This is a genomic window from Microtetraspora fusca, assembly GCF_001570365.1.
In the GTDB taxonomy this organism is placed as follows: Bacteria; Actinomycetota; Actinomycetes; order Streptosporangiales; family Streptosporangiaceae; genus Microtetraspora; species Microtetraspora fusca.
Genome location: NZ_BBYK01000051.1, coordinates 1 through 55,448, shown reverse-complemented (window position 1 = coordinate 55,448; position 55,448 = coordinate 1). Strand labels below are relative to the sequence as shown.

Annotated in this window: 52 protein-coding genes, 3 tRNA genes and 1 pseudogene (1 of these 56 running past the window's edge); 38 read left to right on the top strand and 18 right to left on the bottom strand. The window is 70.5% G+C overall.

Features of this window, described 5'->3' with window-relative positions:
- From dacB to AWQ68_RS45110, 3 genes are all read right to left on the bottom strand, one after another.
- Positions 1-44 carry the 5' portion of a D-alanyl-D-alanine carboxypeptidase/D-alanyl-D-alanine endopeptidase gene (gene dacB / locus AWQ68_RS21205; protein ID WP_157545553.1) on the bottom strand. It extends 1,462 nt beyond the left edge of the window, so 44 of the gene's 1,506 nt are visible here — the first part of the coding sequence; its start codon is at positions 42-44; its stop codon lies off the left edge, out of view.
- Between the two features lie 147 nt (positions 45-191).
- Positions 192-731: an FHA domain-containing protein gene (locus AWQ68_RS21200; RefSeq protein WP_066942835.1), complete on the bottom strand. Its 540-nt coding sequence runs from the start codon at positions 729-731 to the stop codon at positions 192-194.
- A gap of 102 nt (positions 732-833) precedes the next feature.
- Entirely contained in the window at positions 834-1,619 is a 786-nt protein-coding gene (locus tag AWQ68_RS45110; protein WP_066942833.1) for a CAP domain-containing protein, read from the bottom strand.
- 220 nt (positions 1,620-1,839) lie between these two features.
- On the opposite strand from AWQ68_RS45110, the gene AWQ68_RS21190 reads away from it, so the two are divergent.
- The 3 genes from AWQ68_RS21190 to AWQ68_RS21180 are packed head-to-tail and all read left to right on the top strand — an operon-like array spanning position 1,840 to position 5,730.
- Positions 1,840-2,355, top strand: coding sequence for a PadR family transcriptional regulator (locus tag AWQ68_RS21190; RefSeq protein ID WP_066942831.1), 516 nt, complete (start codon positions 1,840-1,842; stop codon positions 2,353-2,355).
- Positions 2,352-3,086, top strand: coding sequence for an ABC transporter ATP-binding protein (locus AWQ68_RS21185; RefSeq protein WP_066942829.1), 735 nt, complete (start codon positions 2,352-2,354; stop codon positions 3,084-3,086). Before AWQ68_RS21190 ends, AWQ68_RS21185 begins: the two co-directional genes overlap by 4 nt.
- Before the next feature lie 43 nt (positions 3,087-3,129).
- Positions 3,130-5,730 (top strand): ABC transporter permease, encoded by a 2,601-nt coding sequence (locus AWQ68_RS21180; RefSeq protein ID WP_066942826.1) that lies wholly within the window; start codon positions 3,130-3,132, stop codon positions 5,728-5,730.
- A gap of 80 nt (positions 5,731-5,810) precedes the next feature.
- On the opposite strand, the gene AWQ68_RS21175 is transcribed toward AWQ68_RS21180, so the two are convergent.
- Together AWQ68_RS21175 and AWQ68_RS21170 are read right to left on the bottom strand one after the other, a co-directional pair.
- Positions 5,811-7,166, bottom strand: a complete 1,356-nt coding sequence (locus tag AWQ68_RS21175) for an MFS transporter (protein ID WP_066942824.1) — start codon at positions 7,164-7,166, stop codon at positions 5,811-5,813.
- Positions 7,167-7,484: 318 nt separating this feature from the next.
- On the bottom strand, positions 7,485-8,375 hold the full coding sequence (locus AWQ68_RS21170) for a hypothetical protein (RefSeq protein WP_066942822.1): 891 nt from the start codon (positions 8,373-8,375) through the stop codon (positions 7,485-7,487).
- Positions 8,376-8,637: 262 nt separating this feature from the next.
- Here AWQ68_RS21170 and serA point away from each other — a divergent pair, with 262 nt between their 5' ends.
- From serA to AWQ68_RS21150, 4 genes are all read left to right on the top strand, one after another.
- Entirely contained in the window at positions 8,638-10,227 is a 1,590-nt protein-coding gene (gene serA / locus AWQ68_RS21165; protein WP_066942821.1) for a phosphoglycerate dehydrogenase, read from the top strand.
- 704 nt (positions 10,228-10,931) lie between these two features.
- Positions 10,932-12,128: an ROK family transcriptional regulator gene (locus tag AWQ68_RS21160; protein ID WP_218006960.1), complete on the top strand. Its 1,197-nt coding sequence runs from the start codon at positions 10,932-10,934 to the stop codon at positions 12,126-12,128.
- 46 nt (positions 12,129-12,174) lie between these two features.
- On the top strand, positions 12,175-13,221 hold the full coding sequence (locus tag AWQ68_RS21155; RefSeq protein WP_066942819.1) for a 3-isopropylmalate dehydrogenase: 1,047 nt from the start codon (positions 12,175-12,177) through the stop codon (positions 13,219-13,221).
- Positions 13,222-13,359: 138 nt separating this feature from the next.
- Positions 13,360-14,451 (top strand): branched-chain amino acid aminotransferase, encoded by a 1,092-nt coding sequence (locus AWQ68_RS21150; RefSeq protein ID WP_066942817.1) that lies wholly within the window; start codon positions 13,360-13,362, stop codon positions 14,449-14,451.
- Positions 14,452-14,577: 126 nt separating this feature from the next.
- Here the strand turns inward: AWQ68_RS21150 and AWQ68_RS21145 are convergent, their stop codons facing one another.
- A complete protein-coding gene (locus tag AWQ68_RS21145) occupies positions 14,578-15,165 on the bottom strand; it encodes a Uma2 family endonuclease (protein WP_066942815.1) in 588 nt (195 codons plus the stop codon).
- A gap of 93 nt (positions 15,166-15,258) precedes the next feature.
- On the bottom strand, positions 15,259-15,912 hold the full coding sequence (locus AWQ68_RS21140; RefSeq protein WP_066942813.1) for an O-methyltransferase: 654 nt from the start codon (positions 15,910-15,912) through the stop codon (positions 15,259-15,261).
- Positions 15,913-16,234: 322 nt separating this feature from the next.
- Here AWQ68_RS21140 and cimA point away from each other — a divergent pair, with 322 nt between their 5' ends.
- Positions 16,235-17,809 (top strand): citramalate synthase, encoded by a 1,575-nt coding sequence (gene cimA, locus AWQ68_RS21135; RefSeq protein WP_066942811.1) that lies wholly within the window; start codon positions 16,235-16,237, stop codon positions 17,807-17,809.
- A 282-nt stretch (positions 17,810-18,091) separates the two neighbouring features.
- Here cimA and AWQ68_RS21130 read toward each other — a convergent pair whose 3' ends face one another.
- Complete coding sequence (locus tag AWQ68_RS21130) at positions 18,092-19,777, bottom strand: heparinase II/III domain-containing protein (protein ID WP_066942809.1); 1,686 nt, start codon at positions 19,775-19,777, stop codon at positions 18,092-18,094.
- A gap of 253 nt (positions 19,778-20,030) precedes the next feature.
- Between AWQ68_RS21130 and AWQ68_RS21125 the strand changes: the two genes are divergently transcribed.
- Positions 20,031-20,375, top strand: coding sequence for a VOC family protein (locus AWQ68_RS21125; protein ID WP_066942807.1), 345 nt, complete (start codon positions 20,031-20,033; stop codon positions 20,373-20,375).
- Between the two features lie 18 nt (positions 20,376-20,393).
- On the opposite strand, the gene AWQ68_RS21120 is transcribed toward AWQ68_RS21125, so the two are convergent.
- Positions 20,394-20,765 (bottom strand): antibiotic biosynthesis monooxygenase family protein, encoded by a 372-nt coding sequence (locus AWQ68_RS21120; protein WP_066942805.1) that lies wholly within the window; start codon positions 20,763-20,765, stop codon positions 20,394-20,396.
- Positions 20,766-20,918: 153 nt separating this feature from the next.
- Between AWQ68_RS21120 and AWQ68_RS21115 the strand changes: the two genes are divergently transcribed.
- Both AWQ68_RS21115 and gltX read left to right on the top strand, forming a co-directional pair.
- Positions 20,919-21,689 (top strand): fumarylacetoacetate hydrolase family protein, encoded by a 771-nt coding sequence (locus tag AWQ68_RS21115; RefSeq protein ID WP_066942998.1) that lies wholly within the window; start codon positions 20,919-20,921, stop codon positions 21,687-21,689.
- Entirely contained in the window at positions 21,682-23,052 is a 1,371-nt protein-coding gene (gene gltX / locus AWQ68_RS21110; protein ID WP_084464248.1) for a glutamate--tRNA ligase, read from the top strand. Before AWQ68_RS21115 ends, gltX begins: the two co-directional genes overlap by 8 nt.
- Positions 23,053-23,125: 73 nt before the next feature.
- Here gltX and AWQ68_RS21105 read toward each other — a convergent pair whose 3' ends face one another.
- On the bottom strand, positions 23,126-25,105 hold the full coding sequence (locus AWQ68_RS21105) for a M3 family metallopeptidase (RefSeq protein ID WP_066942803.1): 1,980 nt from the start codon (positions 25,103-25,105) through the stop codon (positions 23,126-23,128).
- A 171-nt stretch (positions 25,106-25,276) separates the two neighbouring features.
- On the opposite strand from AWQ68_RS21105, the gene AWQ68_RS21100 reads away from it, so the two are divergent.
- From AWQ68_RS21100 to AWQ68_RS21085, 5 genes and pseudogenes are all read left to right on the top strand, one after another.
- Positions 25,277-25,348: transfer RNA gene (locus tag AWQ68_RS21100), tRNA-Gln, on the top strand.
- Positions 25,349-25,413: 65 nt separating this feature from the next.
- Positions 25,414-25,489 (top strand) — tRNA-Glu (locus tag AWQ68_RS21095).
- Between the two features lie 12 nt (positions 25,490-25,501).
- Positions 25,502-25,574: transfer RNA gene (locus AWQ68_RS21090), tRNA-Glu, on the top strand.
- A 169-nt stretch (positions 25,575-25,743) separates the two neighbouring features.
- Positions 25,744-25,971 (top strand): annotated as a pseudogene (locus AWQ68_RS45760) (TlpA family (seleno)protein); the annotation flags it as partial.
- A 56-nt stretch (positions 25,972-26,027) separates the two neighbouring features.
- The gene (locus tag AWQ68_RS21085) at positions 26,028-26,525 is read left to right on the top strand and encodes a PaaI family thioesterase (protein WP_066942801.1); all 498 of its coding nucleotides are present in this window, start codon (positions 26,028-26,030) and stop codon (positions 26,523-26,525) included.
- 127 nt (positions 26,526-26,652) lie between these two features.
- Here AWQ68_RS21085 and AWQ68_RS21080 read toward each other — a convergent pair whose 3' ends face one another.
- Both AWQ68_RS21080 and AWQ68_RS21075 read right to left on the bottom strand, forming a co-directional pair.
- Positions 26,653-28,353: a hypothetical protein gene (locus AWQ68_RS21080; RefSeq protein WP_066942799.1), complete on the bottom strand. Its 1,701-nt coding sequence runs from the start codon at positions 28,351-28,353 to the stop codon at positions 26,653-26,655.
- Between the two features lie 36 nt (positions 28,354-28,389).
- The gene (locus AWQ68_RS21075) at positions 28,390-29,106 is read right to left on the bottom strand and encodes an IclR family transcriptional regulator (protein WP_066942797.1); all 717 of its coding nucleotides are present in this window, start codon (positions 29,104-29,106) and stop codon (positions 28,390-28,392) included.
- A 136-nt stretch (positions 29,107-29,242) separates the two neighbouring features.
- On the opposite strand from AWQ68_RS21075, the gene leuC reads away from it, so the two are divergent.
- Genes leuC through AWQ68_RS21055 form a run of 4 tightly spaced genes read left to right on the top strand, consistent with a single transcriptional unit; the run spans position 29,243 to position 31,827 of the window.
- On the top strand, positions 29,243-30,631 hold the full coding sequence (gene leuC, locus AWQ68_RS21070) for a 3-isopropylmalate dehydratase large subunit (RefSeq protein WP_066942795.1): 1,389 nt from the start codon (positions 29,243-29,245) through the stop codon (positions 30,629-30,631).
- Between the two features lie 23 nt (positions 30,632-30,654).
- Positions 30,655-31,242, top strand: coding sequence for a 3-isopropylmalate dehydratase small subunit (gene leuD / locus AWQ68_RS21065; protein WP_066942793.1), 588 nt, complete (start codon positions 30,655-30,657; stop codon positions 31,240-31,242).
- Positions 31,221-31,481, top strand: a complete 261-nt coding sequence (locus tag AWQ68_RS21060) for an SCO5555 family protein (RefSeq protein WP_066942791.1) — start codon at positions 31,221-31,223, stop codon at positions 31,479-31,481. Before leuD ends, AWQ68_RS21060 begins: the two co-directional genes overlap by 22 nt.
- A gap of 49 nt (positions 31,482-31,530) precedes the next feature.
- Positions 31,531-31,827 (top strand): HU family DNA-binding protein, encoded by a 297-nt coding sequence (locus AWQ68_RS21055; RefSeq protein ID WP_066942789.1) that lies wholly within the window; start codon positions 31,531-31,533, stop codon positions 31,825-31,827.
- Between the two features lie 370 nt (positions 31,828-32,197).
- Here the strand turns inward: AWQ68_RS21055 and AWQ68_RS21050 are convergent, their stop codons facing one another.
- Together AWQ68_RS21050 and AWQ68_RS21045 are read right to left on the bottom strand one after the other, a co-directional pair.
- Positions 32,198-32,401, bottom strand: coding sequence for a hypothetical protein (locus tag AWQ68_RS21050; RefSeq protein WP_066942787.1), 204 nt, complete (start codon positions 32,399-32,401; stop codon positions 32,198-32,200).
- Between the two features lie 134 nt (positions 32,402-32,535).
- On the bottom strand, positions 32,536-33,267 hold the full coding sequence (locus AWQ68_RS21045) for a TetR/AcrR family transcriptional regulator (protein WP_066942785.1): 732 nt from the start codon (positions 33,265-33,267) through the stop codon (positions 32,536-32,538).
- Between the two features lie 194 nt (positions 33,268-33,461).
- Between AWQ68_RS21045 and AWQ68_RS21040 the strand changes: the two genes are divergently transcribed.
- Positions 33,462-34,955: an MFS transporter gene (locus AWQ68_RS21040; RefSeq protein WP_066942783.1), complete on the top strand. Its 1,494-nt coding sequence runs from the start codon at positions 33,462-33,464 to the stop codon at positions 34,953-34,955.
- 74 nt (positions 34,956-35,029) lie between these two features.
- Here the strand turns inward: AWQ68_RS21040 and cofC are convergent, their stop codons facing one another.
- Positions 35,030-35,728: a 2-phospho-L-lactate guanylyltransferase gene (cofC, locus tag AWQ68_RS21035; protein ID WP_084464246.1), complete on the bottom strand. Its 699-nt coding sequence runs from the start codon at positions 35,726-35,728 to the stop codon at positions 35,030-35,032.
- 207 nt (positions 35,729-35,935) lie between these two features.
- On the opposite strand from cofC, the gene AWQ68_RS21030 reads away from it, so the two are divergent.
- The 4 genes from AWQ68_RS21030 to AWQ68_RS21015 all read left to right on the top strand — a co-directional run bounded on the left by AWQ68_RS21030 (position 35,936) and on the right by AWQ68_RS21015 (position 40,219).
- On the top strand, positions 35,936-36,655 hold the full coding sequence (locus AWQ68_RS21030; protein ID WP_066942781.1) for a lysophospholipid acyltransferase family protein: 720 nt from the start codon (positions 35,936-35,938) through the stop codon (positions 36,653-36,655).
- A gap of 139 nt (positions 36,656-36,794) precedes the next feature.
- Positions 36,795-37,802, top strand: a complete 1,008-nt coding sequence (locus AWQ68_RS21025) for an NAD(P)H-dependent glycerol-3-phosphate dehydrogenase (RefSeq protein ID WP_157545551.1) — start codon at positions 36,795-36,797, stop codon at positions 37,800-37,802.
- Between the two features lie 4 nt (positions 37,803-37,806).
- Positions 37,807-39,060, top strand: coding sequence for a trans-sulfuration enzyme family protein (locus AWQ68_RS21020; protein ID WP_066942777.1), 1,254 nt, complete (start codon positions 37,807-37,809; stop codon positions 39,058-39,060).
- 40 nt (positions 39,061-39,100) lie between these two features.
- Positions 39,101-40,219 carry a D-alanine--D-alanine ligase family protein gene (locus tag AWQ68_RS21015; RefSeq protein WP_066942775.1) on the top strand — a complete coding sequence of 373 codons (1,119 nt, stop codon included), beginning with the start codon at positions 39,101-39,103 and terminating at the stop codon, positions 40,217-40,219.
- 10 nt (positions 40,220-40,229) lie between these two features.
- Here AWQ68_RS21015 and AWQ68_RS21010 read toward each other — a convergent pair whose 3' ends face one another.
- Together AWQ68_RS21010 and AWQ68_RS21005 are read right to left on the bottom strand one after the other, a co-directional pair.
- The gene (locus tag AWQ68_RS21010; protein WP_066942773.1) at positions 40,230-40,688 is read right to left on the bottom strand and encodes a DUF3515 domain-containing protein; all 459 of its coding nucleotides are present in this window, start codon (positions 40,686-40,688) and stop codon (positions 40,230-40,232) included.
- Between the two features lie 11 nt (positions 40,689-40,699).
- A complete protein-coding gene (locus tag AWQ68_RS21005; RefSeq protein WP_066942771.1) occupies positions 40,700-40,933 on the bottom strand; it encodes an Lrp/AsnC family transcriptional regulator in 234 nt (77 codons plus the stop codon).
- A 64-nt stretch (positions 40,934-40,997) separates the two neighbouring features.
- On the opposite strand from AWQ68_RS21005, the gene AWQ68_RS21000 reads away from it, so the two are divergent.
- Both AWQ68_RS21000 and thiD read left to right on the top strand, forming a co-directional pair.
- A complete protein-coding gene (locus tag AWQ68_RS21000; protein ID WP_066942770.1) occupies positions 40,998-42,029 on the top strand; it encodes a thiamine-phosphate kinase in 1,032 nt (343 codons plus the stop codon).
- 187 nt (positions 42,030-42,216) lie between these two features.
- Positions 42,217-43,014 (top strand): bifunctional hydroxymethylpyrimidine kinase/phosphomethylpyrimidine kinase, encoded by a 798-nt coding sequence (gene thiD, locus AWQ68_RS20995; RefSeq protein WP_066942768.1) that lies wholly within the window; start codon positions 42,217-42,219, stop codon positions 43,012-43,014.
- A 105-nt stretch (positions 43,015-43,119) separates the two neighbouring features.
- Here the strand turns inward: thiD and rpmB are convergent, their stop codons facing one another.
- Positions 43,120-43,305, bottom strand: a complete 186-nt coding sequence (gene rpmB / locus AWQ68_RS20990; RefSeq protein ID WP_061255238.1) for a 50S ribosomal protein L28 — start codon at positions 43,303-43,305, stop codon at positions 43,120-43,122.
- Between the two features lie 219 nt (positions 43,306-43,524).
- Here rpmB and fakA point away from each other — a divergent pair, with 219 nt between their 5' ends.
- From fakA to AWQ68_RS20940, 11 genes are all read left to right on the top strand, one after another.
- Positions 43,525-45,102, top strand: coding sequence for a DAK2 domain-containing protein (gene fakA, locus AWQ68_RS20985; protein ID WP_066942766.1), 1,578 nt, complete (start codon positions 43,525-43,527; stop codon positions 45,100-45,102).
- A gap of 266 nt (positions 45,103-45,368) precedes the next feature.
- Entirely contained in the window at positions 45,369-47,528 is a 2,160-nt protein-coding gene (gene recG, locus AWQ68_RS20980) for an ATP-dependent DNA helicase RecG (RefSeq protein ID WP_066942764.1), read from the top strand.
- Between the two features lie 397 nt (positions 47,529-47,925).
- Complete coding sequence (gene rsmD, locus AWQ68_RS20975; RefSeq protein ID WP_066942762.1) at positions 47,926-48,495, top strand: 16S rRNA (guanine(966)-N(2))-methyltransferase RsmD; 570 nt, start codon at positions 47,926-47,928, stop codon at positions 48,493-48,495.
- A 15-nt stretch (positions 48,496-48,510) separates the two neighbouring features.
- Positions 48,511-48,987: a pantetheine-phosphate adenylyltransferase gene (coaD, locus tag AWQ68_RS20970; protein WP_066942760.1), complete on the top strand. Its 477-nt coding sequence runs from the start codon at positions 48,511-48,513 to the stop codon at positions 48,985-48,987.
- 70 nt (positions 48,988-49,057) lie between these two features.
- Positions 49,058-49,612: a YceD family protein gene (locus AWQ68_RS20965; RefSeq protein WP_066942758.1), complete on the top strand. Its 555-nt coding sequence runs from the start codon at positions 49,058-49,060 to the stop codon at positions 49,610-49,612.
- A gap of 1 nt (position 49,613) precedes the next feature.
- Complete coding sequence (gene rpmF / locus AWQ68_RS20960) at positions 49,614-49,793, top strand: 50S ribosomal protein L32 (protein ID WP_066942756.1); 180 nt, start codon at positions 49,614-49,616, stop codon at positions 49,791-49,793.
- A 250-nt stretch (positions 49,794-50,043) separates the two neighbouring features.
- Complete coding sequence (gene rnc / locus AWQ68_RS20955) at positions 50,044-50,778, top strand: ribonuclease III (protein ID WP_157545557.1); 735 nt, start codon at positions 50,044-50,046, stop codon at positions 50,776-50,778.
- A 35-nt stretch (positions 50,779-50,813) separates the two neighbouring features.
- On the top strand, positions 50,814-51,728 hold the full coding sequence (mutM, locus tag AWQ68_RS20950; RefSeq protein ID WP_066942754.1) for a bifunctional DNA-formamidopyrimidine glycosylase/DNA-(apurinic or apyrimidinic site) lyase: 915 nt from the start codon (positions 50,814-50,816) through the stop codon (positions 51,726-51,728).
- Between the two features lie 34 nt (positions 51,729-51,762).
- Positions 51,763-52,032, top strand: coding sequence for an acylphosphatase (locus AWQ68_RS41125; protein WP_084464245.1), 270 nt, complete (start codon positions 51,763-51,765; stop codon positions 52,030-52,032).
- A 188-nt stretch (positions 52,033-52,220) separates the two neighbouring features.
- Positions 52,221-52,415 (top strand): hypothetical protein, encoded by a 195-nt coding sequence (locus AWQ68_RS20945; protein WP_061255024.1) that lies wholly within the window; start codon positions 52,221-52,223, stop codon positions 52,413-52,415.
- Positions 52,416-52,690: 275 nt separating this feature from the next.
- On the top strand, positions 52,691-55,448 hold a 2,758-nt coding region (locus AWQ68_RS20940), incomplete at its 3' end, for a chromosome segregation SMC family protein (RefSeq protein WP_066942751.1).

The window sequence follows — 55,448 nt, the reverse complement described above, 5'->3', positions numbered from 1 at the left end:
CCCGAGCCCGCGACGCCGCCGGCCAGGACCAGTGAGGCCAGCATGATCGAGGTTCGTCGTGATAAGCGCACGGTCACTCCAGACTGAGTGGGGCTTTCCGTGATCATGTGGAACCAGGGGAGCGCCATCAATACGGAAATGTGCGTATATCGGGAGGCGGGCTCTTTCGGGCGTGTTCGAAACGGGGCGCGTCAGGCGGGGCTGGAGACCAGGAACACGCAGTCGCCGAACGCGACCTCGTCACCCGGGCGCACCCGCGCCGAACCCACGAGCCGCCAGCCGTTCAGCCGGGTGCCGTTGAGCGAGCCCAGGTCGACCAGGAGCCAGGCGTCCTCGTCGCGGCGCAGCTCCGCGTGCATGCGCGAGACCGTCACGTCGGACAGCACCAGATCGCAGGCCGAGCCCCGGCCGACGAGGTAACGGACCCGGCTGTCGGCGGGGAGGGCGAGCCGGGGCAGCCGGGGGCGACGCCAGGCGGCCTCGATCCTGGTGGTGAGGTCCGACACCGAGGAGACCGCCTCGGTGATGCGCCGGCGCCAGCGGCTCCGCTGGGGCAGGTCGGAGACGAGATCGTCCAGCTCACCCCTGCTGCGCGCCCGCAGCGCCATGTCGACGCGCCCGACGAAGGTCTCCATGGAGAGCCGCCCCTCGGCGGCGCGGTCGCGGAGCTCGCTGAGCGCGCGCTCGCGGTCCCCATCTGACGCGCGAACCGGAGGGTACGTCGAGCTCATGTCAGGAGTATCCGCCGGGGGGATATGAGGTGTCCAGCAGACCCTAACATTCCTGGCCTTTTGGATTAGCTCGTCGATCGATCAAGGGAAGGTGGGGGTCGGTCAGCTCCGTGCGAAGTCCTGCGTCCAGTACGGCCCGCCCGCGGCCACGTGGCCCACGCCGATATGGGTGTAGGCGCAGTTCAGCATGTTCGTCCGATGTCCCGGGCTGTCCATCCAGCCCTTCACCACCGCGGCGGCGGTCGGATAGCCCTTCGCGATGTTCTCCGCCGCGGCGCTGAAGGCGAAACCGGACGCCTTGATGCGCTGCCCGAAGTCGCGGCCGTCCTGCGAGGTGTGGCTGAAGTAGGCCTTCGCCGACATGTCCGCCGAGTGCGCGTAGGCCGCGCCGCGCAGCCGCGCGTCGTGCGTGAGCGGGCCGCAGCCGGCCTTGGCCCGCTCCGCGTTGGTCAGCCGTACGACCTCGTTCTCGATCTCGGTCCCCGTGGCGGAGCCGCCGGAGCCGTCGGGATCGGGTGCGTCGCAGGTCAGGCGGGCCTTCTGGGACTTGGCGAGATGGCCCCGGTCGTCTGTGACGACCGTGACGTAGGTGCCGGGGACGCAGGCGAGGCCGATCGAGAGCCGGCCGTTGCGGACGGACGTGGAGCCGCTCTTCACCGTCCGGTCCGGGCCCGGCAGCACCTTGACGATCCGGAGGCGGACCCGGCTTCGGTCGGCGCAACCGGAGCGCGCCGCCGCCGCCTGGATCTGCCCGCTCGGGGTGAGTCGCGGCGTGCCGGCGACGACGCGGCAGTCGGCTCGCGTGGCCGTCGCGCCGGCGGGGACGGCGGGCAGTCCGATCGCCGCCACGCTTCCCAGACCCACGATGACCAGGGCGGTTTTTCGCACGGTTCCTCCAGCGTTGGGGGTTACGACCTGGATGGAAGCAGCATTATGGACGCCTTTAAGGGGCGATGACCGGTAAACGATGGTCTTCGTAATTTCTGGCGTAGTGCGTAGCTAGTCGCTTTGGTCCGGATTTCTGCTGGTCACCGACGTGTGGACCGATCCCGTTCCCGACGAGATTCGGGTTGGCAAAACGCATACTGAGTATGCATACTCAGTATTCATGACGATCCGGCACGGCCTCCTGGCGCTGCTCACTCAGGGGCCTCGGTACGGGTACCAGCTCCGCGCGGAGTTCGAGGCGTCCACAGGGGCGACCTGGCCGCTCAACATCGGCCAGGTCTATACGACGCTGTCGCGGATGGAGCGGGACGGGCTGGTCGCCCCCGGCGAACAGGACGAGCAGGGCCGCGTGGTCTACAGCATCACGGACAAGGGCCGGGCGGAGCTGGAGCGGTGGTTCGCCACGCCCGTCCGCCAGGCCGACCGGCCGCGCGACGAACTGGTCATCAAGCTGGCCATGGCGATGACCGCTCCCGGGGTCGACGTCGCGCGGGTCGTGCAGGCCCAGCGCTCCGCGACCATGCGAACCCTGCAGGAGCTCACCCGGGCCAAGCGCGGGGCGGGCGGCGCCCAGCGGCTCGTCCTCGACTCGATGATCTTCCAGGCGGAGGCCGAGCAGCGCTGGCTCGCGCACTGCGAGGCCGTCCTCGCCGCATCCCCCAAGGAGGGCGCATGACTTCACGTGATCCAGATCCCGACGCTTCCGCCGACGTCGTCGCGCGGCTCGTCGAGGTCACCCGGCAGCACGGCGACGGAGCGGGGTCCGTACGCGCGCTGAAGGGGGTGAGCCTCGACGTGGCGGCGGGAGAGCTGGTCGCGGTGATGGGCCCCTCCGGGTCGGGCAAGTCCACCCTGCTCAACCTCGCCGGCGGTCTCGACCGGGCCACGTCCGGGGAGGTCGAGGTCGAGGGCGTCGCGCTGTCCGGGCTGTCCGCCGCCGACCTCGCCGCGCTGCGCCGGCGGCGGGTCGGATACGTGTTCCAGGACCTCAACCTCATCCCGTCGCTGACCGCCGCCGAGAATGTGATGCTCCCGCGCGAGCTGGACGGCGTTCGTACGGCGCGGGCGCGTCAGGAGGCGCTCGCCGCGCTGGAGGAGCTCGGCGCGGCCGACCTGGCCGACCGTTTCCCGGAGGAGATGTCGGGCGGCCAGCGGCAGCGGGTGGCGATCGCCCGGGCGCTGGTGGGCGAGCGGCGGCTGCTTCTCGCCGACGAGCCGACCGGCGCGGTGGACACGCTCGTGGGCGACGAGATCCTGGGGATTCTCCGGGGCCGGGCGGACGCCGGGGCCGCCGTCCTCGTCGTCACCCACGAGCCCAGGTACGCCGCCTGGGCCGACCGGGTGGTGTTCCTGAAGGACGGGGAGATCGCGGACGCGGCCGAGGCGGGGCTGGTGAGCGCCCGATGAGCCGCCCGCTCGGGGCCCGAAGAGCATTCCTCGGGGAGGCGGCATGAGCGCCGTCCGCGCCGCCCTGCGGATCTCCCGCCGCGACCTGTGGCGGGCCAAGGGCCGCAGCCTCCTCATCTTGGTCATGATCGGACTGCCCGTTCTCGCCATCACCGCAGCCGCCGTATACACGTCCACCAGTGATCTCGATCCGCGCGAGCGGCTCCGCTGGGAGCTGGGCTCCGCCGCCGCGCTGGTGACCGACACCGAACTCGTCGGCCCCATCAGGCAGAGCGCCGAGCGACCGGGGCTGTTCATGGAGCTCCCTGACAAGACGCGGCCTCCATTGACGAAAGCCGAGATCGAGGCGGTGGTCGGTCCCGGCGCCCGGGTGATCCGGTCCTTCGAGGGATACGGGGAGTATCAGGAGCGCGACGGCTACCGGGACGCCATGATCTGGGAGGCGGACGCCCGCGATCCCGTCACCACGAGCAGGTTCCATCTGCTCGACGGCCGATTCCCGCAGGCCGAGGACGAGGTCGCGGTGAGCGACGTCGTCGGCGTGCCCGTGGGGAACGTCCTGCGCGTGACCAGGGACGGCATCGCCAAACGGGTGGTCGGCGTCGTGCGGGCGGCCCCGCCCGCAGTCCACTACAACGTCCGGCAGATCATCACCCTGCCCGGCACGCTGCTGGACGGCGTTTCCCACCAGAGCCGCTGGCTGATCGAATCGCGGCAGCCGGTGACGTGGGACCGGGTGCGGCAGGCGAACGACAAGGGCCTCGCCGTGCTGTCGCGGGCCGTGCTCGACGATCCTCCGGCCGGCGAGGACGGGCAGGTCGACGTGGGAGGCTACCCCTCCCTGACCTGGAATGAGCCACTCGTCGCCGCGGTCCTCGTGACCCAGGTCGTCCTGCTCGCCGGGCCGGCCTTCGCGGTCGGCTTGCGACGGCGGCGCAGGGAGCTGGCGCTGATCGCCGCCCAGGGCGGCTCGGGTCGCCAGCTGAAACTCATCGTGATCTCCGACGGCCTGATCCTGGGCGCGGGAGCCTCGGTGATCGGGGCGGTCCTGGGGGTGGGCGTCGCCCGTGTCATCGTCGCCGCGGCCGGCCAGTGGCCCGACGGAGAGCTGGGGCCGTTCGACGTTCCGGTCGGGCTGGTCGCCATCATCTTCGCGCTCGGCACGCTGAGCGGGCTGGCCGCCGCGATCGTGCCCGCCGTACAGGCGGCGCGCTGGGACGTGGCCGCGGCCCTCGCCGGGCGGCGCGACACCGGACGCGACCGTGCCGGGCGACCGCTGCTGGGAACGCTCGTCGCCGTGCTGGGCGTCGCGGCCCTCACGTACGCCGCGTTGAGCGGGCGGCTGGACGCCTACATCGCCGGGGCGCTGCTCGGCCAGCTCGGCCTGGTGATGATCACGCCGTGGCTGATCAGGCGGATCGGTCCGCTCGCCCGGCGGCTCCCGCTGCCGCTCCGGCTGGCCGTACGCGACGGCGTCCGCAACCGCGGCCGTACGGCACCGGCCGTCGTGGCGGTCATGGCGGCGGCGGCGACGTTCGGCATGATCATGGTCGTGTCGGACAGCAGCGTGGCCCGGAACGAGCAGCGATACCGGAGCCCCTACAGGCAGGGGACGACCGCGATCTACGGGGCCGAGGTCACCGAGGAGTCCTGGCGGACGATCCGGGGCATCGCGGCGAAGACGTTGCCCGGCGTGCCGCTGGTCGAAGCCCTCACGCCCGTCGACGCGAAGGGCGAGCCGCTCCGCACCGAGCTACAGGAGCGGGGGTGCGAGGGATGCATGAGGTACGGCACGTGGGGCGAACTGCCCCTGGGCGGCTCGGATCTGCTGCGCTACCTGCTGGGCCGTACGGACCCGGTGGCGGAGGCGGCGCTGGCCGCGGGCCGGGCCGTCGTCTTCAATCCGGCGGGCGTGCGGAACGGCGAGGTCGCGCTCGCCCTGCCCACGTGGCGCGTGATCGAGGACGTGGAGTCGGCCCGGGTGTCCCTGCCCGCGACGTTGGTGAAGGTCGACGGTCCGACGGCGGTCGCCGGAGTGGCTCCGGTGTCCGCGTTCACCTCACGCGGGTACGCGGTGAAGCTCACCCATCTCCTCGTCGATCCCCAGGTCAGGCGGCTGACGCCGGCCGAGGTACAGCGGCTGGACGGCCCTGTGCGGGCGGTGACGGCGAAGGTCGCGGTCACAACAGAGCACGGCCCCGACATCGGGGGACTGCGCGGACTTCACCCGTTCGTCATCGCGGCCGCGCTGATCGCGCTGGGCGCGACGTTCAGCGCGACGGCCCTCGCCGCGGCCGACGCTCGCAGAGACATGGAGACGCTCTCCGCCCTGGGAGCACGGCCGCGCACCCGCCGGGCGGTGGTCGCGGGACAGGCGGCCTTCATCGCCGGTCTGGGGGTACCCGTCGGCCTGCTGGCGGGGTTGGGGCTCGCCGCCGTCGAGTCCGCGGGGTTGGCGATCAATGTTTCGAGGATGCCTCCTGACGTGGCGCCCAACGGGTATCGCTTCCCGGATCCGGGATTCGTGCTCGCCGTGCCGTGGCCGCAGTTCGTCGCCGTGGCGGTGGGCCTACCCCTGCTGGCCGCCCTGGTGGCCGGACTGTTCGCCCGTACGCGGGTGAGGCTTTCGCGGCGGGTGGCATAAGACCCGGCTTCGCAGGACTGGTCGCCGCTTCGTCGCGGCGGCCACCCGCCTGCCGGGCGCGCTGGAGGCGGGGCCGTTCCTCAGGAGGGCGAGGGGGCGGTCGCCCGCGCCATGCGCTCGGCGGTCAGGTCGTACTTCAACGTCATGATCACGCCGGACAGGGCGATCAGCGCCGGGACGATGGTCAGGCCGACGATCACCGCGGTGCGCGCGCTGTCCGGCTGGGTGACCGGGTTCGCCGGATCCGAGGAGATGAAGCCGCCGATCGCGAGCGCCGCGCCGTAGATCGTCACGCCGAACGCCTGCACCGCGCTCTCGACCGCCGTCCACAGTCCGGTGAAGACGCCGCCACGCCGCTTCCCGCTCACCGCGCCGTCGTACGCGATGACGTCGGCGAGCATGGAGAACCCCAGAAGCTGCAACCCCGCGTAGCCCACCCCGACCATCACCACGCACAGATGCGCGTACAGCGAGCCGAGCAGCGGGGTGGCGACGGCCAGCAGGGCGCCGGCGGCGAACAGCACGCCGGAGAGGATCATCGCGCCCCGCTTGTCCATCCGGCGGGCGAGCCACACCCACAGCGGCATCGTGACCAGCATCGGACCGACCAGCGCCGCGAAGAGCGTGCTGGTCGCCGTGGTGTTTCCCAGCGTGTACGCGGCGAAGTAGGGCGCGCCCGCCAGCATCACGCCCGCCGCGAGCGTCTGCGCACTGCACAGGGCGAGCAACCACAGGAACGGCTTCGAGGTGCGGGCGGCGGCGAGCTGGCCGCGCAGCGTGCCCTCGGCCTCCTGCGGACCGGTGAACGGAGCGCGGGCGGTGCCGAAGAACGAGCCGAACATGGACACCAGCAGGACCGCCGCGAAGATCAGTCCCATCTGACGGTAGCCCGCCACCGACTTCCCGGCGACGGCGGGCGCGAGGATCCCGCTCATGGCGATCGCGATCGCGACGAAGACCATCCGCCACTGCAGCAGCGACGTCCGCTCGTGGTAGTCCGTGGTCATCTCGGCCGGCATGGCCTTGTACGGCACCTCGTACAGCGCGTATCCGGTGGCCGCCACCACGAACGTCACTCCGACGAAGAGCGCGGCGGGGACGCCGGTCAGCGGCGGCCCGATGAACATCAGCCCGAAGGACAGCGGCAGGATGATCGACCCGGCGAGCATCCACGGGCGGCGCGGCCCCCACCGCGAGACCGTACGGTCCGACCACTGGCCGACCAAGGTGTTGATGACCAGGTCCCACGCCTTGGGCAGGAAGACGATGAATCCGGCGAGCAGCGGGGGCACCGCCAGCACGTCGGTCATGTAGATGAGCAGGAGCAGGCCGGGGATCGCGGAGAAGTTGGCCGTGCAGAACGACCCCACGGCATAGCCGAGGCGAACGCCACGGGAAACGGTCAGGGGGGTGGGCGTCGCCGCCGGGGAGACCATGGCGTCATTCAAGCCGAAGCAAACGCCCGGTCGGAAGATGCGCATGGGAACGAAAAGGCGTCAGTCATGGCCGGTCCGAGAACCGCCCGGCCGACCACGAGCCCGCTCCGGCCGTACCCGTCCGTGCGCGCCGCGGCGTGCCGAACAGGAACTCCGAACGGCCGGACGCCGACGAGCGGCTCAGGAACGCCGCGCGACCTCAGACGGGTCGCCGCCGTCGTGGCCTCGGCGGCGACCCGGCGTTCGCGGACCGTCCGGCGGTCAGATCCCGTCACGCGAGCCTGAGGGGGTCCGAAGGCCAGGCTCGGGAAACGGGACCTAACCGCGGGTGTCCGCGCAGATGACGTGCGCGCCGACCTCGATCATCCGACGTTCTGTGTGGGCGTCGGCGACCCGGGCCATGAGCACCGGCGCTCCGCTGGCCGCGAGTTGGGGCAGCCGGGCCCGGACCCCGCGATGGATGTCCCGCACGATGTCCTCGGCCGCCGACGCGTGCACCTTGACGTGCAGCATCAGCCCGGTCGAGCCGGAGACCGTCCGCGCCTCGGAGACCCACACGTGGTGGACGAGCGGCAGGTCGCGCAGAATCTCCGCGAGCGCCACCCGCATCGCGGGCAGGATCGGATGGTTGGTCCGGCGATAGCCGGGATCGACCACCTGCATCGCACCGGACAGGTGCTGCCGGGGCGCGGGGATCCAGGCCGGCGAGATCGGGCCGGGCGCCGGTGAGGAGACCGGAGCGGGATCGGGAGCGGGAGGCGCCTGGGTCACCTGCGCCCGCGCCACGGTGGCCATCGCCCCCGTGGCGTACGCGTTGGGTGTCGAGGCGGATCTCGATCCGGACAGGGCGTGTGCGGCTCCGCTGCGCGCCGAGACCAGATAGCGCTGCAGGTCCTCGATGGGCACGGCGGCCGCGTGGGGACCGGCGGCGTCGATCACGATCTCGCGCACGCCGGTGACCCGCTGGATGTCGAGGATGGTCTCGGCGTCACACGCCGAAAGGGAGTGGCCGCCCCGATGCCGGGCGTAGGTCGCCGGCGTGGTGTAACCGAGCAGCACACGCTCACCGCTCTGCGTCGTGCCGAGCACGACGGAGCGGTCGGGCCGGACGGCTACCAGGATTCCCATTTCGGCAAGAGCCGCGAGTAGGCGTTGTGGGCTTCCGTGCTGCGCGAGCACGTCGCCGAGAGACGGGTTCCCGATGCTCATAGGCTGAACGTTAGGTAGCGAACCATGGCTTATCAGGCTAATCGTGAAGAATGCGTGCGATCAATACCAAGATAGAGCCTGTCTGGATGGGATCGGTCCATCTTGGGTAAAGCCATCAGTTAGCGAACATGTGAGTGAATCTCACGATACCCAGGAGTGCCGCTAGCTGGCCCGTCTCGTATGCCGGGCGTTCGTGAGAGCTTTCACAAGCCCGGATAGACTCACGCGTGTCCGTGCAGCCGCACTTTCCTAAGGATCGCCAGTGAACAAGCCCGTCGTCCTTGTCGCAGAGGAGCTGTCCGAAGCCGGTCTGGCCGTGCTCGGGGCGGACTTCGAGGTCCGTCAGACCGACGGTTCCGACCGATCCCAGCTGCTGCCCGCGCTCGCCGACGTCGACGCGCTGATCGTCCGCAGCGCCACGCAGGTGGACGCCGAGGCGATCGCGCACGCGCCCAAGCTGCGCGTCGTGGCCCGTGCCGGGGTCGGCCTGGACAACGTCGACGTCGAGGCGGCGACCAAGGCCGGTGTCATGGTCGTCAACGCTCCGACCTCCAACATCACCAGCGCCGCCGAGCACACGGTCGCGCTGATCCTGGCCAGCGCCCGCAACGTCGCCCAGGGCCACTCCGCCCTCAAGGGCGGCGAGTGGAAGCGGTCCAAGTACACCGGCGTCGAGCTCGACGAGAAGGTCGTCGGCATCCTCGGCCTCGGCAAGATCGGCCAGCTCGTCGCGCAGCGCCTGCAGCCGTTCGGCGTCGAGCTGATCGCCTACGACCCCTACCTGCAGCCGGCCCGCGCCGCGCAGATGGGCGTCAAGCTGGCGTCCCTGGAAGAGGTCCTCCAGCAGGCCGACTTCATCACGGTGCACCTGCCCAAGTCCAAGGAGACCGTCGGTCTCATCGGCGACCGCGAGCTGCACATGGTCAAGCCGTCGGTCCGCCTGATCAACGTCGCGCGCGGCGGCATCATCGACGAGAACGCGCTCTACTCCGCTCTCAAGGAGGGGCGCGTCGCGGGCGCCGGCATCGACGTGTTCGCCAAGGAGCCCTGCACGGACAGCCCGCTGTTCGAGTTCGACCAGGTCGTGGTCACCCCGCACCTCGGTGCGTCCACGCACGAGGCCCAGGAGAAGGCCGGCACCCAGGTCGCCCGCAGCGTCAAGCTGGCCCTGGCCGGCGAGTTCGTCCCGGACGCCGTGAACGTCCAGGGCGGCGCGGTCGCCGAGGAGGTCAAGCCGGGCCTGCCGCTGACCGAGAAGCTCGGCCGCATCTTCACCGCCCTCGCGGGCGAGGTCGCCACCAAGCTCGACGTCGAGGTGCGCGGCGAGATCGCGGCGCAGGACGTGCGTGTGCTCGAACTGGCCGCCCTCAAGGGCGTCTTCACCGACGTCGTCGAGGACGCGGTGACCTACGTCAACGCCCCGCTGCTCGCGAAGGACCGCGGCACCGTGGTCGAGCTGGTCACCAGCGGTGAGAGCCCCGACTGGCGCAACGTCGTCACCGTACGCGGCCTGCTCGCCGACGGCCGGACCGTCTCGGTCTCCGGTACGCTCTCGGGCCCCCGACAGGTCACCAAGATCGTCGAGGTCAACGGCTTCGCCATGGAGATCGAGCCGACCGACCACCTGGCGTTCTTCACCTACACCGACCGCCCCGGCATCGTCGGCATCGTCGGTCGCGTGCTCGGCGAGCACGGCGTCAACATCGCCTCCATGCAGGTGGCGCGCGGCGAGAAGGGCGGCAAGGCTCTGATCGCGCTGACCGTCGACTCGGCCATCCCGAGCGACGTCATCGACCAGATCGTGCACGAGGTCGGCGCCGACAGCGGCCGTACGGTCGACTTGGAGGACTGACCCGCCGTCCCGACCAGCATCACACGAACCCGCTCCACCCTTGGTGGAGCGGGTTCGTGCTGTTCTGTGCTTATTGCGCTCGCTTCGCTCGCGCGGGCTCGGGGCGCCTTGAGGCGATGTCTTCCCTCGTCGCTCGGAGTCGCTCGTCCCTCGCTCCCCACTCGCTCCTCAGTCCAGACACCGCCGCGCCCCGAGCGTGATGGTTCGGCGCCGTGGTGATTGCTGGTGGTCTCGCGGGGTGGTGAGGGAGGCGGAGCAGGTGTCTCGAATATTGAGATACTAGGTCGTCCTACGAGATTCTGGGGTAGGCTTGCGCACATGACGCGCCAGGTGTCCGTACTCATCACCTGCCGCGGCGGGGCCTGACCTAGGGCGGCCGACCGACCCGCCGCGGTGTGTGGCGCTGTGCCGGTCGTGACTTCCCTTTTCCGCCTTGAGGCGCGCGATCCGCGTCCTCGGCGGCGCCCTGATTCCGGATCCGCGACCGGATTCCGCTCAGTCCCGTTTCCACAACGTACGAATGAGACCGTCATGTACGACATGTATCCCTGGAACAGTCCAGAAGACGTCCGCGACGAGGCCGCCGACGCGCTGCAGACCGCGCTCGACCGCCGTGACAACGGGGGTTCCCCGGAGCGCTGACGCGTTCGCTCCAGCACGTCAGCGCGTACGATCACGTTCCACCCGTGTGACACCCTTGGACCGTGGTCAGCATCGGCGGAACCGCCAGCACGACGAGCCTGTTGCGCGTGATGAACGAGCGCGCCGTGCTGGCCGAGATCTTCCGCAGGGGCAAGGCGTCCCGACCTGAGCTCGCACAGGCGACCGGTCTGTCCAAGCCGACGATCTCGGTCGCGCTGGCGGACCTGGAACGCGCGCGGCTGGTCCGTCCCGTGGGGCTGCGCACCGGCAGTGCGGGCCGGGCGGCATTGCTGTACGAAGTCCGCCCGGAGGCGGGGTGGGTGCTCGCCGTCGACGTGGGTCGTTCCTACGTTCGGTTCGCGCTGGCCGACCTGGTGGGGGAGATCGCCGTCCGCAGGGACGAGCCCTCCCGCGCCGGGAGCCACGCCGAGCTGGTCGTCCAGCTCACGGAGCTGGCGGCCGAGGTCGTCGCCGAGGCCGGCCTGGCCGCCGGAGACGTCACGCTCACCGTGTTCGGCACCCCCGGTGTCCACGACAAGGAGACCGGCGCGCTGCGGCTCGCCCCCAACCTGCCGGGATGGGAGCTGCCCGGCGCGGTGGAGCGGCTCGCCGACGTCACGGGGTCCCCGTACATCGTGGAGAACGACGTGGACCTCGCCGCCGTAGGGGAGGGCGCGTACGGCCTGGGCGAGGGTGTGGACCACTTCGTCTACGTCTCGCTGGGCACCGGCATCGGCATGGGTGTCGTGATCGACGGGCGGCTCTACCGAGGTGCCCGCGGAGCGGCCGGCGAGATCTCCTATCTGCCGGTCGGCGAGGGCGATCCGCTGTCCGACCCGGGGCGCGGCATGTTCGAGTCGGTGGCCTCCGCGGACGGAGTGGTCGCGGCCGCCCGCAATCTGGGCATGGTCGTCGACAGCGCGAAGGACGTCTTCGACGCGGCCCGGCGGGGCGACGAGGCCGCGCTCAAGGTCGTCTCGGCCGAGGTCGACCACGTGGCGCACGCACTCGCCGGCGTCGTCGCGGTGCTCGACCCCGAGCTGATGGTCCTGGGCGGCGGCATCGGCGCGCAGGCCGCGGACCTGCTCATCGGCCCGGTGAGCGAGCGCCTCACCAGGCTGGTGGCCTTTCGGCCGCCGCGCATCGAGGCGTCCATGCTGGGCGCGGACGCCGTGCTGCTCGGCGCGCTCGCGTTCGGGCTGGCGACCGCCCGCGACCTGGTGTTCGAGCGTTTGGTCGCGGTCACGCCGCCCGGATAGTGAGACCATGCGTTCGGCATACGAAACAGACCGGTAAGGTACTTGCATGGATTCGAGCAACATCCGTCTGGCAGTGATCCCGGGGGACGGGATCGGCACCGAGGTCGTCGCCGAGGGACTCAAGGTCCTCAACGCGGCCGGCGTCAAGGTCGAGACCACCGAGTACGACCTGGGAGCGAAGCGTTACCACGCGACCGGCGAGGTCCTTCCCGACGCCGTGCTGGACGAGTTGCGCGGCTACGACGCCATCGTGCTGGGCGCCGTCGGCGACCCGAGCGTCCCTCCGGGCATCCTGGAGCGCGACCTCCTGCTCAGGCTTCGGTTCGAGCTCGACCACTACGTGAACCTGCGCCCGGTCAAGCTCTTCCCCGGCGTGGAGACCCCGCTGGGCAAGGCCCGCCCCGAGGACATCGACATGGTCGTCGTCCGCGAGGGCACCGAGGGCCTGTACGCGGGAGCCGGCGGCACGCTGCGTCGCGGCACCCCGCATGAGATCGCGACCCAGGAGTCGCTCAACACGGCCTTCGGGGTCGAGCGGGTCGTCCGCTACGCCTTCGAGAAGGCGGCCCAGCGGCCGCGCAAGAAGCTCACCCTGGTCCACAAGACCAACGTCCTCACCTACGCGGGTGACCTGTGGGCCCGTACGGTCGCCCGGGTCAGCCTGGATTACCCCCAGGTCGAGACCGACTACTGCCACATCGACGCCGCCTCGATGTTCTTCATCACCCAGCCTGAGCGGTTCGATGTGATCGTCACCGACAACCTCTTCGGCGACATCATCACCGACATCGGCGCGGCGGTGGCCGGCGGCATCGGCCTGGCCGCCAGCGGCAACATCAACCCGGACCGGACCGCGCCGTCCATGTTCGAGCCGGTCCACGGCAGCGCCCCCGACATCGCGGGCCAGGGCAAGGCCGACCCGACGGCCACCATCCTGTCCATCGCCATGCTCCTGGACCACCTCGGCCTCACCGCCGCCGCGGAGAAGGTCGAGCAGGCGGTCGCCGAAGACCTCGTCGAGCGCCAGGGTGCCCGGGCCGTTCGGCAGACCCGTGAAATCGGCGACGACATCGCCTCCCGAGTAGCCGGCTGAGCCGGGCCGCTCACCCCGTCTTTGCGCATGGCGGCCTGGTTCAGGCCGCCATGCGCTTTTTCGTACCCTCTTTTATGCCTTAGGTTTCCCGTAGGTCGCACAATGAATGTGGCGACAAAGAGAGAAGGATCGCGGCACATGACCAGCCAGCTCAGCTTCGACGTGCAGCTCAACCAGCAGGCCCGGACCGCGGCCGAGCGTGAGCAGGTACTGGCGAATCCCGGCTTCGGGCAGACCTTCACCGATCACATGATCTCCATCGACTACACCGAAGGCCGTGGCTGGCACGACGCGCGGCTGGAGCCGTACGGGCCGCTGGTCCTGGACCCGGCGACGGCGGTGCTCCACTACGCCCAGGAGCTGTTCGAGGGGCTCAAGGCGTACCGCCAGGCGAGCGGGTCCATCGTGTCGTTCCGGCCGCACGCCAACGCGGCCCGGTTCAACAAGTCCGCCCAGCGGATGGCGATGCCCGAGCTGCCCGAGGAGCTGTTCGTCGAGTCGTTGGATCAGCTCGTCCAGACGGACAAGGAGTGGGTGCCGACGACCGAAGGGCACAGCCTGTACCTGCGGCCGTTCATCATCGCCACCCAGGTCGGGCTGGGCGTGAACTACCCGTCCAAGTCGTTCCGCTACATGGTGATCGCCTCTCCCGCTGGGTCGTACTTCTCCGGCGGGATCAAGCCGGTCTCGGTCTGGCTGTCCACGGAGTACACCCGCGCCGCTCCCGGAGGCACCGGCTTCGCCAAGTGCGGCGGCAACTACGCGGCGGCCTTCGTCGCCCAGCGCCAGGCCGTCGAGCAGGGCTGCGACCAGGTCGTGTGGCTCGACGCGCATGAGCACCGCTACATCGAGGAGATGGGCGGGATGAACATGTTCTTCGTCTTCGGCGACCGGCTGCTCACCCCCGCGCTCACCGGGACGCTCCTGCCCGGAGTGACCCGTGACTCGATCCTCACCTTCGCCGCCGACCTGGGTCTGAAGGCCGAGGAGGGCCGGCTCTCCATCGAGGAGTGGCAGGCCGGGTGCGAGTCGGGCGAGCTGACCGAGGCCTTCGCCTGTGGCACCGCCGCCGTGGTCACCCCCATCGGCAGCGTCAAGGGCGCCGACCGCTCCTGGACGATCGGCGATGGCACCCCCGGCCCGGTCACCCAGAAGATCCGCGAGGAGCTCATCGGCATCCAGTACGGCACCCGCCCCGACACGCACAACTGGGTCCACAAGATCTGCTGACGCGGTCTCCCACGCGCCACAAGGCGCGTCCGACAGCTCAGAGCACGCACATGACAGGAGCCCGGCGACCTCGCCCTCGCCGGGCTCCCTGGCGTCCCCTCCGCCAGGCGGAGGGGATCGTACGGCTTACGCCTCGATCAACGGGGCGGTGTCGATGGTCACGTCCCACGGCTCGGGCAGCGTCAGGGGCTTGCCAAGCGTTACCTCGACAAGGTGCTGGTAGCCCTTCTCTCCAGGGTCGCTCATCAGCCGGGCCACCCCCTTGAAGGTGTCGATCACCAGATAGAGCGGAACCCCCGCCAACGCGCAGTTTCGCGGCTTGTGCCCGTGGTCGTCCTCTCCACTGCTCGGCGACACCACCTCGACGACCAGCAGCGTGTCGCTGCCCCAGATGTTCTCCGGGTTCCACATCCGGGCCGTTGGCTTGGCGATGAGCAGATCTGGTCGGTAGCGGTCGAGTTGTGGATGGAGGAAGAGGTTCACGTCCTGCAGGTTCTCCCAGCCCCGCTCAGTGATGAAGGGGATGAGCTGTAGGAGGAGCCTGAAGACGATTCTCGCGTGTTCGCGTGTGGGCACCTCTCTCACCACGATCCGGCCGTTGATGATTTCGACCTTGGTGTGAGGGTGCCTGCGGCAGTTTTCCCGATAAAGACGGTCCAGGGAGGCGGCTGAGATCTCCGCCTGTGTCGTGGGTTCGACGAGAACCTTGGCCATGGGTACATCATCCCCCAGGTGGGCGGCGCAACGTGATTGACGCGACACGTAATGTAATCGCAAAGCTGACCGTGTACCTGGAGTTCCGGGATGTCAGATCTTGCGGATGAGGGTGAGGCCGTCGGCGACCGGGAGTAGGGCGGTCGTCACCCGATCGTCGCTGGCGACGAAGTCGTTGAACTCCCGCATCACCGGTACGTTGCCACCCGCGCCGGGGTCCACGATCGCGCCGCTCTGCAGGGTGTTGTCCACGCAGATCACCCCGCCGGGGACGAGCCGGGCCAGGATCTCCTCGTAGTACGCGCGGTATCCCCGCTTGTCCGCGTCTATGAACGCGAAGTCGAAACTTGCCTCCTCGGGCATCGCGCGGAGCGTGTCCGCCGCCGGCCCGAGACGCAGCTCGATCTTGTGGGCCACGCCCGCCTTCTCCCAATAGCGTCGCGCGACCGACGTCCAGTCCTCGCTCACGTCGCAGGCGATCAGCCGGCCGTCCTCGGGCAGGCCGCGGGCGATGCAGATCGACGAGTAGCCGGTGAACGTGCCGACCTCCACGGCCCGGCGGGCGCCGCTGATCTGCACGAGCATGGTGAGCAGCGTCCCCTGCTCGGGGGAGATCTGCATGACGGCGTCGCCGCCGGTCAGCCTCGCCGTCTCCTCGGCCAGGCTGAGGAGCACGTCGTCCGGCGGAGTGGTGTGCTCGACGGTGTACGCGGCGACGGCCGCGTCGACAAAGTTATCGGCCTTCATGGCATCACCTTAGTTCGCGCGCAGTCCGACGTCCGAGATCGTCAGGCTGGGCATCTTTCCAGCTCACGTAGGGTGTAAGTCGCAACACAAGATTGATGTCTCGGATCGTGAGACGAATGTACCGGCCGGGTCACGGCATGTGGCAGACTTCAAGGCACCATGTTCTACGGTCTGCTCATTATCGGCAGGCGCGCTGGCTGACATCGGGACAACGCCAGCGCGCAGACCTCTCACGTCCGTGAGGGGTCTTTTGTGTTTTCCGGCACAGAACGAGCGATGACCGCGCGCGGCGAGGACCACCCCGCGAAGGAGAAACCAAGAAATGGCCGATGACCGCTTCCATGTGTACGACACGACACTGCGTGACGGGGCCCAGCAGGAAGGCTTGAACCTGACGGTCGCCGACAAGCTGGCCGTCGCCCGTCACCTGGACGGCCTCGGCGTGGGCTTCATCGAGGGCGGCTGGCCGGGCGCGAACCCGAAGGACACCGAGTTCTTCCGGCGGGCTCGAACAGAGCTCGACCTGAAGCACGCGCAACTCGCCGCGTTCGGCGCGACCCGCCGGGCCGGAGTGAAGGCCGCCGACGACCCCCTGGTGGCCGCGTTGCGCGAATCCGGCGCACCCGTCGTGACACTCGTCGCGAAGAGTCACGACAGGCACGTTGAGCTGGCCCTCCGCACCACGCTCAAGGAGAACCTCGCGATGATCCGCGACACCGTCTCCCACCTGCGTGCGGAGGGCCAGCGAGTCTTCCTCGACGCCGAGCACTTCTTCGACGGCTACGCCTCCAACCCGGACTACGCCCTGGAGGTTCTCCGTACGGCGGCCGAGGCCGGGGCGTCCGTCATCGCGCTCTGCGACACCAACGGAGGCATGCTCCCCGACGAGCTGGCCGACGTCGTCCACGCCGCCGTGTCGACCGGCGCGCGCGTCGGCATCCACTGCCACGACGACACCGGCTGCGCCGTCGCCAACACGCTGGCCGCCGTCAAGGCCGGCGCCACCCACGTGCAGGGCTGCGCCAACGGGTACGGCGAGCGCTCGGGCAACGCCAACCTGTTCACGGTCGTGGCGAACCTCCAGCTCAAGAAGGGGTTCGACCTCGTCCCCCCGGAGTCGCTCCGGGACATGACCCGCATCGCGCACGCGATCACCGAGGTCACCAACGTCACGCCCAACTCGCACCAGCCGTACGTCGGGACGTCGGCCTTCGCGCACAAGGCGGGGCTGCACGCCTCGGCCATCAAGGTCGACCCCAACCTCTACCAGCACATCGACCCGTCCATGGTCGGCAACGACATGCGCATGCTCGTCTCGGACATGGCGGGCCGGGCCTCCGTCGAGCTCAAGGGCCGGGAGCTGGGCTACGACCTGACCTCCGACCAGTCCCGCCAGCTCGTCGAGCGCGTCAAGGACCTGGAGTCGCGCGGGCACACCTTCGAGGCCGCCGACGCGTCCTTCGAACTGCTGCTGCGCGACACCGTCGCCGGGGAGCGCAGGCGCCACTTCTCCGTCGAGTCCTGGCGGGTCATCGTCGAGCGGCGCCCGACCGGCGAGGTCGCGAGCGAGGCCACGGTCAAGCTGCACGCCAAGGGCGAGCGGATCGTCGCCACCGGCGAGGGAAACGGCCCCGTCAACGCCCTCGACAAGGCCGTACGGCTCGCGCTGGAGAAGCTCTACCCCGAGCTCGCCGAGGTGGAGCTCATCGACTTCAAGGTCCGCATCCTGGAGGGCACCCACGGCACCGACGCCATCACCCGGGTGCTCATCACCTCCAGCGACGCCACCGGTGACTGGTCCACCGTGGGCGTCGCCGAGAACATCGTCGAGGCGTCCTGGCAGGCCCTGGAGCAGGCCGTCACCTACGGACTCCTCCGCGCCGGCCACAGTGCCTGATCGCCTCGCTGTGTCTGTTTGCCTCGCTTCGCTCGGCGGGCTCGGGGCGCTTTCAGGCGATGTCTTCCCTCGTCGCTCGGCGTCGCTCGTCCCTCGCTCCCCGCTCGCTCCTCAGTCCAGACACCGCCGCGCCCCTCGCGGTGCTCGGTGGGCTGGGGGCTGAGGCCTGGCCGGAGGTGGGCGCCGCTGCGCTGCGGCGGATGGCTGTTCCGGCGCCCGCACTCCGCTCCACGGCTGTGTGCGGGCGTCGTCTGATCCCCCGATGTGAAGGTGGCGGGGGGATCAGACGAGGTCGGAGCCGGAGATCTTGAAGCTGGTCGGGCCGTCGGCGGTGTGGACGATCACCGTACGGCCCGAGCAGCTCACCTCGGGCTTCGCCGTACCGGGCACGACGATCGTGAGCAGCGACGAGGCCGCGGGCGAGATCACAGCCGGGGCGGCGACCTTCTTCATGTAGGCGGGGGAGATCCACCCCTGGTAGGGGTTGGTCTGGCCGCGGACCACCTTCTGGCCGCCGATCGGCTTGCATGAGGGCAGGGCGAGCTGCACCAGCGTCGCCCGCCACGATCCCTCGCCGACCACGACGCGGCCGCCGCCGTTGGAGTAGACCTTCAGCGACGGGTCGAAGTGCCACAGGTTGCGCACCTTGCCGCCGTCCGTCGTGTCCAGCACCGCCATGACGTCCTGGTCGTGGTTCACGAGCACCGCCCTGGTACGGCCGACGCCGTACGCCTTGTCGGTCAGGGTGAACGACTGACGGTCCTTGTCGATCGAGCGGCGGACCAGCGACGACGGCGTGCGGCCGCGGAACGGCTTCCCCACCACCACGGGGACGTTGTGCGCCTCGGGCGTCATCGTCCAGCGCCGGTACGGGTTGTTCTCGTAGGAGTGGAACCCGGCCTCGGTCAGCACGTCGCGGCCCTGGGCATAGTAGGTCACCCCCAGGTGGTCCTCATGGCCGTGGAACTTCATGCCCGGCCCGAACCTGATCGAGTAGTAGGCCGACTGCGGATCGCCCCAGGCCGTACGGCCGAAGACGTATCCGGCCTTGAACACCTGCACGGTCTCGGTGGAGTGGGCGAACCCGGCGGGCTGGACGTCCGGCGCGCCGTCCCCGAGCGGCACCATGTACCCGTTGGGCTGCGTGGCGGCGCTGATGTGCTTGGGCAGGCCGTCCCAGCGCTTGGCGAGGTCGTCGGGCACCTTGAGGCCGCAGTCCTTGATGGTGTCCGTCGCGACGCGCAGCCGGTCGTGCACGTAGATCGCGTACCGCGGGGCCTGCTCCCTCAGCGATCCCTCGGAGTCGATGTCGAGCTTCATCGACTTGACCATGCGGGAGAGGGCGAGGTCCTTCCAGCCCTTCTGGTTGTAGCGGCAGCCGATGCGCAGCAGGCCGATGTCCTGGTCGAGGCCGTGGTTGTGCCCGGCCTTGTAGAAGCGCGGGTCGGCCAGCAGCTTCGCGTGTACGGCGAGGCTGTCCTTGAGCCAGGCGTCGGGGACGTACCTGCTCAGGCAGACCAGCGCGGGCGCGCGCAGCGCGGTCGGGTGGTCGCTCCAGGCGTACTTGTTGGTGGACCGGCCGCCGTAGGGGTTCTTCTCGACCCAGTCCTTGGCGATCTCGGTCGCGCGGGTGAGGTACGCCTGCTTGCCGGTGGCCTCGTAGTCGGCCACCAGCCGCCCCATCCACCGCAGTGACTGGAACACCATCTGCCACGACCGGCTCTTGTACGGGTCGAGGTTCCAGTCGATCTTCGTGCCGATCTTGACGGCCGGGCGGTCCAGGAAGGAGAGCTGCCCGCTCATCACGTCCTCGGAGGTCGGCGTCGCCGGCAGCCAGTCCCCCTGGCACTCGGGCGTACGAGTGGGGGTCTGGGCGGACTGGGAGGCCTCGGCGGGCACGGCGGCGAACGTGCCGCCGGTGAGGGCCAGCGCGGAGATCAGACCGAGGGCTCGAGCGCGGGTACGCACGCAAGGTCCTTCCGGGTCACGGACGAGGGAGGGTGATCATGCTGGCCGAATGCCCGTTATCGGTCAAGTCGCAGATGACCATTGTTAGCAGGATGTGAGGGCCATGCCGCACGGTCGTCACGCGATCCGAAGAGTTCGGTGGCGGGGCTCGAACCTCAGGGGCGGTATCTGCGCGCGAATTGCCGCGAATCCGCTGGACGCTTGACCTCGTACGGGGACGGCCCGGGAAGAAGTCCACAGAAAGGGGGAAGCCATGATCAAAGGTGCGCACTGGCTGCTGTACAGCCACGATCCGGACGCCGACCGGGCCTTCCTCCGAGACGTGCTCGGGCTGCGGAACGTCGACGCCGGGGGCGGCTGGCTGATCTTCCGCCTGCCGCCCGCCGAACTGGGGGTGCATCCCACCCGGGACCGGCCGATGTTCGACCTCTACCTGATGTGCGACCGGATCGCCGACACGGTCCGCGAGCTGACGGCCAAGGGGGTGACGTTCACCCGGGAGGTCGGTGACGAGGGGTACGGCCTCGTCACCGGGTTCCGCCTGCCCGGCGGCGCCGAGATCGGCCTGTACGAGCCCCGCCACCCCACCGCCATATGAGCCCGGCGCGCCGGGGCCTCAGTCGCGCTTGGGCGAGGCGCTCTGCACGACCTCGAAGGACCAGATCTCGGACCCGGACGCGGCCGGACCCTGGCCGTGCCCGTGACCCTGCCCGTGACCGTGCCCGTGTCCCTGCGCGCCGGCCTCGGCGGCGGCCTGCGCGTGACCGGACTGGAAGGCCCGGCTGCTCTGCCAGCGCTGGAAGTCCTCCTCGCTGCGCCAGCGCGTGTAGACCATGTACCGGTCCGTGCCCTCGACCGGCCGGAGCAGCTCGAACCACTCGAAGCCGTCGGCCGCCTCCACCATGCCGGCGCGGTTGGCGAAGCGCTTCTCCAACTCCTCGCGCATCTCCGCGCTCACCGTCAACACGTTGATCTTCACGACCGACATCGCAGGCTCCTCCCGTGGATGAATTCCGACACGGCCACACTACGAGCCGTACGGTTCGCCCCCGGGACGCGCCACGGCCTTCCCGCCCCCGGGGCGCCACAAGCCGGGGGCGCGGTACGTGAGCAACCGGCGAGCGGCACTAGCCTTGTGACCGTGCGTATCGCGAGGTTCTCCAAAGGCGACGGTGTCGCCTTCGGCGTGGTTGAAGAAAGCGGGGAGGTCGTCGCCAGGATCGACGGCCACCCCTTCGGCGGTGTCGAGTTCGCCGGGGACAGATATCCGGTCGCCGAGGTCAGGCTCGTCGCGCCGATGTTGCCCAGCAAGATCGTTGCAGTCGGCAAGAACTACGCCGACCACGCGCGCGAGATGGGCGGCGAGGCGCCGGAGGAGCCGCTCGTCTTCCTCAAGCCGAGCACCTCGGTGATCGGCCCCGGCGAGGCCATCGCGTACCCGGCGAAGCTGTCGCAGCGGGTCGACTACGAGGGCGAGCTGGCCGTGGTCATCGGGCGGCTCTGCCGGGACGTACCGGTGGAGCGGGCACACGAGGTGATCTTCGGATACACCTGCGCGAACGACGTGACCGCGCGCGACCTGCAGCAGCGGGACGGCCAGTGGAGCAGGGCGAAGGGCTTCGACACCTTCTGCCCGATCGGCCCGTGGATCGAGACCGACCTCGACCCGGGCGACCTCGCCCTCACGACCAGCGTGAACGGCGAGCTCCGGCAGAGCGCGCGCACCTCGCTCCTGCTGCACGACATCCCGGCGCTCATCGCGTACGTGAGCGCCGTCATGACGCTGCTGCCCGGCGACGTCATCCTGACCGGCACGCCCGCCGGCGTCGGGCCCCTGGCCGTCGGTGACGAGGTCAGCGTCGGCATCGAAGGAATCGGAACTCTCACCAACCGGGTGATCTCTCGTGACTGACCTGCGTGTCCGCTTCGCGCCCTCGCCCACCGGCATGTTCCATGTCGGCGGCGCCCGTTCCGCGCTCTACAACTGGGCGCTCGCCGAACAGTCCGGGGGCACGTTCGTGCTCCGCATCGAGGACACCGACGCGGCGCGCAACCGGCCCGAGTGGACCGAGGGCATCATCTCCGCGCTCGCCTGGATCGGCATCAGCGGCGACTCCCCGCACTTCGAGGGCCCCTACTTCCAGTCCGCGTACGAGGCGCAGCACCGCGAGGCGGCGGCCAAGCTGCTCAAGGACGGCAGGGCCTACCACTGCGCCTGCACGCGCGACGACGTGAAGGCCAGGACAGGCTCCGAGCACCAGGGCTACGACGGCTTCTGCCGGGACCGCGGCCTCACCGAGGGCGCGGTGCGGTTCCGCACCCCGGACGAGGGCGTGACCGTGGTGAACGACATGGTCCGCGGGCGGGTCGAGTTCCCGAACGCGGCCATGGAGGACTTCGTCATCGTGCGCGCCGACGGGTCGCCGCTGTTCAACCTCGCCAACGTGATCGACGACATCGAGATGCGGATCTCCCACGTCATGCGCGCGGAGGAGCACCTGTCGAACACGCCCAAGCAGCAGCTCCTGTGGGAGGCGATGGGCGCCACGCCGCCGGTCTGGGCGCACATCCCGGTCATCGTCAACGAGAAGCGGCAGAAGCTGTCCAAGCGGCGCGACAAGGTGGCCCTGGAGTCCTACCGCGACGAGGGATACCTCGCCGAGGCGATGGTCAACTACCTCATGCTGCTCGGCTGGGGCCCCGGCGACGACCGCGAGATCATGCCGTGGTCGGAGATGATGCCGATGTTCCGCCTGGAGGACGTGAACCCGTCCCCGGCGTTCTTCGACGAGAAGAAGCTGCGCGCCTTCAACGGCGAGTACATTCGGGCGCTGCCCCTCGACATCTTCATCCAGCGCTGCGACCCCTGGCTCGACCCGAGCTGGGACCGGACGACCTTCGCCCGGGTGGCGGAGCTGGTCCAGACCCGCATCGCGGTGCTGTCCGAGGTCACCGCGAACGTGGACTTCCTCTTCCTGGAGGCCCCCGTCCACGACCAGGCGTCGTGGGACAAGGCGATGAAGCCGGGCGCGACCGAGATCCTCAGTGATTACGCCGAGCGGCTGCAGGACGTGAACTGGGACCCCGAGTCGCTCAAGACCGCCCTGGAGGAGGTCGGCGCCGCGCACGGCCTCAAGCTGGGCAAGGCCCAGGCGCCGGTCCGTGTGGCCGTCACCGGCCGTACGGTCGGCCTCCCGCTGTTCGAGTCGATCGAGGTCCTCGGCCGCGAGCGCTCCCTGGAGCGGCTGCGTACGGCCCTGGCCAGGCTCTCCTGACCCGGACGCCGCTTCGCCGGTCGGTGCTGCCGACCGGCGAAGCGGCGTCTTTCACATCACGGCGCCTGTCACATCAGATCAGGCCGCGGCGGGCGAGCAGGGGCTCGATCTGCGGGTCGCGACCACGGAAGTCGCGGAACGCCGTCAGGGCCTCCACGCTGCCGCCCCTGGACAGCAGCCGCTGCCGGAACCGGTCGCCGTTCTCCCGGCGCAGCCCGCCGTTCTCCTTGAACCACTCGACCGTGTCGGCGTCGAGGACCTCGCTCCAGATGTAGGAGTAGTAGCCCGCGCTGTAGCCGCTCGACCAGATGTGCGCGAAGTAGGTGCTCCGGTAGCGCGGCGGCACGGCGGGCACGTCAACGCCCGCGTTCCGCAGCGCCTCGGCCTCGAAGGTCTCGGCGTCGCCGCCGGTGTAGGAGGTGTGCCAGGCCCAGTCCAGCAGCGTCGCGGCGAGGTACTCGACCGTGGCGAAGCCCTGGTTGAACTTCTGCGACTCCAGCATCCGGTCCACGAGCTCCTGCGGCATGGGCTCGCCGGTCTCGTAGTGCTTGGCGTAGTTCGCCAGGATCTCCGGGTCGGTCGCCCACATCTCGTTGACCTGCGAGGGGTACTCCACGAAGTCCCTCGGCACCGCCGTACCGGAGAACCGGGGGTAGTGCACGTCGGAGAACAGGCCGTGCAGGGCGTGGCCGAACTCGTGGAACATCGTGTTGACCTCGTCGAAGGTCAGCAGGGTCGGCTCGCCCTTGACGATGTTGAGGTTGTTGACCACGACCGGGCGGGTGCCGTCCAGGGCCGACTGCTTGACCAGGCTGTTCATCCAGGCCCCGCCGCGCTTGGAGGCGCGGGCGAAGAAGTCCCCGAGGAACAGGCCGAGCGGCGAGCCGTCCTCGTTGAACACCTCGAAGACCCGGACGTCCGGGTGGTAGCCCTGCAGGTCCGCCCGCTCCCGGAAGGTGAGGCCGTACAGCCGCTGCGCCGCGTAGAAGACGCCGCGTTCCAGGACGCTGTTCAGCTCGAAGTAGGGGCGCATCCGGGAGCTGTCGATGTCGTACCGGGCCTTGCGCACCTTCTCGGCGTAGAACTCCCAGTCCCAGGGCTGGATCGCGTGCCCGGCGATCTCCTCCAGGTCGGACTGCTCCTTGCGGGCGTTGGCCACGGCCGGCGGGACGAGCCGGCTCAGCATGTCGGTGACCGCCTGCGTGGATCCGGCCGTCTGGTCCGCGAGGACGTACTCGGCGTGGTTGGCGTAGCCGAGCAGCCTGGCCCGCTCCTCGCGCAGCCTGGCGACCCGGGTGATCAGCTCGGCGTTGTCCGCCCCGCGGCCGACGGACGCCTTGTGGATCCGCTCACGCAGCCCCCTGTGGGTGAGCTCGGAGAGCGCGGGCTGGCGGGTGGGCAGGGCGAGGGCGACCAGGTAGCCGGCGTCCAGACCCCGCTCCTTGGCGGTCTCCTGGAGGCCCTGTACGGCGTCGGGGGAGAGCCCGTCGAGCTCGGCGACGTCCTCGACGATGACCGCCCGCGCGTTGGTGTCGGCGAGCAGGTTCTGCTGGAAGGTGGTCGCCAGGGTGGACAGCTCCTCGTTGAGCTCCCTGAGCCGCGCCTGCTCCTCCTCGCCCAGCTCGGCTCCCGCCCGGATGAAGTCGGTGAGGTAGCGCTCGAGGAGCCACTGCTGTTCCTCGTTCGCCGCCTGTACGGCCCGGATGCGGGCGAACAGCCGGGGGTTCAGGTGGATGGCGTCGCCGTGCTTGGACAGCTTGGGCGTGACGCCCTTCTCGATCTCCTGGACGCCCGGTGTGGTGTCGGAGGACGCCTGGTTGAAGAAGACCGTCACAACGCGGTCGAGGAGCCGGCCGGACCGCTCCAGGGCCTCGATGGTGTTCTCGAAGGTCGGCGGCTCGGGGTTGTCCGCGATCGCCGCGATCTCGGCGAGGTGCTCGGCCATCCCCTGCTCGAACGCCGGAACGTAGTGCTCCTCCCTGATCTCCTGGAAGGGAGGGAGTTGGTACGGCAGCGAGCTGGGGCTCAGAAACGGGTTCGCCGTCTGGGTCATCGGGGGCTGCTCCTCATCGCTGTTCTCGACGCTGGTGGCACTTCTCAGCCTGGCACAGCGAGGGCCGTGAGCAGTGATGTGGAGCCACGCGGGCAATCGTTTTGGTGGTGGGCCGCAAGCTGGGCTATTCTTTCGGAGTCGCCAGCGAGCCCCCAGGGGCGAGCGAAACGATGGGGTATAGTGCAATTGGCAGCACGACTGATTCTGGTTCAGTTAGTCTAGGTTCGAGTCCTGGTACCCCAGCTGCATCCCTCCTTCGGGAGATGCTACGGATTCGGGTTCCCCCCGGCTCCGATCACAGTGTGTATGGTCCCGTCGTCTAGTGGCCCAGGACGCCGCCCTCTCAAGGCGGTAGCGGCGGTTCGAATCCGCTCGGGACTACCACACACACTGCGAGGTCCCGTCGTCTAGTGGCCTAGGACGCCGCCCTCTCAAGGCGGTAACGGCGGTTCGAATCCGCTCGGGACTACTTTTTCCTCCACCCTCGGAACGTTCGTTCCGGGGGTTTTTCGTTGTCATCGTTCCACTTCCCGACTCCCGTCTCGTTGACTGGACAGCGCTGCTATCCAATAATTGGAGAGTCGGACTATCTAATGAGGTGTGTCGATGTTCACATTGCTGGCGGACGGCCGCGAGGAGGCCGTCCCGGGTCTGACCGTTCCGGCCGGAGAGAAGGTCCTCGGCTGGGAACGCACGCCCGCCGGGCGGCCGAGCTGGCGCCGCACGACGTCGCCATCCGCCGCGGGCTGATGCCTCTCGACGGTGTGGATCCGTTCGGGGACGAGTACTTCCGGCTTCGCGCCGAGCTTGAGGCGAGTGGGACGCCGATCTACCGACCGCTGCCCGACTGGGCGGGGGAGCGGTGACCCGACGGGGAAGCGCGGGTTGCGTCGGACGGCACCTGGGTTCCAAAATCAGACTCATGACCACCACACTGCGCTCGCGCACGCACAGCTGGGCCCCGTCGACATTGCCGGGGGACGTCGCGGAGTTGAGCGGCCTGGAGTTCCTCCGCGCCATGCTCGACGGCGTGCTCGCGGCTCCGCCGATCGCCGGCACGCTGGGTTTCACGCTGCTGAAGGTCGAGCCCGGGGTGGCGATCTTCGAGGGGGAGACGGGAGAGCACCAGTACAACCCGATGGGCTCCGTGCACGGGGGCTACTTCGCCACCCTGCTCGACTCGGCCCTGGGGTGCGCCGTCATGACCATGCTCCCGGCCGGGACGGCCTACACGACCACCCAGTTGAACGTGCACATGGTCCGCCCGGCCTTCGCGCACACCGGGCTCCTGCGGTGCGAGGCGAAAGCCGTACACGTGGGCCGGACCGTCGCGACCGCCGAGGGGCGGCTGGTCGGCTCGGACGACGGCAAGCTGTACGCGCACGGCACGACGACGTGCGCCGTTTTCGCGATGCGCTGATGGTCCCGCCGCCGCGGACAGGCCCCGGCGGCGGTTGTCGCGGACATGACAGCGGGCATGAAGAAGGGGGCACGACCCCGCCGGGTCGTGCCCCTTCTTCATGCCTTCCGAGGCCGTGGAACGCCGCCTAGCCGCGCGACCGGGCCTTGAAGAGCGCCCGCTTGGCGGCCTTGCCCACCTGCTTGTCCGGGTGGGCCTCGCCGACGGCTTCGAGCAGCTCCTCCAGGTGCGGGTGAGGCACCTTCCAGATCACGTCGAGCAGGCCGATGATCTGCTGCGCGGGGCCGATGTCGTGCAGGCTGCTGACGAACTCCGCGCGGCCGAGCCCCGCCGAAAGCGTCCACATGTCGAGGATGAGCCAGTGCGTGTCGGCCTGGGTGGGCTCGGGCGCGTCCTCGACGTCCAGCTGGGTGAGGTGCGTCGCGGCGTACGGCCGGAGCGAGGGCACCTTGAGCGCCTCGGACCAGGCGGGCACGGCCACCTCGCCGAGGGAGCCGACCAGGCTGGCCGCCTGCACCCGGACCAGGGCGTCGGCATCGTCCTCCGCGGCGGCTTCGAGCAGCTCGGCGGCGGCCCGGGCGGGTTCACGCAGGCCGAGCCAGGCGGCGAACTCCGCGTCCGCCTCCTCCTCCGGCAGGTCGGCGCTCAGCGTCAGCAGGTCGAGCGCGGTCATCGCGTCGATGGCGGGCCGGGCGTCGATGTCGATGTCGGCGTCGTCCACCATGTGGACCACGCCTTCCACGCCGAGAGGCGTGAGACGCACCTCGTCGCCCTCGACGGTCACCATGCCGTAGCCGGTCAGCCAGGTGAGCACCGGCGCCAGCGGGTCGCCGGCGGCGGCCCAGGCGTCGGGGCCGAGGTCGTCGTACTCGGTGACCGCCTCGGCCAGCTCCTCGCGCAGCTCTCCGACGGAGCGCGAGCCGCCGTTGACCAGCACGCGGACCAGCAGCGCGCGGGTCAGCCCCGACAGGGCGAGGGTCAGATCGTCGTCGTCCAGCTCGGGGTCGCCGTAGTCGACCGAGTGGAGGCCGAGCAGCCAGGCGTCGAGCACGTCGTCGTCGTCCTCGAACGGCCAGGCGGCGGTGTCGGCGTCGACGCTGACCGTGTCGTCGTCGTCCGGGGCGAGGAACTCCAGGTCGATGGCGAGGTTCCAGAGGTTCCACAGCGTCTGGGCGTCGCTCAGCCCGACGCTGCGCACCGCCTCCTTGACCTCTTCCTCGGTGAGCAGGGTCTCCTCGCCGACCTTGCGGCCGGAGCCGACCCAGAGCGCGAGATCGCGGGCCTGGGCGATGAGCGTGACCCCGCGGGCCGCCGCCGCCAGCTCGGAGTCCGGACGCAACCGGATGGTCGGAAGGTCGGCGATCTCGTCGGCGAAGGGTTCGAAGTCGCCGAGGCTCTCGTCCTCGTCGTCCTCGAACTCGTCCTCCTCCTCGTCCCAGTCGCGCTCGGCGAGCACGTCCTCCATCGCCTCGACGAAGTCGTCCTCGATCTCGCCGAGCTCGCCCAGGAGGGCGTCCAGCGAGGCCGACCCCTTCGCCAGGCGGCCGGTCTCGGACAGGAACGTCAGATAGGACCGCAGCGCGGGGATCATGCCGTCGGCGGCCTCGTCGGGGTCCTCGACGACCTGCGGAATGCGCTCGAGCAGGACGGCGCGCAGGTCGCCCGCCTGCCACAGCCCCACGTCGTCGCGGGCATCCAGGCGATGCCAGAGAACGGCCGGGCCGACCAGGTCCGGCTTGGTGCCCGGAGCGTTGGCGGGAGCCCAGAGGATGAACTCCTGCAGCAGTGGACGCAGTTCAGCGGCGGCTGCCTCAATGCGGTCTGTCACCCCGCCAGCCTAGGGCTAACCGGGCATGCTCTCTAATCAGTTAGCGCGCCGCATCGCCTCGGTGATCCGTTCCGCGGCGGCCACGACCGGGGCGGCGTGCATCCGCCCCGGCGTGCGGGTGAGCCGCTCGATCGGCCCGGACACGGACACCGCGGCGATGACCTTGCCGCCCGCGCCCCGGATGGGGGCCGAGACGCTCGCGACGCCCTGCTCCCGCTCTCCCACGCTGTGCGCCCATCCCCGCCTGCGTACGCTGGCGAGCGTGGCGGCGGTGAACTTGGCGCCGCGCAGGCCGCGGTGCAGCCGGTCGGGCTCCTCCCAGGCGAGCAGGATCTGCGCGGCCGAGCCCGCGGTCATCGGCAATGCGGACCCGACGGGTACGGTGTCGCGCAGACCGCTCGCGCGCTCGGCGGCGGCCACGCACACGCGCTCGTCACCCTGGCGCCGATAGAGCTGGGCGCTCTCCCCGGTGAGGTCGCGCAGATGGGTCAAAACGGGCCCGGCGACGGCGAGCAAACGGTCCTCGCCGGCGGCCGTGGACAACTCCGAGAGCCGGGGTCCCAAGACGAAACGCCCCTGCGTGTCGCGAGAGACGATGCGGTGGTGCTCAAGGGCGACGGCGAGGCGGTGCGCCGTGGGCCGGGCCAGGCCGGTCGCCTGGACGAGCTGCGCCAGGGAAGCGGGCCCCGCCTCCAGCGCGTTGAGAACGAGAACGGCCTTGTCGAGAACTCCGACTCCGCTAGAGTTGTCCATACCCCGATACTGCCGTCTCGCGATCCGAGACGCAAACACAATGGTCCGGATTACCCGGTAGGCTTGTCCATATCCCGATATTTCCGTCTCATGATGAGAGACGTCGGGGGGTCGAACGCAAGGAGGCGTCACAACCATGGGTCGCACACTGGCCGAGAAAGTCTGGGAGCAGCACGTCGTGCGGCGTGCCGACGGCGAGCCGGACCTGCTGTACATCGATCTCCACCTCATCCACGAGGTGACCAGCCCGCAGGCGTTCGACGGCCTGCGCATGGCGGGGCGTACGGTGCGGCGGCCCGATCTCACCATCGCGACCGAGGACCACAACGTCCCGACCGTGCTCGGCCCCATCTCCGACCCGGTGTCGCGCACCCAGGTCGAGACGCTGCGCAAGAACGCCGCCGAGTTCGGCATCCGGCTGCACCCCATGGGCGACGCCGGCCAGGGCGTGGTCCACATCATCGGCCCGCAGTTCGGCCTGACCCAGCCCGGCATGACGATCGTCTGCGGCGACTCGCACACGTCCACGCACGGCGCCTTCGGCGGCATCGCCTTCGGCATCGGCACCTCCGAGGTGGAGCACGTGCTGGCCACCCAGACGCTGCCCGCGTACCGGCCGAAGACCATGGCCATCGAGGTCACCGGCGAGCTGCCGGTGGGCGTCACGGCCAAGGACCTGATCCTCGCCATCATCGCGAAGATCGGCACCGGCGGCGGCCAGGGCTACATCGTCGAATACCGCGGCGAGGCCATCCGCAAGCTCTCCATGGAGGGCCGGATGACCGTCTGCAACATGTCGATCGAGGCGGGCGCCCGGGCCGGCATGATCGCTCCGGACGAGACGACGTTCGCCTACCTCAAGGGCCGGCCGCACGCGCCGTCGGGCGAGGCCTGGGACGCGGCCGTCGAGTACTGGAAGGGCCTGCGCACCGACGACGACGCCGTCTTCGACAAGGTCGTGGAGATCGACGCCTCCACGCTGACGCCGTTCGTCACCTGGGGCACGAACCCGGGCCAGGGCGCTCCGCTGGGCTCGGCCGTCCCCTCGCCGGAGGAGTTCGACGACCCGATCGAGCGGTCCGCCGCCGAGCGCGCCCTCGAGTACATGGGCCTGAGCGCCGGGACGCCGCTGGGTGAGATCCCGGTGGACACCGTCTTCGTGGGCTCCTGCACCAACGGCCGGCTGGAGGACCTGCGCGCCGCCGCCGACATCCTGCGCGGCCGCAAGGTCGTCACCCGTACGCTGATCGTGCCCGGGTCCATGCAGGTCAAGAAGGCCGCCGAGGAAGAGGGCCTGGACCAGGTGTTCAAGGACGCCGGAGCCGAGTGGCGTGAGGCGGGCTGCTCGATGTGCCTCGGCATGAACCCCGACACGCTGAAGCCGGGCGAGCGCAGCGCGTCCACCTCCAACCGCAACTTCGAGGGCCGTCAGGGCAAGGGGGGTCGCACCCACCTGGTGTCCCCGCAGGTCGCCGCCGCGACCGCCGTCACCGGCAAGCTGACCGCTCCCGCAGACCTGGCCTAGGCCCTTTTCGAGGAAGACCACCGATGGAAGCCTTCACCACCCACACCGGCAGGGCCGTCCCCCTGCGCCGCAGCAACGTCGACACCGACCAGATCATCCCGGCCGTCTGGCTCAAGCAGGTCAGCCGTACCGGCTTCGAGAACGGGCTGTTCGCCGCCTGGCGGGAGGACCCGTCCTTCATCCTCAACAACCCCGTCTACCAGGGCGCCTCGATCCTGCTGTCCGGCCCCGACTTCGGCACCGGCTCCTCGCGCGAGCACGCCGTATGGGCGCTGCAGCAGTACGGCTTCCGCGTCGTGATCGCGGCCCGCTTCGGCGACATCTTCCGCAACAACTCCACGAAGATGGGCCTGCTCCCGGTCATCCTGCCCTCGGAGGTCGTGGAGCGGCTGCAGGCCGCGGCCGAGGCCGACCCCACCGTCGAGATCACCGTCGACCTCGCCGAGCGCGAGGTCAGGCTGGGCTCGGAGGCCTGGTCCTTCGAGATCGACGACTACACCCGGTGGCGGCTTATGGAGGGCCTGGACGACATCGGCCTGACCCTGCGTCACGCCGACGACATCGCGGTGTATGAGAATGGACGGCAGCCATGGCTGCCGACGACTGTCTGAACGAGTTTCAGCTAGAGGACGACTACCTGGCGCGGGGGTTGCGTGAGGCGCACCGCCGCGTCCGGGCGATGGACCTGCCCCGCGAAGAGCGGACCCGCCTGACGCACAGGTTGCTTGCTATCTGTAACGTGGCAAAACAGGACATGGAGCACGCAACCGCACGGCTTGATGCCTTCATCGCCTATCTGGACGGCGAAGCCGACACGGCGAGTGGGCGAAACGCATCGGACGGTGATTGAGTCCCATGCACGAGTCCCCTAATTTCAAGCGCGTAAGGGGGAGGAACCAATGAACAAGAAGGAACTCGTCGACGCGATCACGGATCGCGTCGGTGACAAGAAGACGGCCACAGAGGCGGTCAACGCGATCCTCGACGCCATCCAGCACGCCGTCGCCAGCGGGGACAAGGTCTCCATCACCGGGTTCGGCGCGTTTGAGATGGTCCACAAGCCTGCCCGCACGGCTCGGAACCCTTCGACCGGCGCGCCGATCAAGGTCGAGGAGAGCTGGGGGCCCAAGTTCCGCCCCGGAAACGACTTCAAGGAGCTCGTCAACGCAGGCGGGAAGAAGTCGGCCAAGAAGTAGCGGCGGTTTTCGGCCGAGGACGGCGTCCGGATGATCCGGACGCCGTCCTGCTTTTCCACCCCGAGCCCGCGCGAGCGCCATCGATCATTACGGCGCCGAACCATCACGCTCGGGGCGCGGCGGTGTCTGGACTGAGGAGCGAGTGGGGAGCGAGGGACGTGAGGGGCGCGGCGGTGAAGTAACCGACGAGCGAGCGGGCGAGGTACGAGTCCCGAGCGAGGAGGGCACGAGCCGACTTCGGGCGCCCCGAACCGCCGAGCGAAGCGAGGCCAATAGGCACAGCGACTCCGAGCGACGAGGGAAGACATCGACTGAGGGCGCCCCGAGCCCGCGCGAGCGAAGCGAGCGCAAATAGACGCAGCGAGGCCGATCAGCGCGGCACGGGGAAAGTGGAGAGGGTGACGTAGGTGATGCGGTCGCCGTCGAGGAGGATGTTCACCCGCTGGCCGGTGCGCAGCAGCCGCAGCGGACCCGCGTCGAAGGCGGCGGTGTCGAACGGCAGCTCGGTGCCGTCGTCCAGGAACACCGACCCGGAGCGGGTCGCGTCGTCGAAGGTCTTCACCGTGGCCTGCACCTGATCAGCCTACTCGTCCCGACGCGGGGCGGATAATGCGTCGCCGGGAGGCGGGCGGGCGGGCGCACGGGGCGGGGTGGCCGGAACGCGTCTCCCGCTGAGGCTCTCCGAGGCCGGCGTGCCGCCGCTCCGGCTCAGCTCGCGTCGGGCGGCTCTTTCACATAGGACGCGAGGCCGCGCAGGATGATGTCGAGTCCGAGATCGAAGCGATAGTCGTTGGTCTCGTCCACCATGAGGTTCGCCACGGCGAGCATGTTGGGGAACCGGTCGGGCGGGAGCGCTCCGAAATACTCCTTCATGTCTTCGCGGATCTCGCTCCACGATTTGGTGTCTTCGCCCTGGTAGCGCTCCTGCCAGACGCCCTCCTCGGCGACGAAGCCGTCGATGTAGGTCGAGAGCATGTCTCCGGCGATGGCCGCGACGCGGTCGGGCACCCCGGCCGTGCGCAGCAGGGCGAGCAGCCTCTCGACATGTCGCAGGAGCTCGGGGGTGAACGGCACCTGCCCCATGGAGATGCGCGCCATGTCGCGGTGGCGCTGGAGCCGGGCGCGGCTCTCCCGCGCGAAGTCCTTGAGCTGCTCCTGCCAGAGCTCGGGGTCGGGCTCCGGCAGCTCGAAGCCGTCGAAGAGCCGGTGGTACATCAGCTCCAGCAGCTCGCCCTTGTTGTCGACGTGCGCGTAGAGGGCGGAGACCGCGACGCCGAGCTCGGAGGCGACCCGGCGCATGCTCAGCCCGTCGAGTCCCTCCTGGTCGAGTACGACGAAGGCGGCGTCGACGATGCGCTCCCGGGTGAGGGGGACGCGCACCCTTGCGGGTCGCCTGCGCGCTCGCTCCCAGGGCGGTGTGGGCATGTCGGGCTCTGTCATGTGGCCTCCCGCCGCACATGGTAGTGAACATCGCTCACCAAGACCGAACAGCGATCGGCAACGAGATATATCTTGTGCACTCGGTAAAGGAGATATATCTTGAGAACACCGCACGTTTTCGATGAACGCCGTTCGATGATAGAACATCGATCTGCTTTACTGAACAGCGTTCTTACTCGTTCCTGGAGGGAACCATGACCGCATCCGACGAGGCGGTGGCATCCGCGCCGCCCGCCCACGAGCCGGCGCCGTACAGGTGGCGTTGGGCCGCTCTCTTCGTGATCCTCGCCGCCGAGGTCATGGACCTCCTCGACGCGATGGTCACCAACATCGCCGGACCGACGATCAGGGCCGAGCTCGGCGGCAGCGAGAGCACGCTTCAGTGGCTGGGCGCGGCGTACACGCTGGCCATGACGACCGGTCTGCTCACCGGCGGCCGGATGGGCGACATCTTCGGACGCAAGAAGATGTTCGCCATCGGCGCCGGGGGATTCGTCGTCGGGTCGTTGCTGTGCGCCGTCGCCCAGTCGCCCGAGATGCTGATCTCGGCGCGTGTGGTGCAGGGCCTGTTCGGGGCCGTCATGCTGCCGCAGGGGCTGGGGATGATCAAGGAGATGTTCCCGCCCAAGGAGATGCAGTCCGCCTTCGTCCTGTTCGGGCCGGTCATGGGCCTGGCCTCGGTCGGCGGCCCGATCCTCGCGGGCTGGCTGGTGGACGCGGACTTCTTCGGCACCGGCTGGCGCATGATCTTCTTCATCAACCTGCCGCTCGGCCTGGCCGCGCTCGCCGGGGCCATCCGTTTCCTGCCGGAGTCTCGGTCACCGCACCCGCTGCGGCTGGACATCCCCGGCGTCATCATCGCTTCGCTGGCGGCGGTACTGATCATCTTCCCGCTGGTTCAGGGCCGGGAGAACGACTGGCCGGCCTGGGCGTTCGTGATGATCGGCGTGTCCGTCGTCGGCTTCGCGTTCTTCGGGTGGTTCGAGTCGCGTAAGAGCCGGGCCGGGGGCGACCCGCTGATCGTGCCGAGCCTGTTCCGGAAGCGCGCCTTCACCGGCGGCCTGCTGACCGGCGTCGTCTTCTTCTCCGGCATGGCCGGGTTCATGCTGGTCTTCAACCTCTACACCCAGATCGGGCTGGGCTACTCGCCGATCAAGGCCGGTCTCGCCGGAGTGCCCTGGTCGATCGGCATGATCCTCGGCATGGGCATCATGCAGGCCGTCAAGCGGTTCGGCCGCAAGGTCCTGCACGGCGGAGCGCTCGTGATGGCCCTCGGCGCGGCCGGCGTCTACCTGACCATCGACCTGGCCGGGATCGGGGTCACGCCGTGGCAGCTCGCGCCCGCCCTGATCGTGACCGGCATCGGCATGGGCCTGCTCATGGGTCCGTTCTTCGACATCGTGCTCGCCGGCGTCGAGCAGCACGAGACCGGGTCGGCGTCGGGCACGCTGACCGCGGTGCAGCAGCTCGGCAACGCGTTCGGCGTGGCCCTGCTCGGCACGGTCTTCTTCGACCTGCTCGGCCCGGTCCCCACCGGCACGAGCTTCGACCACGCCATGAAGGTCACGCTGTGGGTCGTGGTGGGCATGCTGCTGCTCACGTTCGTGGTCGCCTTCCTCCTGCCGAAGTACGCCCGCGAGGAGGACGCCCTCGAAGCGGAGGCGGCGAAGGAGGCCGTGTCCGCCTGACCTGAGATGCCCCTCCGATCAGATCCGATCAGATCCGATCACATCCGGGAACCGTCGTCCGCGTGGCCGCGCGATCACCTCTCCGATCGCGTGGCCACGCCCGTTTCCCCACCCTGCCCGTGTGACGCGGCGCCGATGATCGGGGGCTGGATCCGCGCGACCACGCCCGAAGTGGTGGCGGGCAGGCCCAGAGCGAGCGCCTCGCGCAGGTCCTCCACCGTGTCCACGTCCCTGCGGACTGAGGCGATGCCGTCCATGACCAGCTCCTTCGCCCCGCCGGACAGGTGCCGGGCCTTCGACTCGCCGCCGAAGCGGGGCCGGAAGGACACGCCCGGCTGTACGCCGTAGAAGGTGGTCCCGACGTCGGCCGCGTCGGGGACGAACGCCTGGTCGAACTCCTCGGCGGCCGCGAGGACCCGGTCCAATTCCGCGGGGCGCAGCGCGGGCAGATCCGCCTGGAGCGCCCCGATCGCGTCGCCCGGCGCGAGCCGTACGGCCTCGGCGGCGCCGAAGCGCAGCGCGGTGTTGAGCCCCTGGTCGGGGTCGGTCACCACGTGGGCGCCCAGCGCGGCCAGCCGTTCCGCCGGAACGGGGTCCGCGGTGACGACGATCACGCGGTGGACGCGGGGGCAGCTCAGCGCCGCGGTCACCGTGTCGCACGCCAGCGCCACCGCCAGCTCGGCGCGGTACGGCCCCGCCGCGCCCGCCAGACGGGTCTTCGCCCTGATGATGGTCTTCACCGGCACCACGAGGGTCCATCGCGTGAGCTGCATAACGTAAGCTTCCCGCCTCGACAGTGCCGGGAGCCAACCGGGAGACTTGGGGCACCCGCCGCCGGGAGCGGCGGATCAGTACGTGGAGGAGCGAGTGGGCGGACGACGAGGCGCGATGGCACGCGCCCGCGTTCCCGCCGGGAGGGGCGCGCGGAGCCGGCGCGGCGCGCTGTGGTTCCCCGTCCGGCCGGCACACGAGGAGTAGAAATGAAACGCCGTAGCCGTCCCTCCTGGTTCTGGGAATTCCTGGCCGCCCTGATCGTGAAGCCGCTGTCGTTCCTGCTGATCAGGCATGTCTGGCGCGGAGGGGAGTTCGTGCCCCGCTCCGGAGGTGTGATCATCGCGGCCAACCACATGTCGTGGTCGGACCCCGTCCTGCTCTCGCACTACCTGTACAACCAGGGGCGCTGGCCGGTGATCCTCGCCAAGTCGGGGCTCTTCAAGATCCCGGTGCTCGGGTACATCGTCACCCAGTTGCTGGCCATCCCGGTTCACCGGGGCAGCACCGAGGCCACCCAGTCCCTGAAGACCGCCGAGCAGCGGCTCCGGGACGGGGGCTGCGTCATCTTCTATCCCGAGGGCACGATCACCCGCGACCCGGACATGTGGCCCATGGTGGGCAAGACCGGCGTGGCGCGGCTGGCGCTCGCGACCGGCGCGCCCGTGATCCCGCTCGCTCACTGGGGCGCCCACGAGCTCCTGCCGTACGGCGAGAAGAAGCCCCGGGTGTTCCCCCGCAAGACGTTCCGGGTGCTGGCCGGCCCGCCCGTCGACCTGTCGAAGTACCAGGGCCAGCCGATGCGCGGCACGATCCTGCGCGAGGCGACCGCCGACATCATGACCGCCATCACCACCCAACTCGCGGAGATCCGCAAGGAGGAAGCGCCGGAAAGCCCATATGACCCGAAAAACACGGCTCACTCCTGACAAGCGCGTACGGTGAGAGTGACGACGCGCGGGGAGCGGGCGCGACCGGCGAGCGGGCAGCGGGGCCGGCATGGCGAGTGGAACGGCCGGCCGGGAGACGAGGCCGTCCCGCCGGATGACGAGGAGTGGTGAGCGAGCGGTGAGCAGGGCTGTCGTTTTCGGTACTGGCTCGTGGGGGACCACGTTCGCGATGATCCTCGCGGAGGCGGGCACCCACACGACGCTGTGGGGGAGACGGGCCTCGGTCGTCGACGCGATCAACGAGAGGCATGAGAACCCGGAGTACCTCCCCGGGCTGCGGCTGCCGGAGAGCCTGCGCGCCACCACCGATCCGGCGGAGGCGATGGAGGGGGCCGACTTCGTGGTCCTCGCAGTACCGGCCCAGACGCTCCGCGACAACCTCGCCGCGTGGAAGCCGCACCTCCCGCCGGACGCCGTGCTGGTCAGCCTCATGAAAGGCATCGAGCGGGGCACCTGCAAGCGGATGAGCGAGGTCATCTGCGAGGTCGCGGGCGTGCCCCCTGAGCGGGTGGCGGTGGTGTCGGGGCCGAACCTCGTCCCCGAGCTCGCCCGGCGGCAGCCCGCCGCCGCGGTGGTGGCCTGCTCGGACGAGGAGGTCGCGCGGCGGCTCCAGGACGCCTGCCACCTGCCGTCGTTCCGCACGTACACCAACCCGGACGTCGTCGGCGTCGAGCTCGGCGGCGCGGTGAAGAACGTGATCGCGCTCGCGGTCGGTGTCGCCGTCGGCATGGGGCTCGGAGACAACGTGGCCGCGACGCTCATGACCCGCGGCCTCGCCGAGATCGCCCGGCTCGGCGCGGCGCTCGGGGCCGATCAACACACGTTCGCCGGCCTCGCCGGAATGGGCGATCTGGTGGCGACGTGCAGCTCCCCATTGTCCAGAAACCGCACCTTCGGTGAGAATCTGGGGCGCGGGATGACCCTGGCCGAGGTCGTCGCGGTGACGAAGCAGACCGCCGAGGGAGTCAAATCGTGCGAGTCGGTTCTCGAGCTGGCGAGGAAACACGACGTGGAGATGCCGATCACCGAGGTCGTGGTCGGCGTGGTCCACGACGGCATGGCCCCGTCCGAGGCGGCGATGCTCCTGATGTCGCGAACCCCGAAACCGGAGCGTTACGGCGTGTAGCCCCATGAGGCGCGGGCGCAGGAGACTCGGGGAGAACTCCCGCGCGGTGCATCTGCCGCCGCCTCAGCTGCCGCGCGAGGTCCCGACCGGCCTGCCCGTCTGGCGGACCTCCGGCTGGGGCCCGGCCCCGCCCGGGTCGCCCGGTCAGTACGGCTCCTCCTGGCCGGCCGGCTCGGCGGCCGACCGGTCGTCCGGACTGGTCGAGAACCGGGCCGACAACCCGACGGTCGCCGCGTTCGCTGCGGCGATGGCCGCGATGGAGGGCGCGGCGGCGCCCGAGGACGTCGCCGGCCAGGCGTTCCCCTCCGGCATGGCGGCCACCACCGCCGTGTTCCTGTCCCTCCTGCGTACGGGCGCGCACGTCCTCGCGCCCGCGCCGGTCCACGGCGGAACCCACTCCCTGCTCACGAACGTGCTGTCCCGGTTCGGCATCGCGGCCGACTTCGTCGACTATTCCGACCTGCGCCGGGTGCACGCCGCGATCCGGCCCACCACGAAGATCGTCTACGCCGAGACGCTGGCCAACCCCACCATGGCGGTGGCCGACATCCGGGGCCTCTACCGGATCGCCAGGGACGCCGGAGCGCTGCTGGTGGTCGACTCGACCCTCGCCACGCCCGTCGTGTGCCGTCCGCTGGAGCACGGGGCCGATCTGGTGGTCCACTCGGCCACGCAGTACGTCGGCGGGCACGACGACTGCTCCGGAGGCGTGGTCGTCGGGCGGCCCGACCTGATCAACCTGATCCGCGAGGTCCGGGTGGACACGGGCGCGTCGCTGTCCCCGGACGACGCGTTCCTGCTGCGTCGCGGCATGGAGACGATGACCCTGCGGATGCGCCGGATCTGCTCGACCGCGATGGTGTTCGCCGCCTCGCTGGCCAAGCATCCGGTGGTGCGCCGGGTGGACTACCCCGGTCTGCCCGCCCACCCGGGTCACCAGCTCGCCCGCCACCTGTTCGACTCCGGCCCCGAGGGCACCCGGTTCGGCGGCTGCGTCACCGTGACCGTCTACGGAGGGCACGACGCCGGGGCCGCGCTGGCCGACGCCCTGCGGCTCGCCCGGATCGCGGGCTCCTTCGGCGGGACCCGGACCACGGCCGTGCACCTCGCCTCGGCGGCCCGTCCGGACGAGGCGCTCTCCGGCATGGACGCGGGAGCCGTACGGTTCTCGATCGGGCTGGAGGACGCGGAGGACCTGATCATGGACGTGACGCAGGCGCTCGACGCCATGCGCTCGAACGGTCACACGCGGGCCTGACAAGCGGGTTCCCCGCCCGGAAGCGGTACATTCGAGCATCATGAACGAGCAGCGCGAGGTGCCTTCCCGGCCGATCCGAGTCGCCGTCGTCTTCGGCGGACGCAATTCCGAGCACGCGGTGTCGCTGATGGGCGCGGGCAGCGTGATCAGCGCGATCGACCGGTCGAGGTATGAGGTCATCCCGGTCGGCATCGCTCCCGACGGACGCTGGGTCCTGGTGTCCGAGGGGCAGAGTTACGCGATTGAGGACGGCCGTCTGCCGGTCGTCGGCGAGTCCGACACGGCGCTCGCCCTGCCGTCCGACTCCGGGTCGCTCGTCGCGCTCGACCCCGGGCAGATCCCGCGCTCGCTCGGCGAGGTGGACGTGGTCTTCCCGATGCTGCACGGGCCGTTCGGCGAGGACGGCACCATCCAGGGCCTCCTGGAGATGGCCGGGGTGCGTTACGTCGGCTCCGGCGTGCTGGCGAGCGCGGTCGGCATGGACAAGGCGTACATGAAGCTCGTGCTCAAGGCGGCGGGGCTGCCGGTCGGGCCGTTCGTCGTCGTCCGCGACCGCGACTGGCGCACCGACCGCGGGAGGGTGCTCAAGGAGGTCGAGGAGCTTGGCTGGCCGGTGTTCGTCAAGCCGGCCCGCGCCGGATCCTCACAGGGCATCTCCAAGGCGCACGACCTGCAGTCGCTGGAAGCCGCGATCGACTTCGCCCGTGAGCACGACCCCAAGGTGCTGGTCGAGGCCGCGATCGCGGGCCGGGAGGTCGAGTGCGCCGTGCTCGAGTCCCTCGGCGACGCGCCCCCGAAGGCGAGTGTCCCCGGCGAGGTGCTGGTGCGGGGCGAGCGCGAGTTCTTCGACTTCGAGGCGAAGTACTACCCCGACCAGATGGCGCTCGCCGCGCCCGCCGACATCCCGGCGGAGACCGCCGAGGCGGTGCGCTCCATGGCCGTGCGGGCCTTCGAAGCGCTGTCGTGCGAGGGGCTGTCCCGGGTGGACTTCTTCTACACGCCCTCCGGCGAGCTCATCCTCAACGAGATCAACACGATGCCCGGCTTCACGTCGCTCTCGGTCGCGCCGCAGCTCTGGGCCGCGACCGGCCTGCCGTACGCGGAGCTCGTCGATCACCTGATCCGGCTCGCGCTCGAACGCCCGGCGGGGCTGCGCTGAGCCGGGCCGGTCACTCGGGGACGGACGACTTGATCGGGCCGGCCAGATCCACCATCACCTCTCCGGGAACGTGCTTCCCGGAGATCGTCACCTCGACGTACGCCGCGCGGTTGATCGCGGTGAACAGCGCCGGGAGCTTGGGATCCTCGAACCAGGTGACGCCGTCGAGGTCGCTCGCCTGGTCCGTGGCCGCCATCGAGGCGGGCCGCTCCACCCCGCATCGGAGGGCGATCTCGCCTGCTCCCCACACCGCGACGTACGGCGAGGGCGGGTCGCTCTCCACCCGCTCCGCGCCGTCGAGCCGGCCGGGAAGCGCGGTGGCGAGCTTCTGGCACGCCGCGGCCGCGGCCCCCTCCGGCTTCGGCGGCTCCACCCGAACCGCGCCGGAGCAGGCGGAGAGGGACAGTACGGCGAGCATCCCGGCCGCCAACACGGCCACCGGCCGGGCCGGGGGGATCAGTCTTCGCATCTCTTCCCAGGTCAGATGTGGACTATCGGACATGTAAGAGTACGCGTGATGCCCTCCACAGCCTGAATCTGGGCCACCACGAGCTTGCCCAGCTCGTCGACGTTACGGGCCTCGGCCCGAACGATCACGTCGTAGGGACCGGTGACATCCTCCGCCTGGGTGACGCCGGTGATCCCGGCGATTTGGCCGGCCACATTGGCCGCCTTGCCGACCTCGGTCTGGATAAGGATGTAGGCCTGCACCATAACGCCCTCCGGATAGAGATCAGTGCCGGAGCGTACCGTACCTCGAATGCACTAGGGGTGTGCCATCACAGTCGGAGATCTTGGCGAATTCGGTGTAATTGGACGTATCGCTGGGCGATTGCCGCAGGGTGCGGCCGTACTGCTCGGACCTGGAGACGACGCCGCCGTTCTGAGCGCGCCGGACGGGCGGGTCGTCGTAAGTACGGATCTCCTAATCGAGGGTAGGCACTTCCGTCGCAATTGGTCCAGTGGCTATGACATCGGGCGGAAAGCGGCAGCTCAGAATCTTTCCGATATAGCGGCTATGGGGGCCGATCCAACGGCGATCTTCGTCGGCCTGGGGATGCCCGCCGACGTCACCACGGACTGGCTGGACGCCCTCACCGACGGCTTCCGGGACGAGTGCGCGCTCGTCGGGGCGAGCGTGGCGGGCGGAGACATCTCCCGCTCCGACACGGTGGTGCTCGGCGTCACCGCGCTCGGCGACCTCGGCGGTAGGCGGCCGGTGACCAGGTCGGGCGCCCGCCCCGGGCAGGTCGTCGCGGTCGCGGGCCGCCTCGGCCACGCCGCCGCGGGACTGGCGCTGCTGCAGGCCGGCCGGGTGGGCCCGGACGTCGTTTCCGGCCCTCCGGCGGACCGGAGCGGTGCGGAAGGCCGTGTGGTCGCCGGGGACGGTGAGATCGAGGAGTGGCTGTCCGTTCTCGTCGACGCCCACCGCCGTCCACGGCCCACGTACGCCTGCGGTCCCGGCGCGGCCCGGCTCGGCGCGACAGCCATGCTCGACGTGAGCGACGGGCTCCTGCAGGACCTCGGCCACATCGCGGAGGCGAGCGGCGTCCGGATCGAGCTCGACCCCGACGCCTTCCCCGTCGGCCCGGCGCTCGCCGAGGCCGCCCGCGCGCTGGGCGCCGACCCGCTGGAGTGGATCCTCACCGGAGGGGACGACCACGCGTTCGCCGCCGTCTTCCCCTCTGACATACGCCTCCCGGACCCATGGCTGGTGATCGGCCGGATCGCGGAGGGGCAGGGGGTCCACGTCGCCGGACGCGCCGACACGCGGGGCGGCTGGGATCATTTCCGCAATTCGCGCGGCTGATCGGGAAATGCCGGGGAGGCGGTTCGCCCCTTGGCCATGAAACGCCCCCGGACGCCGCACCCGACCGGCCCGGCCACCACGCCGCAGCCGGTCGGTCGGCCCGGCTGCTGCGGGGCGACGGAGGCGCGTCGGGTACGGGGAAAGGTCGTATGGCAAGGGTGGGGAAATGTCCTGGTTTGATAGGGGCATGACCTCCACTCCCGCGCGTGTCCTCACCATCGCCGGCTCCGACTCCGGCGGCGGCGCCGGCATCCAGGCCGACCTCAAGACGATGCTGGCTCTCGGGGTGCACGGCATGAGCGTGATCGCCGCGGTGACCGCGCAGAACTCGCTCGGCGTCCAGGGGTACTGGGAGCTGCCGGAGGAGGCGGTCCGGGCACAGCTCGACTCCGTGCTCGGCGACATCGGCGTCCAGGCCGTCAAGACCGGGATGCTGGCCTCTCCGGTGCTCGTGGAGACGGTCGCCCGCACGCTCGCCGGCGTGGCGGCCCCCGTCGTGGTCGATCCGGTCGGCGTCTCCAAGCACGGGGACGCGCTGCTCGCGCCCGAGGCGGTCGAGACGGTCAAGGAACTGCTGCTGCCGGTCGCGACCGTGGTCACGCCGAACCTCTGGGAGGTCGAGCAGCTCACCTCGGTCAAGGTCGAGGACGAGGACGACCTGCCGCGCGCGGCCGAGGCCGTGCTCGCGCTCGGGCCGCGCTGGGCGCTCATCAAGGGCGGCCACCTGTCCGGCGCTCCGGTGGACCTGCTGACCGACGGAGACCGGAGCTACCGCTTCACCGCGGAGCGCCTCGACAACCGCCACACGCACGGCACCGGGTGCACGCTCGCCTCGGCCATCGCCTCCCGCCTCGCCCTCGGCGACGACATGCCCGAGGCCGTACGGCAGGCCAAGGAGTACGTCACCGGCGCGATCGCGCGCGGCTTCCCGCTCGGCGCGGGCATCGGCCCCGTCGACCATGGGTGGCGCTGGCGCACCGCCTGACCGGCCGGGCGCGGCCCGCGCGGCGCGCGAGAGACCCGGGGCGGCGGGCCCGGGCAACGCGAAAGCCCGCCACCAGATCGGTGACGGGCTTCGAAAGAAGTGGGGTCAGCGGGTGACCTTACCTGCCTTGATGCAGGAAGTGCACACGTTCATCCGCTTCGGCGTCCCGTTGACCGTCGCACGCACGGTCTGGATGTTCGGGTTCCAGCGGCGGCGGGTGCGGCGGTGCGAGTGGGAGACGTTGTTGCCGAAAGTCGGCTTCTTAGCGCAGACGTCGCAGACGGAAGCCACGGTCATCGCTCCTTCAGATCAGTCGAATCGGCCCGGTCCGCTGAGAAGCGGCTCATCCGAGCGTGCCGGGGCAACCGGCTGGCCACACGAGGATATCCGATGTCAGCCGTTGCACGCCAAACGGGATCCCGGCGAACGGGGATAATCTCGTAGCGACCAACGGTAGCGCATCTGGGCGGCGCCACGCGTGCGGGTCACCGGAGCGAAGGGGCGACGTTCATGCTTGAGGTGCTCGACCCGCCGGCCGTACGCCGCTGGTCGCGCCGGTGCGCGGACGCGCTCGGCCGGGCCAGGTCGGAGATAGACGCGCTCAACGTCTTCCCCGTCCCCGACGGCGACACCGGGACGAACCTGCACCTCACCGTGCTCTCCGCCGCGGAGGCGCTGGACGGCCTGCCCGGCGACGCGGGGCGCGACCGGACGTGGCAGGCGCTCGCCCAGGGGGCGCTGCTCGGCGCCCGGGGCAACTCGGGAGTGATCGTCAGCCAGGCGATACGCGGGCTGGCCGAGGTGCTCGGACGCGCCGACGGGCGCGGAGCAGACCTGCGCCGGGCGCTGGCGCGGGCCGCCGAGATGGCCAGGGCCGCCGTGATGCGGCCGGTCGAGGGCACCGTGCTGACCGTTCTGTCGGCCGTCGCCGAGGCCGTACGGCAGGCCTCCGACGACCTCGGCGATGTCGCGCGGATCGCGGCTGAGGAGGCGCGGAGGGCGCTGCGCCGCACCACGCGGCAGCTCGACGTGCTGGCCAGGAACCACGTGGTCGACGCGGGCGGCGCGGGTCTGGTGATCATCCTGGAGTCCCTGGCCGAAGTGGTCGCCGAGGCGTTCAGCGAGCGGCACGAGGTCCCCGCCCCCGCGGCCGGGCGGGCCCCGGCCGAGGAGGCGCGGGAGAAGAGCCGCGAGGCCGTGCCGGGATACGAGGTGATGTACCTCCTGGACGCGTCCGAGGAGGCGGTCGGCCGCCTCAGGGCCGAACTGGACGCGCTGGGCGACTCGCTGGTGATCGTCGGCGGCGACGGTCTCTGGAACGTCCACGTGCACGTGGACGACGCCGGTGCCGCGATCGAGGCGGCGATCGCGGTCGGGCGCCCGCACCGCATCCGCGTGACCCACCTCGGTGGCCGGGTCCACGAGCCCGCCCCGGCGCGCGGTGTGGTCGCGATCGCGGCGGGCGACGGCCTCGCCGCGCTCTTCCGCCGGGCCGGGGCCGTCGTCGTACGGCGCGAGCCCGGCGCCACTCCGCCCCTCGCCGCCGTGCTCGCGGCGATCAGGGAGGCGGGGAGCGAGGTGGCGGTGCTGCCCAATGACAGCGGCGCGCACGCGGTGGCCGTGGCGGCCGCGGAGATCGCCCGTGAGGAGGGGCTGACGGTCAGCGTGCTGCCGACCAGGGCGTCGGTCCAGGGGCTCGCCGCGCTCGCGGTGCACGATCCGCTGCGCCGCTTCGACGACGACGTCGTGGCGATGACCGACGCGGCGGGACACACCCGGCACGGGCACGTGTGGGTGGCCGACCGGGAGGCCGTGACCAGCGCGGGACTGTGCAGTCCGGGTGACGTGCTCGGCGTCGTCGACGGCGACGTCGCCCTCATCGGCGCCGATCTCGCCGACGTGGCGGTGCGGGTCGCCGACCGCATGATGTCGTCGAGCAGCGAACTGGTGACGCTGGTGACCGGCGCCGCCTCCGCCGCCCCGGAGGGAGCCGTACGGAACCATTTGGCCCGGGTGCGCCCGGACGTCGAGGTGGTCGTCTACGAGGGGGGACAGGGCGGCTACCCGCTGCTCATCGGCGTGGAATGACCATCCCCCCAGGGCACGTCCCATCGGAAGGGCAGGTGTCCGCTGTCATCGTGTCCGCCCGGAAGGGCGGGCTTCGCCCGCGTGACGCCACGGGCGTCGGCGGGGCCGGGCCGACGCCCGGGTGATTTCTGTCGGTCACCGGCGGTAGAACTTATCTCCGTGACCGCGCGTTTTCCGGCCGTCGCGTCTCGTCCGCCGGGCGCGCGGGGCGTCGCGCCGCGTGCGGTCGCGGCGCAGGACACGATCCCGTCACGTGAGGGGGGCGCATGACGAGGTTCGACGAGCCGCTGAAGCGGGCGCTGGGCCGCACGGCCGGCCCGCTGGAGCGCGCGCTCGGCATCGCCACCGTGGGGGAGCTGCTCCGCCACTACCCTCGGCGCTACGCCGAGCGCGGCGAGCTGACGCCGATCTCTTCGCTGCAGCACGACGAGCACGTCACGGTCGTGGCCCGGGTGGCCGCGCTGCAACGGCGGCCGATGAAGAACCGGCAGGGCACCTGGCTGGACGTCGAGGTGACCGACGGGCAGGAGCGGCTGCACCTCGCCTTCTTCGGCAAGGGCGCCTTCGTGGCGGAGCAGCGGCTGACCCCGGGCACCGAGGCGATGTTCTCGGGCAAGGCCAACGTCTTCCCGCTGCAGGGCGGCAGGCGCCGGGTCTCGCTCACCCATCCCGAGTACGAGACGGAGGAGATCGAGGACGCGGCCGAGTTCGCCGCCGCTCCGGTGCCGATCTACCCCTCCGCCCAGGGGCTGGCCACGTGGACGATCCGCCGGGCCGTACGCATCGTGCTCGACGTGCTGGCGCTGGACGACCCGCTCCCGGCCGAGATCAGGCACCGACACGATCTTCCCGAGCTTGAGGTGGCGCTGCGCCACATTCACCGGCCCAGGAGCCAGGCCGACATCTCCCTGGCTCGCAGGCGGCTGAAGTTCGACGAGGCGTTCCTGCTCCAGTCCGTGCTGGCCAGGCGCAGGCTGGAGGCCTCCGCCTGGCCGGCCCGCCCGAGGCCGGGGCGTCCCGACGGCCTGCTGCGCGACTTCGAGGCGCGGTTGCCGTTCGAGCTCACCGAGGGGCAGCGCCGGGTCGGCGAGGAGATCGCCGCGGACCTGGCCCTCGAGCACCCGATGCACCGGCTGCTGCAGGGCGAGGTGGGCGCGGGCAAGACGGTCGTCGCGTTGCGGGCGATGCTCCAGGTGGTCGACTCGGGCGGGCAGGCGGTGCTCCTCGCCCCGACGGAGGTCCTGGCCCAGCAGCATCACCGCTCGATCACCGGGATGCTCGGCGATCTCGCGACCGGCGGCATGTTCGGCGGCACCGGCGTGACCCTGCTGACCGGTTCCATGGGCGCGGCGGCGCGGCGGAGCGCGCTGCTCGACGCCGCCTCGGGAGCCGCCGGCATCGTGGTCGGCACCCACGCGCTGATCCAGGAGCACGTCCAGTACGCCGATCTCGGCCTGGTCGTGGTGGACGAGCAGCACCGCTTCGGCGTGGAGCAGCGCGACGCGCTCCGCGAGAAGGGCGGCGGCGGCCGTCCCCACGTGCTGGTGATGACCGCCACCCCGATCCCGAGGACGGTCGCGATGACGGTGTTCGGCGACCTGGAGGTCTCCACGCTGTCGCAGTTGCCGTCCGGCCGCGCGCCGATCACCACCCATGTGGTGCCGGCCGCCGAGAAGCCCCACTTCCTCGACCGCGCCTGGGAGCGGGTACGCGAGGAGGTCGGGCTCGGCCGCCAGGCGTACGTCGTCTGCCCCCGCATCGGCGATCAGGAGGGCGACGAGGGCGACCTCGGCAAGGAGGACGACGAGCGCAGGCCGCCGCTCGCGGTGATCGAGGTGGCGGAGATGCTGGCCGAGGGCCCGTTGCACGGCATGCGGGTGGGCGTCCTGCACGGCAAGCTCCCCCCGGAGGAGAAGGACGCGGTGATGCGCTCCTTCACGAAGGGCGAGATCGACGTGCTCGTGGCCACCACGGTGATCGAGGTCGGCGTCGATGTGAGGAACGCCTCAGTCATGGTGATCATGGACGCGGACCGGTTCGGCGTCTCGCAGTTGCACCAGCTACGCGGCCGGGTCGGGCGGGGCGGCCTGCCGGGGCTGTGCCTGCTGGTGAGCGAGGCCGCCGCCGGCACCCCGGCGCGTACCCGCCTGGACGCGGTGGCCACCACCCTGGACGGCTTCGAGCTGTCCCGGGTGGACCTGGAGCAGCGCCGCGAGGGGGACGTGCTCGGGGCCGCGCAGTCGGGGCGCAAGTCGTCGCTGAAGATGCTGCAGCTGCTCCGTGACGAGGACGTGATCCAGGCGGCGCGGGAGGAGGCGAGCGCGCTGCTGACGGCCGATCCCGAGCTGGCGGACCATCCGGTCCTGCGGGCCGAGCTCGACGCTCTCCTGGGCGACGAGCGCGCCGAGTTCCTGGAGAAGGCGTGAACGGAGAGGGCGTGAACGGAGAAGTCGTGAACGGCCCCGCCCGAGCGCGATGATCGCGAAACCGTGGCGGCCGCCGGCCGCGCACACAAAGAATGACCCAGGGCCCAGCCTTGGGACGGCCTCCCCCCGAATGCCGTCCCCGGCTGGGCCCACCCTCGGGTCAGGTGCCGAGGGCGCCGGCGTGCGGAAGGGCTCACGACCACGCCGGCCGGCCTTCCCCTGGGTCACCTTGAAGGCCGCAGAATCATCATGCGGAACGCGCGGGCCGTGCGATACCGCTCTTACCCATTCGTCGCCGCCGCTTGCCCACTCTTGACCGCCCTGATCCGCCAGGGGCCGCCCGGGCGTGGGCGTACCGCCGTCCCGAGCCTCCTCATCGGAGCGGGACAATGAACGGATGACGCGGGTCATCGCAGGCAGCGCAGGAGGACGCAGGCTGGCCGTGCCACCGGGCAGGGGCACCAGGCCGACGAGCGATCGTGCCAGGGAGGGGTTGTTCTCCACGGTGGGGTCGTTTTTGGGCTCGCTTGACGGAGCCCGGGTCCTCGATCTCTACGCCGGGTCGGGGGCGGTCGGCCTGGAGGCGCTGAGCAGGGGCGCGAGCCACGCCCTCCTCGTCGAGTCGGACGCCAAGGCCGTACGGACGATCAGGCAGAACATCGCCGCCCTCGGCCTGCCCGGCGCCGTGCTCAGGGCGGAGAAGGTCGAGCGGGTGCTGGCCCAGGGGTCTGCCGAGCCGTACGACTTCGTGTTCGCGGACCCGCCGTACTCCGTCAGCGACGAGACCGTCACCCGGGTGCTGGAGGCGCTGCGCTCCGAAGGGTGGGTCGGCGAGGGCACGCTGGTCGCCGTCGAGCGCGAGTCCAGGGGGAAGGACCTGGTCTGGCCGCAGGGCTTCGAGGAGGACAGGGTCCGCCGTTACGGGGAAGCGGCCGTTTGGTACGGTCACGCAGCCGGGAACCCGTAAACCTGGGGGTGCGCCTTGCGTCGCGTCGTATGCCCGGGGTCGTTCGACCCCGTGACCAACGGACATCTGGACATCATCGGCCGGACCTCCCGGCTGTACGACGAGGTTGTCGTGGCCGTGTTGATCAATATCGAGAAGACCGGCCTGTTCACCGTGGACGAGCGGATAGACATGCTCCAGGCGGTGACCAAGGAGTACGGGAACGTCCGGGTCGAGAAGTTCCACGGGCTGCTGGTCGACTTCTGCCGCCAGCACGACATCCCGGCGATCGTGAAAGGCCTGCGGGCGGTCAGCGACTTCGACTACGAGCTCCAGATGGCGCAGCTCAACTACCGCATGTCCGGGGTGGAGACGCTGTTCATGTCCACCAACCCGGAGTACTCCTTCCTCTCGTCGAGCAGGTTGAAGGAGATCGCACGGTATGGTGGGGACGTATCCGGCCTGGTCCCTGACCTCGTCCAGCGGCTGCTCATCGAGCGGCTCAGGGGCTGACCACCGGCTGGTATCCTTTCTATCCGGCCTTGCACGACGGCGGTGATTCGTCATGCCTAACGAGAGCAGGATGACTCTGCACAGCCTCGACCCCCGAGCCCCATGGGTGATCTCCACTCACGATCTGGGACGGCGACCGGGGTCGATGCGCAGGATCAGTCCGGTTCTTCCGGCACCGGCGGACCTCGCGGTCGGAATGATCGGCGTCCCCAAGGACGCCGACGTCGAGCTGGACATCCGGCTCGAGGCGGTGATGGAAGGCGTGCTCGTCACGGGCACGGCGCAGGCTCCTCTCAGCGGGGAGTGCTCGCGCTGCCTGGATCCGCTGACCTCGGAGATCGAGGTCGGGTTCCAGGAGCTTTTCTTCTACTCGGCGGAGGACGCCGGAGAGGACGACTTGCTCCTCGACGGCGAACTGCTCGATCTCGAGCCGATATTCCGCGACGCGGTGGTGCTCGCACTGCCGCTGAGCCCGGTGTGCGGTGAAGACTGCCCCGGTCTCTGCACGGAATGCGGGGTCAAGCTGGCGGAAGCCGGCCCGGACCACGGGCATGAGCGGATCGACGCGCGCTGGGCGTCGCTGCAGGGTTTGGTTGTGGACAAGAAAGACGATCAGGAGGGTTGACGTGGCCGTCCCCAAGCGGAAGATGTCGCGGAGCAACACCCGCGCCCGCAGGTCCCAGTGGAAGGCCGCCGCGGTCTCGCTCGTGAGCTGCCCCCAGTGCCGCTCGCCGAAGCGCCCGCACGTGGCGTGCCCGAGCTGTGGCACCTACAACCGCCGTCAGGTCATCGAGCCGTCGGCCTGATCGCGCGACAAGCGGAGCGGAACGCCGACCGGGTCGTCAAGACGCCCCGGTCGGCGTTACCTTGCTTTCAGCGCGTACGGTGGCGGGCGGAGGCACGACGACAGGCGGACGTGCCCGCGGCCGTGGTGGACGCCGGGAGGCCCCGATGAGCGGGGAACCGGCGCCCACCACGTCTTCGGGCTTATCACCGGACCGGTCACCGTGCGGCCTCGCCATGCACAGGTGAACAGGAGGAGCGGTGGGCGCAGCGATGAAGCCGGTGGCAGTCGAGATCGCCAGGGACGAGCTGGCACGCGAGATCGGCGTGGCACTCAGTACGGACATTCTGGAGCGGGCGCTCACGCACCGGTCCTACGCGTACGAGAACGGCGGCCTGCCCACGAACGAGCGCCTGGAGTTCCTGGGGGACTCGGTGCTCGGGCTGGTGGTCACCGACACGTTGTTCCGGGGGCACCCGGACCTTCCTGAGGGGCAGCTCGCCAAGCTGCGCGCCGCCGTGGTCAACATGCGCGCCCTCGCGGACGTGGCGCGCGGCCTGGACCTCGGGAAGTACCTCCGCCTCGGCCGAGGCGAGGAAGGCACCGGCGGACGGGACAAGTCCTCGATCCTCGCCGACACCCTTGAGGCGCTGATCGGCACGGTTTACGTCGACAAGGGCCTGGACGAGGCGTTCCGCGTCGTGCACCTGCTCTTCGACCCGTTGATCACGCGGTCGGCCTCCCTGGGGGCGGGCCTCGACTGGAAGACCTCGCTGCAGGAGCTGACCGCCGCCGAGATGCTCGGCGTCCCGGAGTACCACGTCGCGGAGAGCGGCCCCGATCACGCGAAGTCGTTCGTGGCGACCGTCCACGTCGGCGGCACCGAGTACGGCACCGGCGCGGGGCGCAGCAAGAAAGAGGCGGAGCAGCAGGCCGCGGAGGCGGCGTGGACGGCGATCCGCGCCATTCGCGAGGCCAGGGAAGGCGCCGGGCTCGGCCAGGGCTGAGCCGCGCTCCGGCGCGGGCGAGTTGAGGGGACGGGATGCCTGAGCTGCCCGAGGTCGAGGTCGTCAGGCGCGGCCTCGAACGCTGGGTTTCCGGCCGGACGATCGCGTCGGCCGAGGTGCTGCACCCGCGCGCGGTGCGCAGGAACGCGGGTGAGCTCGCCGACCAGCTCAAGGGGCGCGAGATCCGCTCCGCCGAGCGGCGCGGCAAGTACCTGTGGCTTCCCCTCGGTGACGAGGGCGTCGAGCCCGGCGGACCCGAGGGAGAGGCGGGGGAGGCCCTGCTCGCCCATCTGGGCATGAGCGGCCAGCTCCTGGTCATCGAGCCGGACGCCCCGCTGGAGAAGCACCTCCGGGTCCGGATCGGCTTCGCCGACGGCGGGCCCGACCTGCGGTTCGTCGACCAGCGCACGTTCGGCCACCTCCTCGTCGCGCCCCTGACGGCGCCCGAGCCGCCGTCGCGCGGCGGGCGGGTCCGTCCGGTGCCGGAGCCGGTGGCGCACATCGCGCCCGACCCGTTCGAGGACGTGTTCGACGACGCGGAGTTCGCGGCCCGGCTGCGCCGCCGCCATACCGGGATCAAGCGGGCGCTGCTCGACCAGTCGCTGATCAGCGGGGTCGGCAACATCTACGCCGACGAGGCGCTGTGGCGGGCGCGGCTGCACTGGGCCCGGCCCACCGAGTCGCTGCCCACGAAGAAGATCACCGAGCTGCTCGCGGCCGCCCGCGCCGTGATGAGCGAGGCCCTCAACGAGGGCGGCACGTCCTTCGACAGCCTGTACGTGAACGTCAACGGTGAGAGCGGCTACTTCGACCGGTCGCTCGCCGTGTACGGGAGGCGCGACGAGCCGTGCCGCCGCTGCGGCACCCCGATCAGGCGGGAGGCGTTCATGAACAGGTCCTCCTACAGCTGCCCCCGATGCCAGCCGCGCCCCAGGGACGCCCGTCCCTGAGCCCGTGCCGAGAGCCTCCGGGATACTGTGAGTCATGATCCGGTTGACGGCGTGGGTGCGTGGACGGGTGCAGGGCGTGGGGTTCCGCTGGTGGACCCGGGCCAGGGCGCTGGAGCTCGGGCTGGCCGGCTGGGCGTCGAATCTGTCGGATGGCAGGGTTGAGGTCGTGGCGGAAGGTACACGGGAATCGTGTGAGTCGCTCCTCGGGCTGCTCAGAAGTGGTGACACGCCCGGGAGAGTGGACGGCGTTACAGAACGTTGGAGTGACGCAAAGGGCGGTTTGGTGGGTTTTGTCGAGCGATAGCCCTTCCTTCGGACGTCGCAAATGCGGTATATTTACATGCCGAGAGTGTCCATCGGTGCGTCTGAGTGAAGCGTTCAACTTGACCGCCTCCAATGCCGGTGCGACTCTTGAGAGGAACCACGCGCACCCCTCCCGCGGCATGAAGTGCGCGAACCAGTCTGGTCACTCAGCGTGGAGGACCCTTTACTATGGCGAAGGCTCTACTCGGCCACGTCGGCGGTCCTGATCCTCGGATGGTCTCCGAAATGCGTCGCCTCCAGCAGCGCATCCGGGACCTGGAGGCAGAACTCACCCGGCTCCAGGCACAGAACGACGCGCTGGCGGCGCAGTCTCGGGATGAGGCACTGGTCCGGCTACAGGATCGTGAGCCGGCTCTCACCTGAGGCCGGAGGAATCACCGTCAGGGACGCCTGCCAAAGGCGTCCCTTGTCATTTGTATATCCCCATCCATTTCCGTGGCCGGTTTAAACGCATTCGTCCTGATACGCCTTCCCGTCGACGGTTCGATAATCCCGATTCCGCACAAAGTTGTCCCCAGGGGCATTCCATATCGGGTCCGTCGTGCGGCACTCGGCACCGCTTCGGGTGATATCCGATGCCTCCCGTCCCAGGGGACCGGTAGTCTTCCGGCAAAGCTGGGCAGGGAGGGGGCCGGTCGTTGTATCTGAAGACCTTGACCCTGCGCGGCTTCAAGTCCTTCGCCTCCGCGACCACCCTCCGGTTCGAGCCCGGCATCACCTGCGTGGTCGGCCCCAACGGCTCCGGCAAGTCCAACGTCGTCGACGCCCTCGCCTGGGTTATGGGCGAGCACAGTGCCAAGTCGCTGCGCGGCGGCAAGATGGAGGACGTCATCTTCGCCGGCACCTCCAGCCGGCCGCCCCTCGGCCGGGCCGAGGTCACGCTCACGATCGACAACTCCGACGGCGCGCTTCCGATCGACTACACCGAGGTGACGATCAGTCGCCTCATGTTCCGCTCGGGCCAGAGCGAGTACGCCATCAACGGCGACACCTGCCGGCTCCTCGACATCCAGGAACTGCTCTCCGACTCCGGCATCGGCCGTGAGATGCACGTCATCGTGGGCCAGGGCCAGCTCGACCAGGTCCTGCACGCCGGCCCCGAGGACCGCAGGGCGTTCATCGAGGAGGCCGCGGGCGTTCTCAAGCACCGCAAGCGCAAGGAGAAGGCGCTGCGGAAGCTCGACGCGATGCAGGCCAACCTCAACCGCGTGCAGGACCTCGCGACCGAGCTGCGCCGCCAGCTCAAGCCGCTGGGCCGTCAGGCGGAGATCGCCCGCAAGGCCGCCGTCATCCAGGCCGACCTGCGCGACGCCCGCCTGCGGCTGCTCGCCGACGACGTCGTCACCCTCCGCGAGACCCTCGAACGTGAGGCCGCGGACGAGGCGGCCGTGCAGGCCCGGCGGGCGCAGGTCGAGGCCGACCTCGGGCGCGACCAGCGGCGCGAGGCCGAATTGGAGGCCGCGGCGGCCGAGGCCCAGCCGCGGCTCACCGCCACCCAGGAGACGTTCTACCGGCTCTCCGCCCTGCGGGAACGGCTGCGCGGCGTCGAGGGGCTCGCTCTGGAGCGCGAACGGCACGCCGCCGACGCGGCGTCGATCGAGCGGCGCGGCCGCGACCCCGAGGAGTTCGAGCGGGAGGCCGCCGAGGTCCGCGAGAAGGAGCGCGTCCTGTCGGAGGAGCTCGACGAGGCGCGCGAACGGCTGTCGGCCGCGGTGGAGATCCGTGCCGAGGCCGAGGAGGCGCTGAGCCTGGAGGAGCGCAGGCTGGCCGCCGCCGCTCGGGCCGCGGCCGACCGCCGGGAGGGCCTGGCCCGGCTGCGCGGCCAGGCCGAGTCCGCCAGAAGCCGGGCCCGGGCCGCCGGAGAGGAGATCGGCCGGCTCTCCCGCGCCCATGAGGAGGCGCGCCTGCGGGCCGAGCATGCCCAGGCCGACTGCGACGCCCACGAGCTCGACGAGCCCGCCGCCGACCCGGCCCTCGTCGCCGAGCTGGACGGGGCCGAGGAGGGCGTGGAGATCGCCCGTGCCGCCGTCGAGTCGGCCAGGGAGGTGGTGGACGAGGCCAAGGAGGCCGTCGAGCGGGCCAAGGAGGCCGTCGCCGGTCCCCGGGCGGCGCTCGCCGCCGCCACGTCCGCGGTCGCCGCGGCCCGCGCCGCCGATCAGGAGTCGCAGCGCGCCGTCGCCGCTCTCGAGGCCCGCCGCGAGGCCCTGGAGATGAGCCTCACCCAGGGGGCCGACGGGGCCGCCGCGCTGCTCGGCGCGGGCATCCCCGGCCTGCTCGGCCCCGTCGCGACCATGCTCGCCGTACGCGCGGGAGCCGAGGCGGCCGTCGCGGCCGTGCTGGCCGCCGACGCGGTCGCCGTGGCCTCGCTGGAGGCGGCGGTCGCGTCGCTCGAACACCTGCGGGACGGTGACGGCGGGCGGGCCGGACTTCTGATCGCCTCGACCGAGCACGAGCATGAGCGCGGCAAGGCGCGTCCCCCCGTGCCCATCGCCGGCGCGGTCTGGGCCGCCGATCTCGTCACCGCGCCGGACGAACTGCGCGCCGCCGTGGACGCCGTCCTGTCGGGGGTCCTGGTCGTCGAGGACCTCGCCGCCGCGCGCAAGGTCGTGGAGGGCCATCCGGGCATCCGGGCCGTCACCCGGGCGGGCGACCTGCTCGGCGCGTACGAGGCCAGGGGCGGCTCCGGCGACGGCGGCTCGGCCCTGCAGATGCGGGCCGCGCTCGACGAGGCGACCGTCGATCTGGAGGCCGCCCGCGCCGCCGCGGAGGAGAACGCCGAACTCCTGGAGCAGGCCGTCGCCGCGGAGGCCGAGGCCCAGCTCGCGCTCGAGGCGGCGCAGGCCCGCGTGAACGAGACCCAAACCGGAGTCAGTGCCGCGCAGAACGCCGTCAACACCGCGCAGAGCGGCCTGAACGCGGCGCAGGGTGTGCTGGACCGGGTCCGATCCAAGCAGCGGGACGCCGACCGCCGGGCGGCGGACGCGGCCAAGCAGCTCGCCCGGCTGGAGGCCGCCGTCAAGGCCGCCCACGACGAGGGCGCCCGGCTGGCGAAAGCCGTACAGGACGCCGAGGAGGCCCGCCAGGCCGCGGAGGCGGACGCGGCCGAGATGGAGGAGCGGCTGGCCGAGGCCGAGTACGCCCAGGAGCTGGAGGCCGAGCCCACCACCGAGAGGCGCGACGAGCTGGCCGCCGCCTGCGGCGTGAGCAGGCAGTCCGAGATGGAGGCCCGGCTCGCCGTACGCACCGCGGAGGAGCGGGTCAGAGGCATCGCGGGGCGCGCCGAAGGACTGCTGCGCGCCGCGCAGCGCGAGCGCGAGGACCGCGCCCGGGCGGCCGCGCAGCGCGAGCGGCGGCGCAGGCAGGCGCAGATCGCCGCCGCCGTCGCGCGGGCCGCGC

What these genes read in the sequence shown, in the direction of transcription:
- AWQ68_RS21200 (WP_066942835.1), bottom strand. Translation starts at nt 731, where the DNA reads ATGAGCTCGACGTACCCTCCGGTTCGCGCGTCAGATGGGGACCGCGAG.
- AWQ68_RS21190 (WP_066942831.1), top strand. Translation starts at nt 1,840, where the DNA reads ATGACGATCCGGCACGGCCTCCTGGCGCTGCTCACTCAGGGGCCTCGG.
- AWQ68_RS21185 (WP_066942829.1), top strand. Translation starts at nt 2,352, where the DNA reads ATGACTTCACGTGATCCAGATCCCGACGCTTCCGCCGACGTCGTCGCG.
- AWQ68_RS21180 (WP_066942826.1), top strand. Translation starts at nt 3,130, where the DNA reads ATGAGCGCCGTCCGCGCCGCCCTGCGGATCTCCCGCCGCGACCTGTGG.
- AWQ68_RS21175 (WP_066942824.1), bottom strand. Translation starts at nt 7,166, where the DNA reads ATGGTCTCCCCGGCGGCGACGCCCACCCCCCTGACCGTTTCCCGTGGC.
- AWQ68_RS21170 (WP_066942822.1), bottom strand. Translation starts at nt 8,375, where the DNA reads ATGAGCATCGGGAACCCGTCTCTCGGCGACGTGCTCGCGCAGCACGGA.
- AWQ68_RS21155 (WP_066942819.1), top strand. Translation starts at nt 12,175, where the DNA reads ATGGATTCGAGCAACATCCGTCTGGCAGTGATCCCGGGGGACGGGATC.
- AWQ68_RS21150 (WP_066942817.1), top strand. Translation starts at nt 13,360, where the DNA reads ATGACCAGCCAGCTCAGCTTCGACGTGCAGCTCAACCAGCAGGCCCGG.
- AWQ68_RS21145 (WP_066942815.1), bottom strand. Translation starts at nt 15,165, where the DNA reads ATGGCCAAGGTTCTCGTCGAACCCACGACACAGGCGGAGATCTCAGCC.
- AWQ68_RS21140 (WP_066942813.1), bottom strand. Translation starts at nt 15,912, where the DNA reads ATGAAGGCCGATAACTTTGTCGACGCGGCCGTCGCCGCGTACACCGTC.
- cimA (WP_066942811.1), top strand. Translation starts at nt 16,235, where the DNA reads ATGGCCGATGACCGCTTCCATGTGTACGACACGACACTGCGTGACGGG.
- AWQ68_RS21125 (WP_066942807.1), top strand. Translation starts at nt 20,031, where the DNA reads ATGATCAAAGGTGCGCACTGGCTGCTGTACAGCCACGATCCGGACGCC.
- AWQ68_RS21120 (WP_066942805.1), bottom strand. Translation starts at nt 20,765, where the DNA reads ATGTCGGTCGTGAAGATCAACGTGTTGACGGTGAGCGCGGAGATGCGC.
- AWQ68_RS21105 (WP_066942803.1), bottom strand. Translation starts at nt 25,105, where the DNA reads ATGACCCAGACGGCGAACCCGTTTCTGAGCCCCAGCTCGCTGCCGTAC.
- AWQ68_RS21085 (WP_066942801.1), top strand. Translation starts at nt 26,028, where the DNA reads ATGACCACCACACTGCGCTCGCGCACGCACAGCTGGGCCCCGTCGACA.
- AWQ68_RS21075 (WP_066942797.1), bottom strand. Translation starts at nt 29,106, where the DNA reads ATGGACAACTCTAGCGGAGTCGGAGTTCTCGACAAGGCCGTTCTCGTT.
- leuC (WP_066942795.1), top strand. Translation starts at nt 29,243, where the DNA reads ATGGGTCGCACACTGGCCGAGAAAGTCTGGGAGCAGCACGTCGTGCGG.
- leuD (WP_066942793.1), top strand. Translation starts at nt 30,655, where the DNA reads ATGGAAGCCTTCACCACCCACACCGGCAGGGCCGTCCCCCTGCGCCGC.
- AWQ68_RS21060 (WP_066942791.1), top strand. Translation starts at nt 31,221, where the DNA reads ATGGCTGCCGACGACTGTCTGAACGAGTTTCAGCTAGAGGACGACTAC.
- AWQ68_RS21055 (WP_066942789.1), top strand. Translation starts at nt 31,531, where the DNA reads ATGAACAAGAAGGAACTCGTCGACGCGATCACGGATCGCGTCGGTGAC.
- AWQ68_RS21045 (WP_066942785.1), bottom strand. Translation starts at nt 33,267, where the DNA reads ATGACAGAGCCCGACATGCCCACACCGCCCTGGGAGCGAGCGCGCAGG.
- AWQ68_RS21040 (WP_066942783.1), top strand. Translation starts at nt 33,462, where the DNA reads ATGACCGCATCCGACGAGGCGGTGGCATCCGCGCCGCCCGCCCACGAG.
- cofC (WP_084464246.1), bottom strand. Translation starts at nt 35,728, where the DNA reads ATGCAGCTCACGCGATGGACCCTCGTGGTGCCGGTGAAGACCATCATC.
- AWQ68_RS21030 (WP_066942781.1), top strand. Translation starts at nt 35,936, where the DNA reads ATGAAACGCCGTAGCCGTCCCTCCTGGTTCTGGGAATTCCTGGCCGCC.
- AWQ68_RS21020 (WP_066942777.1), top strand. Translation starts at nt 37,807, where the DNA reads ATGAGGCGCGGGCGCAGGAGACTCGGGGAGAACTCCCGCGCGGTGCAT.
- AWQ68_RS21015 (WP_066942775.1), top strand. Translation starts at nt 39,101, where the DNA reads ATGAACGAGCAGCGCGAGGTGCCTTCCCGGCCGATCCGAGTCGCCGTC.
- AWQ68_RS21010 (WP_066942773.1), bottom strand. Translation starts at nt 40,688, where the DNA reads ATGCGAAGACTGATCCCCCCGGCCCGGCCGGTGGCCGTGTTGGCGGCC.
- AWQ68_RS21005 (WP_066942771.1), bottom strand. Translation starts at nt 40,933, where the DNA reads ATGGTGCAGGCCTACATCCTTATCCAGACCGAGGTCGGCAAGGCGGCC.
- thiD (WP_066942768.1), top strand. Translation starts at nt 42,217, where the DNA reads ATGACCTCCACTCCCGCGCGTGTCCTCACCATCGCCGGCTCCGACTCC.
- fakA (WP_066942766.1), top strand. Translation starts at nt 43,525, where the DNA reads ATGCTTGAGGTGCTCGACCCGCCGGCCGTACGCCGCTGGTCGCGCCGG.
- recG (WP_066942764.1), top strand. Translation starts at nt 45,369, where the DNA reads ATGACGAGGTTCGACGAGCCGCTGAAGCGGGCGCTGGGCCGCACGGCC.
- rsmD (WP_066942762.1), top strand. Translation starts at nt 47,926, where the DNA reads ATGACGCGGGTCATCGCAGGCAGCGCAGGAGGACGCAGGCTGGCCGTG.
- AWQ68_RS20965 (WP_066942758.1), top strand. Translation starts at nt 49,058, where the DNA reads ATGACTCTGCACAGCCTCGACCCCCGAGCCCCATGGGTGATCTCCACT.
- rnc (WP_157545557.1), top strand. Translation starts at nt 50,044, where the DNA reads ATGAAGCCGGTGGCAGTCGAGATCGCCAGGGACGAGCTGGCACGCGAG.
- mutM (WP_066942754.1), top strand. Translation starts at nt 50,814, where the DNA reads ATGCCTGAGCTGCCCGAGGTCGAGGTCGTCAGGCGCGGCCTCGAACGC.
- AWQ68_RS41125 (WP_084464245.1), top strand. Translation starts at nt 51,763, where the DNA reads ATGATCCGGTTGACGGCGTGGGTGCGTGGACGGGTGCAGGGCGTGGGG.
- AWQ68_RS20945 (WP_061255024.1), top strand. Translation starts at nt 52,221, where the DNA reads ATGGCGAAGGCTCTACTCGGCCACGTCGGCGGTCCTGATCCTCGGATG.